Origin of the sequence: Sphaerimonospora thailandensis (genome assembly GCF_016863115.1) — a bacterium.
Lineage (GTDB): Bacteria > Actinomycetota > Actinomycetes > Streptosporangiales > Streptosporangiaceae > Sphaerimonospora > Sphaerimonospora cavernae.
This window is the reverse complement of sequence record NZ_BOOG01000019.1, coordinates 57,672-113,719: the sequence shown is the minus strand read 5'-3', so window position 1 is coordinate 113,719 and position 56,048 is coordinate 57,672. Positions and strand designations below refer to the sequence as shown.

58 protein-coding genes (1 of these 58 only partly in view) are annotated in these 56,048 nt (G+C 69.2%); 27 read left to right on the top strand and 31 right to left on the bottom strand.

Features of this window, described 5'->3' with window-relative positions; genetic code table 11:
• The 16 genes from Mth01_RS11695 to Mth01_RS11620 form a co-directional block, all read left to right on the top strand.
• Positions 1-1,005: the 3' portion of an alpha/beta fold hydrolase gene (locus Mth01_RS11695; protein ID WP_204015734.1), read on the top strand. It extends 945 nt beyond the left edge of the window; only the last 1,005 of its 1,950 coding nucleotides appear in the window; its start codon lies beyond the left edge, outside the window; the stop codon is at positions 1,003-1,005.
• Positions 1,002-1,577, top strand: coding sequence for a hypothetical protein (locus Mth01_RS11690; RefSeq protein ID WP_204015732.1), 576 nt, complete (start codon positions 1,002-1,004; stop codon positions 1,575-1,577). Before Mth01_RS11695 ends, Mth01_RS11690 begins: the two co-directional genes overlap by 4 nt.
• Positions 1,570-2,334: a class I SAM-dependent DNA methyltransferase gene (locus Mth01_RS11685; RefSeq protein ID WP_204015730.1), complete on the top strand. Its 765-nt coding sequence runs from the start codon at positions 1,570-1,572 to the stop codon at positions 2,332-2,334. Before Mth01_RS11690 ends, Mth01_RS11685 begins: the two co-directional genes overlap by 8 nt.
• A gap of 146 nt (positions 2,335-2,480) precedes the next feature.
• Positions 2,481-4,238, top strand: a complete 1,758-nt coding sequence (locus Mth01_RS11680; RefSeq protein ID WP_204015728.1) for an ABC transporter ATP-binding protein — start codon at positions 2,481-2,483, stop codon at positions 4,236-4,238.
• Entirely contained in the window at positions 4,235-5,770 is a 1,536-nt protein-coding gene (locus Mth01_RS11675) for a phytoene desaturase family protein (RefSeq protein ID WP_239089588.1), read from the top strand. Before Mth01_RS11680 ends, Mth01_RS11675 begins: the two co-directional genes overlap by 4 nt.
• A 109-nt stretch (positions 5,771-5,879) precedes the next feature.
• Positions 5,880-6,320, top strand: coding sequence for a helix-turn-helix domain-containing protein (locus tag Mth01_RS11670; RefSeq protein WP_204015726.1), 441 nt, complete (start codon positions 5,880-5,882; stop codon positions 6,318-6,320).
• A complete protein-coding gene (locus tag Mth01_RS11665) occupies positions 6,313-6,813 on the top strand; it encodes a hypothetical protein (RefSeq protein WP_204015724.1) in 501 nt (166 codons plus the stop codon). Before Mth01_RS11670 ends, Mth01_RS11665 begins: the two co-directional genes overlap by 8 nt.
• Positions 6,814-6,816: 3 nt before the next feature.
• Entirely contained in the window at positions 6,817-7,983 is a 1,167-nt protein-coding gene (locus Mth01_RS11660; RefSeq protein ID WP_204015722.1) for an MAB_1171c family putative transporter, read from the top strand.
• Between the two features lie 44 nt (positions 7,984-8,027).
• Positions 8,028-8,366: a PadR family transcriptional regulator gene (locus Mth01_RS11655; protein ID WP_239089587.1), complete on the top strand. Its 339-nt coding sequence runs from the start codon at positions 8,028-8,030 to the stop codon at positions 8,364-8,366.
• Positions 8,363-9,442: a hypothetical protein gene (locus Mth01_RS11650; protein ID WP_204015720.1), complete on the top strand. Its 1,080-nt coding sequence runs from the start codon at positions 8,363-8,365 to the stop codon at positions 9,440-9,442. The genes Mth01_RS11655 and Mth01_RS11650 overlap by 4 nt, the downstream gene beginning before the upstream one ends.
• A gap of 224 nt (positions 9,443-9,666) precedes the next feature.
• Positions 9,667-10,422, top strand: coding sequence for a sensor histidine kinase (locus Mth01_RS11645; protein WP_204015718.1), 756 nt, complete (start codon positions 9,667-9,669; stop codon positions 10,420-10,422).
• Positions 10,423-10,871: 449 nt separating this feature from the next.
• Positions 10,872-13,649 carry a class III lanthionine synthetase LanKC gene (lanKC, locus tag Mth01_RS11640; protein ID WP_204015716.1) on the top strand — a complete coding sequence of 926 codons (2,778 nt, stop codon included), beginning with the start codon at positions 10,872-10,874 and terminating at the stop codon, positions 13,647-13,649.
• On the top strand, positions 13,649-13,783 hold the full coding sequence (locus Mth01_RS11635) for a SapB/AmfS family lanthipeptide (protein ID WP_204015825.1): 135 nt from the start codon (positions 13,649-13,651) through the stop codon (positions 13,781-13,783). Before lanKC ends, Mth01_RS11635 begins: the two co-directional genes overlap by 1 nt.
• Before the next feature lie 99 nt (positions 13,784-13,882).
• Positions 13,883-14,017: a SapB/AmfS family lanthipeptide gene (locus Mth01_RS11630; protein ID WP_204015714.1), complete on the top strand. Its 135-nt coding sequence runs from the start codon at positions 13,883-13,885 to the stop codon at positions 14,015-14,017.
• 82 nt (positions 14,018-14,099) lie between these two features.
• Positions 14,100-15,980: an ATP-binding cassette domain-containing protein gene (locus tag Mth01_RS11625; RefSeq protein WP_204015712.1), complete on the top strand. Its 1,881-nt coding sequence runs from the start codon at positions 14,100-14,102 to the stop codon at positions 15,978-15,980.
• A gap of 8 nt (positions 15,981-15,988) precedes the next feature.
• Complete coding sequence (locus Mth01_RS11620; RefSeq protein WP_239089586.1) at positions 15,989-17,884, top strand: ATP-binding cassette domain-containing protein; 1,896 nt, start codon at positions 15,989-15,991, stop codon at positions 17,882-17,884.
• Here the strand turns inward: Mth01_RS11620 and Mth01_RS11615 are convergent.
• The 3 genes from Mth01_RS11615 to Mth01_RS11605 form a co-directional block, all read right to left on the bottom strand.
• Positions 17,792-18,442, bottom strand: a complete 651-nt coding sequence (locus Mth01_RS11615) for a response regulator transcription factor (RefSeq protein ID WP_204015710.1) — start codon at positions 18,440-18,442, stop codon at positions 17,792-17,794. The genes Mth01_RS11620 and Mth01_RS11615 overlap by 93 nt on opposite strands.
• A 241-nt stretch (positions 18,443-18,683) precedes the next feature.
• Positions 18,684-19,598, bottom strand: a complete 915-nt coding sequence (locus Mth01_RS11610) for a hypothetical protein (protein ID WP_204015708.1) — start codon at positions 19,596-19,598, stop codon at positions 18,684-18,686.
• 162 nt (positions 19,599-19,760) lie between these two features.
• Positions 19,761-20,693 (bottom strand): hypothetical protein, encoded by a 933-nt coding sequence (locus tag Mth01_RS11605; protein WP_204015706.1) that lies wholly within the window; start codon positions 20,691-20,693, stop codon positions 19,761-19,763.
• A 154-nt stretch (positions 20,694-20,847) separates the two neighbouring features.
• Between Mth01_RS11605 and Mth01_RS11600 the strand changes: the two genes are divergently transcribed.
• A complete protein-coding gene (locus tag Mth01_RS11600) occupies positions 20,848-22,314 on the top strand; it encodes a peptide MFS transporter (protein WP_204015704.1) in 1,467 nt (488 codons plus the stop codon).
• A 12-nt stretch (positions 22,315-22,326) separates the two neighbouring features.
• Here Mth01_RS11600 and yczR read toward each other — a convergent pair whose 3' ends face one another.
• Complete coding sequence (gene yczR / locus Mth01_RS11595) at positions 22,327-23,766, bottom strand: MocR-like transcription factor YczR (RefSeq protein ID WP_204015702.1); 1,440 nt, start codon at positions 23,764-23,766, stop codon at positions 22,327-22,329.
• 63 nt (positions 23,767-23,829) lie between these two features.
• Here yczR and yczE point away from each other — a divergent pair, with 63 nt between their 5' ends.
• Together yczE and Mth01_RS11585 are read left to right on the top strand one after the other, a co-directional pair.
• A complete protein-coding gene (yczE, locus tag Mth01_RS11590) occupies positions 23,830-24,447 on the top strand; it encodes a membrane protein YczE (RefSeq protein WP_204015700.1) in 618 nt (205 codons plus the stop codon).
• 12 nt (positions 24,448-24,459) lie between these two features.
• Positions 24,460-26,214 (top strand): glycoside hydrolase family 15 protein, encoded by a 1,755-nt coding sequence (locus Mth01_RS11585; protein WP_204015698.1) that lies wholly within the window; start codon positions 24,460-24,462, stop codon positions 26,212-26,214.
• A gap of 4 nt (positions 26,215-26,218) precedes the next feature.
• Here Mth01_RS11585 and Mth01_RS11580 read toward each other — a convergent pair whose 3' ends face one another.
• Both Mth01_RS11580 and Mth01_RS11575 read right to left on the bottom strand, forming a co-directional pair.
• Positions 26,219-26,821: a DUF4276 family protein gene (locus Mth01_RS11580; protein ID WP_204015696.1), complete on the bottom strand. Its 603-nt coding sequence runs from the start codon at positions 26,819-26,821 to the stop codon at positions 26,219-26,221.
• A gap of 5 nt (positions 26,822-26,826) precedes the next feature.
• Entirely contained in the window at positions 26,827-28,116 is a 1,290-nt protein-coding gene (locus Mth01_RS11575; protein ID WP_204015694.1) for an AAA family ATPase, read from the bottom strand.
• Between the two features lie 464 nt (positions 28,117-28,580).
• On the opposite strand from Mth01_RS11575, the gene Mth01_RS11570 reads away from it, so the two are divergent.
• Positions 28,581-28,850, top strand: a complete 270-nt coding sequence (locus Mth01_RS11570; protein ID WP_204015692.1) for a hypothetical protein — start codon at positions 28,581-28,583, stop codon at positions 28,848-28,850.
• A gap of 58 nt (positions 28,851-28,908) precedes the next feature.
• A complete protein-coding gene (locus Mth01_RS11565; protein WP_204015690.1) occupies positions 28,909-29,166 on the top strand; it encodes a hypothetical protein in 258 nt (85 codons plus the stop codon).
• Positions 29,167-29,413: 247 nt separating this feature from the next.
• On the opposite strand, the gene Mth01_RS11560 is transcribed toward Mth01_RS11565, so the two are convergent.
• The 4 genes from Mth01_RS11560 to Mth01_RS11545 form a co-directional block, all read right to left on the bottom strand.
• Complete coding sequence (locus Mth01_RS11560; protein WP_204015688.1) at positions 29,414-29,746, bottom strand: hypothetical protein; 333 nt, start codon at positions 29,744-29,746, stop codon at positions 29,414-29,416.
• Between the two features lie 492 nt (positions 29,747-30,238).
• Positions 30,239-30,661 carry a hypothetical protein gene (locus Mth01_RS11555; RefSeq protein WP_204015686.1) on the bottom strand — a complete coding sequence of 141 codons (423 nt, stop codon included), beginning with the start codon at positions 30,659-30,661 and terminating at the stop codon, positions 30,239-30,241.
• Positions 30,662-30,786: 125 nt separating this feature from the next.
• Positions 30,787-31,293 carry a hypothetical protein gene (locus tag Mth01_RS11550; protein WP_204015684.1) on the bottom strand — a complete coding sequence of 169 codons (507 nt, stop codon included), beginning with the start codon at positions 31,291-31,293 and terminating at the stop codon, positions 30,787-30,789.
• 278 nt (positions 31,294-31,571) lie between these two features.
• Entirely contained in the window at positions 31,572-31,829 is a 258-nt protein-coding gene (locus Mth01_RS11545; RefSeq protein WP_204015682.1) for a DUF7660 family protein, read from the bottom strand.
• 416 nt (positions 31,830-32,245) lie between these two features.
• Here Mth01_RS11545 and Mth01_RS11540 point away from each other — a divergent pair, with 416 nt between their 5' ends.
• Positions 32,246-32,614: a hypothetical protein gene (locus Mth01_RS11540; RefSeq protein WP_204015680.1), complete on the top strand. Its 369-nt coding sequence runs from the start codon at positions 32,246-32,248 to the stop codon at positions 32,612-32,614.
• 64 nt (positions 32,615-32,678) lie between these two features.
• Positions 32,679-32,966, top strand: a complete 288-nt coding sequence (locus Mth01_RS11535; protein WP_204015678.1) for a hypothetical protein — start codon at positions 32,679-32,681, stop codon at positions 32,964-32,966.
• Between the two features lie 64 nt (positions 32,967-33,030).
• On the opposite strand, the gene Mth01_RS11530 is transcribed toward Mth01_RS11535, so the two are convergent.
• Together Mth01_RS11530 and Mth01_RS11525 are read right to left on the bottom strand one after the other, a co-directional pair.
• The gene (locus tag Mth01_RS11530) at positions 33,031-33,942 is read right to left on the bottom strand and encodes a hypothetical protein (RefSeq protein WP_239089585.1); all 912 of its coding nucleotides are present in this window, start codon (positions 33,940-33,942) and stop codon (positions 33,031-33,033) included.
• Positions 33,943-33,984: 42 nt separating this feature from the next.
• A complete protein-coding gene (locus tag Mth01_RS11525; protein WP_239089584.1) occupies positions 33,985-34,980 on the bottom strand; it encodes a S66 peptidase family protein in 996 nt (331 codons plus the stop codon).
• Between the two features lie 54 nt (positions 34,981-35,034).
• Between Mth01_RS11525 and Mth01_RS11520 the strand changes: the two genes are divergently transcribed.
• Positions 35,035-35,889, top strand: a complete 855-nt coding sequence (locus Mth01_RS11520) for a sulfotransferase family protein (protein WP_308440790.1) — start codon at positions 35,035-35,037, stop codon at positions 35,887-35,889.
• Between the two features lie 34 nt (positions 35,890-35,923).
• On the opposite strand, the gene Mth01_RS11515 is transcribed toward Mth01_RS11520, so the two are convergent.
• From Mth01_RS11515 to Mth01_RS11485, 7 genes are all read right to left on the bottom strand, one after another.
• Positions 35,924-37,792 (bottom strand): ABC transporter ATP-binding protein, encoded by a 1,869-nt coding sequence (locus Mth01_RS11515; protein ID WP_204015674.1) that lies wholly within the window; start codon positions 37,790-37,792, stop codon positions 35,924-35,926.
• Between the two features lie 52 nt (positions 37,793-37,844).
• On the bottom strand, positions 37,845-38,660 hold the full coding sequence (locus tag Mth01_RS11510) for an enoyl-CoA hydratase/isomerase family protein (protein WP_204015672.1): 816 nt from the start codon (positions 38,658-38,660) through the stop codon (positions 37,845-37,847).
• Between the two features lie 209 nt (positions 38,661-38,869).
• The gene (locus Mth01_RS11505) at positions 38,870-39,085 is read right to left on the bottom strand and encodes a helix-turn-helix domain-containing protein (RefSeq protein WP_055482135.1); all 216 of its coding nucleotides are present in this window, start codon (positions 39,083-39,085) and stop codon (positions 38,870-38,872) included.
• 114 nt (positions 39,086-39,199) lie between these two features.
• Complete coding sequence (locus Mth01_RS11500) at positions 39,200-40,798, bottom strand: ABC-F family ATP-binding cassette domain-containing protein (protein ID WP_204015670.1); 1,599 nt, start codon at positions 40,796-40,798, stop codon at positions 39,200-39,202.
• A gap of 152 nt (positions 40,799-40,950) precedes the next feature.
• Positions 40,951-41,613 (bottom strand): acVLRF1 family peptidyl-tRNA hydrolase, encoded by a 663-nt coding sequence (locus tag Mth01_RS11495; protein WP_239089583.1) that lies wholly within the window; start codon positions 41,611-41,613, stop codon positions 40,951-40,953.
• Between the two features lie 330 nt (positions 41,614-41,943).
• On the bottom strand, positions 41,944-42,600 hold the full coding sequence (locus tag Mth01_RS11490; protein ID WP_204015667.1) for a response regulator: 657 nt from the start codon (positions 42,598-42,600) through the stop codon (positions 41,944-41,946).
• 20 nt (positions 42,601-42,620) lie between these two features.
• Positions 42,621-43,589, bottom strand: coding sequence for a HAMP domain-containing sensor histidine kinase (locus tag Mth01_RS11485; protein ID WP_239089582.1), 969 nt, complete (start codon positions 43,587-43,589; stop codon positions 42,621-42,623).
• Positions 43,590-43,991: 402 nt separating this feature from the next.
• Here Mth01_RS11485 and Mth01_RS11480 point away from each other — a divergent pair, with 402 nt between their 5' ends.
• From Mth01_RS11480 to Mth01_RS11470, 3 genes are all read left to right on the top strand, one after another.
• Positions 43,992-44,270: a hypothetical protein gene (locus tag Mth01_RS11480; RefSeq protein WP_204015665.1), complete on the top strand. Its 279-nt coding sequence runs from the start codon at positions 43,992-43,994 to the stop codon at positions 44,268-44,270.
• The gene (locus Mth01_RS11475; RefSeq protein WP_239089581.1) at positions 44,267-44,794 is read left to right on the top strand and encodes a CBS domain-containing protein; all 528 of its coding nucleotides are present in this window, start codon (positions 44,267-44,269) and stop codon (positions 44,792-44,794) included. The genes Mth01_RS11480 and Mth01_RS11475 overlap by 4 nt, the downstream gene beginning before the upstream one ends.
• A gap of 140 nt (positions 44,795-44,934) precedes the next feature.
• Positions 44,935-46,221, top strand: a complete 1,287-nt coding sequence (locus tag Mth01_RS11470; protein WP_204015663.1) for an ArsB/NhaD family transporter — start codon at positions 44,935-44,937, stop codon at positions 46,219-46,221.
• 29 nt (positions 46,222-46,250) lie between these two features.
• Here the strand turns inward: Mth01_RS11470 and Mth01_RS11465 are convergent, their stop codons facing one another.
• From Mth01_RS11465 to Mth01_RS11410, 12 genes are all read right to left on the bottom strand, one after another.
• A complete protein-coding gene (locus tag Mth01_RS11465; RefSeq protein WP_204015801.1) occupies positions 46,251-47,714 on the bottom strand; it encodes a DEAD/DEAH box helicase in 1,464 nt (487 codons plus the stop codon).
• A gap of 312 nt (positions 47,715-48,026) precedes the next feature.
• The gene (gene hisG, locus Mth01_RS11460; RefSeq protein WP_204015799.1) at positions 48,027-48,881 is read right to left on the bottom strand and encodes an ATP phosphoribosyltransferase; all 855 of its coding nucleotides are present in this window, start codon (positions 48,879-48,881) and stop codon (positions 48,027-48,029) included.
• Positions 48,882-48,945: 64 nt separating this feature from the next.
• Positions 48,946-49,209: a phosphoribosyl-ATP diphosphatase gene (locus Mth01_RS11455; protein WP_204015797.1), complete on the bottom strand. Its 264-nt coding sequence runs from the start codon at positions 49,207-49,209 to the stop codon at positions 48,946-48,948.
• 54 nt (positions 49,210-49,263) lie between these two features.
• Positions 49,264-49,515 carry an acetylxylan esterase gene (locus Mth01_RS11450; RefSeq protein ID WP_275408927.1) on the bottom strand — a complete coding sequence of 84 codons (252 nt, stop codon included), beginning with the start codon at positions 49,513-49,515 and terminating at the stop codon, positions 49,264-49,266.
• Positions 49,516-49,532: 17 nt separating this feature from the next.
• Entirely contained in the window at positions 49,533-49,898 is a 366-nt protein-coding gene (locus tag Mth01_RS11445; RefSeq protein ID WP_204015661.1) for a metal-sulfur cluster assembly factor, read from the bottom strand.
• Positions 49,895-50,338, bottom strand: coding sequence for a Fe-S cluster assembly sulfur transfer protein SufU (sufU, locus tag Mth01_RS11440; RefSeq protein WP_055482145.1), 444 nt, complete (start codon positions 50,336-50,338; stop codon positions 49,895-49,897). Before sufU ends, Mth01_RS11445 begins: the two co-directional genes overlap by 4 nt.
• 3 nt (positions 50,339-50,341) lie before the next feature.
• A complete protein-coding gene (locus Mth01_RS11435) occupies positions 50,342-51,631 on the bottom strand; it encodes a cysteine desulfurase (RefSeq protein ID WP_204015659.1) in 1,290 nt (429 codons plus the stop codon).
• Entirely contained in the window at positions 51,631-52,377 is a 747-nt protein-coding gene (sufC, locus tag Mth01_RS11430) for a Fe-S cluster assembly ATPase SufC (RefSeq protein WP_204015657.1), read from the bottom strand. The genes Mth01_RS11435 and sufC overlap by 1 nt, the downstream gene beginning before the upstream one ends.
• Positions 52,378-52,380: 3 nt before the next feature.
• Positions 52,381-52,701: a non-heme iron oxygenase ferredoxin subunit gene (locus Mth01_RS11425; protein ID WP_204015655.1), complete on the bottom strand. Its 321-nt coding sequence runs from the start codon at positions 52,699-52,701 to the stop codon at positions 52,381-52,383.
• Positions 52,698-53,816 (bottom strand): Fe-S cluster assembly protein SufD, encoded by a 1,119-nt coding sequence (gene sufD, locus Mth01_RS11420; protein WP_204015653.1) that lies wholly within the window; start codon positions 53,814-53,816, stop codon positions 52,698-52,700. The genes Mth01_RS11425 and sufD overlap by 4 nt, the downstream gene beginning before the upstream one ends.
• Positions 53,816-55,228, bottom strand: coding sequence for a Fe-S cluster assembly protein SufB (gene sufB / locus Mth01_RS11415; RefSeq protein WP_204015651.1), 1,413 nt, complete (start codon positions 55,226-55,228; stop codon positions 53,816-53,818). Before sufB ends, sufD begins: the two co-directional genes overlap by 1 nt.
• Positions 55,225-55,968 carry a helix-turn-helix transcriptional regulator gene (locus Mth01_RS11410; protein ID WP_204015795.1) on the bottom strand — a complete coding sequence of 248 codons (744 nt, stop codon included), beginning with the start codon at positions 55,966-55,968 and terminating at the stop codon, positions 55,225-55,227. The genes sufB and Mth01_RS11410 overlap by 4 nt, the downstream gene beginning before the upstream one ends.
• Positions 55,969-56,048: the final 80 nt, after the last annotated feature.

The window sequence follows — 56,048 nt, the reverse complement described above, 5'->3', positions numbered from 1 at the left end:
CTGCCGGGCACCGTGGCCGCCGCCGGGCTCGCCCTGCTCGCCGCCGGTCAGGCGGCGCGTGCCCACCGGCGACGGATCGTCACCCGTGGACGGGGCGACGAGCGTACGGTGACCACCAGCGCGGGCAACACACTGGCCTACCGCGTTCTCGGCGAGGACGTTCTCAGCGAGGGCGCGAGCGGCCCGGTGGTCATCCTGGAAAGCGGCATGGCCGCCACCACCGAACACTGGGAACGGATCGCCACCCAACTGGCGCGACGTTTCACCACCGTCACCTATCAGCGGGCCGGTTACGGCGGCAGCCGATACCAGGCCGGCGGCGAATACCATTTCGACGCCATAGTGGACGACCTGACCGAGGTGGCCCGGCATGTCGCCGGTGACCGGCCCATCGTGCTGGTCGGCCACTCTCTCGGCGGCTATCTCGCCCTGCTGGCCGCCGAACGACTCAGCGCGCAGGTGCGGGGCGTCGCACTCATCGACTCCAGCCACCCGGCCGAACTGCAGCGCTCCATCCGGCAGGCCGAAGGCGGCCGCGCGCTGACCAACTCGCTGGCACTCATGCCCGCATCGCTGGATCTCGGGCTCGGCTCGCTGCTGGAATGCCCCGCATGGGTGAATCGGCTCCCGCCTGAGGCGCGGACCACCGCCCTGGCCCAGTACCGCGACGCCAAACTGTGGGCCGCCGCCCGGCGGGAATGGAAAGTCGTCAAGGAGAAATTCGAGCGGTTCGACGGCGTCCTGCCCCGGATCACCGCCCCCCTCGTGGTCATCACGGCGGGGCAGACCGCGGTCACCGACACCGTGCAGGTGGATCTGCACGACGAGTTCGCCGCCGCCGCCCCGCAGGCGCGGCAGCACCTCATCCAGGGCGCCGACCACGACGAGATCCTCACCGACGCCGGACGTGCCGCCGAGGTGAGCACGATCCTCACCGCGTTCCTCGACGACCTGCGAGACGCCTCCCTCGGCGACGACAGCCAGAATGGAGGCGAGCGGCGATGAAACTCCCGCCGTCACGTCAGGCCGACCGTGGCCAGGTCACCGCACTGGTGATCGGCGGCCTGGCCGCCTGGTTCGGTGTGACCGTCCTCAGCCAGCACCCCCAGCAGATCTTCGACCGGTTCCGGCGCTACGACTACACCGGCCTCCTCATCGGCAACTGGCGCTTCTTCGCCCCCGAGCCGGCGCAGCACGACTTCCACGTTCTGCACCGGGTGCTCCTGGCGGACGACGTCCAGACCCCCTGGGTCGAGACCACCCACATCCCCAGGCGCGTCTGGCGGCAGATGGTCTGGTTTCCGGAACGGCGGCAGGACAAGGCGGTCTTCGACATCTGCGCCGAACTGATCATCTCCCTGGGTCAGCCCGGACTCGACATCACCAGGGTCTCCGCCTACCAGGTGCTCTGCGACCACGTCGAGCTCGTCGTACGGGAGGAACACCGGGCGAGGCCAACACCCAAGGGCTTCCAGTTCGTGATCGCCCGCAGCGCCGGCTACGACGAGTCGGACAATCCCGACTACCTGCTGATCTCCCAATTCATTCCACTGCAGGAAGACCGCCACCATGAGTGAGATCCCCGACATCGGCTACGGCGCCCAGTTCGCCGACTTCTACGACCGCCTCTTCCCCGGCGGCCCGGCCGTGGCCACGACCGCGGCCTTCCTCGCCGATCTGCACCCCGGTGGGGACCTGCCGACGCTGGAACTAGGGGTGGGCACCGGGCGGATCGCGCTCCCCCTGGCCGACCTGATCGGCCCGATCGTGGGTGTCGACTCCTCGCCTGAGATGCTGGACGTCCTGCGCGGCGCCCTCGCCGAACGGCCCCGCCCGGTCACTCCCGTGCACGGCGACATCCGCGGCTACGCCGACGACGGCCGCTACGGGCTCATCTACTGCGTCTGCGGCACCCTGTCCATGTTGCTGGACCCCGCCGAGCAGCAGCAGGTGCTCGATGTCGCGGCAGCCCACCTCGCCCCCGGCGGCCGCCTGGTCGTCGAAACCCACAACCCGAGCTTCGCCCAGGCACTCAACCAGGGCAGGGTACGTGACTCGTATTTCGTCCCGTACCCGGCGCCGGACACCGGGCTCCTCTCCTACTCCACCATCGACATCGACAACCGCATCTGGCATCTCGCGCACATCTGGATCGACAACGGTCGTTCCCGGATCGCCTCGGAACTGAGCCGCCTGACCACACCCGAAGACGTCGACGGGTATGCCCAGCGGGCCGGGCTGAAGCCGGCGGGCCGCTACAGCGACTGGCTCGGCACCGAATTCAGCGGCCAGGAGCCGATGTACCTCTCCGTCTACCGCAAGGGTTCCGCGTGATGGCGCAGACGACCGAAGCGCAGCCGGCCGGGACACGGCCCGGTGGGGCACAGCCGGACGGGACACGACCGGACGGGACAGCGGAGACAGCCGCATCCGCCGGGCCTGCCCCGGCGGCGAAAGACCGGGCATCTCATTGGACGACGATGCTGGCCGGCTATGTCCGGCCGCACCGGAAAACCTTCGTCACGGCCGCCGTCCTGCTCCTCGCCTCCAGTGTGCTGGGCCTGCTGCAGCCGCTCGCCGTACGGGCCCTCATCGACGGGCTGACCACCGGGACCGAGGCCGGCCGAGCCCTGGTCGTGCTGACGGCGCTCGTCGCGGTGGCCGCCGTCCTGCTCGGAGTCGGCAACTATCTCACCCTGCGGACCGCCGAAGCGGTCGTCCTCGACGGCCGTCGCGGGCTGATTCGCCACCTGCTCCGCCTCTCTGTGCCGAGCCTGCACAGCCAGGAGCCCGGCGACCTGCTCGCCCGGGTCACCACCGACACCATGCTGCTGCGCCAGATCGCCAGCCAGGCGTTGATCGACCTGATGACCGGCGGCCTGATGCTTCTCGGGGCGGTGGCCCTGATGGCGGTGGTCGACGTCGTACTGCTCGGCGTCACCGTCGTCGTCGTGCTGCTGCTCGTGGTCGTCATGGCGGTGATCATGCCGCGGATCCGCACCGCAGCCCTGCGCGCGCAGCAGGCGGTCGGGCAGATGGGCGCCGCCCTGGAGCGGATCCTCGGAGCCTTCACCACGGTCAAGGCCTCCGGCATGGAATCCGCCGAACTGGCCCGTGTCGACGTCTCGGCCCGTACCGCCTTCAAACAGGGCGTTTCCCTGGCCCGCTGGGGATCGGTGGCGGGCACCACCGCCGGGCTGGCGATCCAGGTCGCCTTCCTGGTCGTCCTCGGGTTCGGCGGCGCCCGGGTGGCCAGCGGCGCCATGACGGTGTCGGGGTTGGTGGCCTTCCTGCTCTACGTGGCCTACCTGACCCACCCGGTGATCCAACTGATCGGCGCGACCACCTATCTGCAGACGGGCAGGGCGGCGCTGAGCCGGATCGCCGAGGTGAACGCGCTGCCGGCCGAACCTCTCGACCTGCCGATCCCCTCCCAGGCCACCCCTGCCGAGCCGACGCCGCCGGCGGAACCTCGTACGCAGCCGGGCAGCACCGTCCCGGCCACACCGGCCTCCGTGATCTTCGACCGGGTCGTCTTCACCTATCCCGGCCGGGCCGAACCGGCCCTGCGTGACTTCACCCTGACCGTGCCCGCCGGTGGGCTGACCGCACTCGTCGGGCCGTCCGGCTCGGGCAAGACCACCGTGCTCAAGCTGCTGGAACGGTTCTACGACCCGCAGCAGGGCCGGGTGGTCTTCGATGAGCGAAGCCTGCCCGGCTGGCCCCTCAACAGCCTTCGGGCGAACATCGGCTACGTCGAGCAGGATGCCACCGTGCTGGCCGGAACCCTCCGCGAGAACATCGCGTACGCGGCGCCGGACGCCGACGAAGCCGACATCCGGGCTGTGCTGCGCACGACCCGGCTCGACCCGCTCCTACAACGTCTCGGCGGCGACCTCGACGCGGAGATCCAGCACCGGGGCGTGTCGTTGTCGGGCGGCGAACGACAGCGCGTGGCCATCGCCCGGGCCCTGCTGCGCCGGCCCCGCCTGCTCCTGCTCGATGAGGCGACCTCACAGCTCGACGCGGCCAACGAGGCCGCACTGCGCGACGTGATCCGGGAGATCTCCGGCGACACCACCGTCATCATGGTCGCCCACCGGCTGTCCACCGTGCTCAACGCGGTGCAGATCGTGGTGATGGAGGACGGTACGGCACAGTCGTCCGGAACACACGCCGAACTGCTGCGGAAATCCCCGCTCTACGCCGAACTCGCGGCGGAGCAGGCGCTGGCATGAGCCGGGAACCCGTGATCCGGGAACCGGGGCCCGCCGGCTCCGGCCGGGGCGGCATCGACGCCGTGGTGGTCGGCTCGGGCCCCAACGGCCTGGCCGGGGCGCTCGTCCTCGCCGCGGCCGGTCTCGAAGTGCGGGTCTACGAGGCCGCCGACACCATCGGCGGCGGCACCCGTACCGAACAGCTGACCCTGCCCGGTTTCTGGCATGACGTCTGCTCCGCGGTCCATCCGATGGCGCTGGCGTCCCCGTTCTTCCGAGCGTTCGACCTGTCCCGGCACAGCGTGCGGCTCCTGCAGCCGGAGATCCCGTACGCTCATCCGCTCGACGGCGGTCGCGCCGGGCTGGCCTGGCGCGACCTGGACCGTACGGCACAGGGCCTGGGGGTTGACGGCCCGGCGTGGCGGTCGCTGCTCGGCCCCCTGGTGGAGCGGTGGCGGCCCCTCGTCGACACGGCCATGTCCGACTTCCGCAGTCTCCCCCGTCATCCCGGCACGGCGCTGCGGATGGCGCTGCGGGTGCTGGAACAGGGCTCGGCTCTGTGGGGGGCCCGGTTCCGAGGCGACGTGGCGCCGGCTCTGCTCACGGGTGTCGGCGCGCACGCCATCGCCCCACCCCGGGCCATGGCCCCCGCCGGAGTGGGTCTCGTGCTGGCCGCCCTCGCCCACGCGGTCGGCTGGCCGGTGCCGCAGGGCGGCAGCCACACCATCACCCGGGCGATGGCCGCGGAACTGACCCGCCTCGGCGGGCGGATCATCACGGGCGAGCGGGTCGACACCCTGGCGCAGTTGCCTCCGGCCCGTGCGGTGCTGCTGGACGTGGCGCCGGCCGGGTTGCTGCGCATCGCCGGCGATCTGCTGCCAGGCCTGTACCGTCGCCAGTTGCGCGCGTTCCGGCCCGGTGGCGCCGCCTGCAAGGTCGACTTCGCGCTCGCCGGCCCGGTGCCGTGGGCGGCCGCTGACTGCGCCCGGGCCGGCACACTGCATCTGGTCGGTTCACGGGATGAGGCACTGGCCGCGGAACGGGTGGTCGCCGCCGGTCGGCACGCCCGGCGGCCGTACGTTCTGGCGGTGCAGCCCGGCGTCGTGGACGCCGGTCGCGCGCCCGTCGGTCGCCACGTGCTGTGGACGTATGCGCATGTGCCGAACGGGTCCCCGCGGGATGTCAGCGAACAGGTCATCGCCCAGGTGGAACGGTTCGCACCCGGATTTCGTGACCTGATCCTCGCCAAGCACGTCGTCACCGCCGCGCAGGCGCAGCGGCACAACCCCAACTATGTCGGCGGGGACATCTCCGGCGGCGCCACCACCCTGTGGCAGTTGATGATGCGTCCGGCTCCCCGCTGGGACCCGTACCGCACGCCGTTGCCCGGGGTCTACCTCTGCTCCTCCTCCACTCCGCCGGGTCAGGCGGTGCACGGGATGTCGGGGGTGCACGCGGCCGGTCGAGCTCTGCGCCACCGGTTCGGCGTTCACACCGATCCGCTTGATCTCGTCGCGTCCGCCGTGTCGGGGCACGGAGCGAACGCGGCCTGACACTGCGGCCGGGCAAGGGCCGGTGGCCGCGGCACTACAATGACCGGAACCGGCGGCCCGCCAACCGGCACGGCGGCATTCGTGCGTCACGGAAGGGAAGAGTGACCGAATGGTCGAGCCACCCGTCCGATCGTCCCTCGCCGAAAAGATCGACCGGCTTTTCGAGGTTGTCCTGCGCCCAGACCGGGAGCAGTACCGCAACGAGGAAGTGGCCAGCGCCTGCCGGGAGGCGACCGGGGAAAGCTTCTCCGCCACCTATCTGTGGCAGTTGCGCAATGGCCGCCGGACCAATCCGACAAAGCGTCACCTGGAAGCGCTCGCCCAGTTCTTTCAGGTTCCACCGGCCTACTTCTTCGATGACGAGCAAAGCGAGCGGATCGCTGAAGAGCTGGAACTCCTCGGGGCACTACGCGACAACGCGGTACGCCAGATCGCGCTGCGCGCGGTCACGCTGTCACCCGAAGGGCTCGACACGATCAGCGACGTGATCGAGGCGATCAGGCGGCGGGAAGAACTCCGCAAGGGGCCGGCGGAGCACGATGGTGATTGACCGAACCGTCTGGCGCAAGTGCCAGTTGATCGTCGATCAGTTATCGATCCCGGCGCCTTTCGATCCCGACCGGTTCATCTCCGCGCTCGCCGAGCAGCGTGGCCGGGTCGTCGAACTCGTGCCGATGCCGGGCACCGCCATGCAATGCGGTGTGCTCGTCGCCACCGACGAAATCGACTACATTTTCTATGCTACCAGCACCACCCGATTACACCGGGAGCACATCCTGCTACACGAGGCGGGACATCTGCTCTGCGGACACATCGGCGACGCCAAGCTCGACTTCCTGCCCAAACTCCTTGTTCCCCACCTCAGCGGCGACCTGGTCCGGCGGGTGCTCGGCCGGACCGACTACTCCGCGGCGGAGGAGCAGGAGGCCGAACTGGTCGCCTCGATGATCGCGCAACGGGCCCGTCGGCGGCAGGCCGGATCGGTCGCCCCCGAGATCGCGGACGGCCTGGCCCGCGTGGGCTCGATCTTCGATACGCGGTGAAAGATGCCTCACTGGCCGAACTACAGCGCCTGCGCACTCGCCGTCGTCGTCGCGGGTTACAAGCTGTTCCGCGTACGCCGTGACCAGCGGGCGCTGGGCCTGCACTATCTGTCGGCCTTCTTCCTCTGCATGGGGCTGGCCATGGCGATCATGGCGCACCCGACGCTGAACCTGGTCAGCCGCTTCGAACCGGTGCCCAACACGGCCCGGTTCGTCGGCAATGCCCTGGAGATGGCGGCGGCCTACTTTCTCGGCGCTCTCGGTTACAGCGTCGCCACCCCGGAGCGCACGAAACGGTGGTTGCGCCGGTACGGAATCATCCTCGCCGCGGCGGTGACCCTGATGGCCGGACTGCTGATCGCCGCCGGCACCACCTACACGCTCAACTTCGTCAACGTCTACTCCACCAACCCGCTGGTGGTGGGTTACCTGGTGGTGTTTTTCCTCTATGTCACGGTTTGTGCGATGGCGTTCATGCGTACCATCGGCCGTTATGTGCCGCACGCTGAAACCACCACCCTTCGGGTCGGATTGCGGTTCGTCGTCGCTGGAGCCGGTATCGGAATCATCTGGGCCGCCTGGTCAGGAGTCCGGCCGGTGATCACGCTGCTCACCGGGCAGTCACTGGCCACGATGGTTCCGGTCGGTTCGATCATCGGCTCCATGTGCGTACCGCTCTGGCTCATCGGGGCGACTCTCACCGCCTGGGGCACGTGGCTGGCCGCGCCGCTGCGCTGGGTGCGGACCTTCATCCGGCATCGACAGATAGGTCCTCTGTGGACGGCTCTGCGGACAGCCCAACCGCAGGTCGCGTTGATCACAACCGCGAACGTGCTGCGCAACGCCGAGTTCGCCCTCTATCGACGGATCATCGAAATCCGGGACGCGCAGCTCACGCTCCGGCCATATGCGCACCCGGCCGTGCCACAGTGGGTGGGACCGGCGGTGGATCCGGCCACCCTGGAGGCCGCCGTGATCGCGGCGTCCCTGATCGGCTATGCCACCGGGCACAGCTACGACGCCGAGCACCCCTTCCACGACGTGGATCCTTCGCTCACCTCGGAGAGCGCCTGGCTGGTTCGGGTGAACCGGGAGTTCACCAAGTCGGCGGTCGTCGCTCGGGTGCGGGAACGCGCCGCCGCCGAAGCGACCCTCCCCATCACAAACTGAGGCGTTCACTTGCATATCTTGTCTGCCAAGATATGCTGAGAGACATGAAGCCACGGGGCATGACGGAGCAGGCGTTCCTCGTCCTCACCGCGCTGGCGGACGAGTCTCGGCACGGCTATGGGGTCGTTCAGGAGGTCGAGCGGCTCTCCGAGGGGCGCGTGCAACTCAGGATCGGCACTCTGTACGGAGTGCTCGACCGGCTGTCCGCCGACGAACTGGTGACACTCGACCGCGAGGAGGCCCATCAGGGGCGGCTGCGGCGTTACTACCGGCTCACCGACCGTGGCGCCCGCGCGCTGGAGGCGGAGGCCGTACGGCTCGCCGAGCACGCCCGCTACGCGACGGAACGGTTGCGCGCCCGGCACGCGGGAGGAACGGCATGAGCCTTCTGGAGGATCGCTACCGCCGGGTGCTGCGGCTGCTGCCGGCGAGCTACCGCGCCGAGCGCGAGGAGGAGATGGTCTCGGCGTTCCTGGACGGCGCGGGACCGGCCGCGGACGACGACGACGCCCGGCCGCGCTGGCCGGAGATCGCCAGCATCGCCGCGCTCGCGGTGCGGGTCCGTCTGGGTGGCGCGGGCGCGGCGCCGAGGAGCATCGCCTGGGGCCGGGCCGTACGGCTGACCGCCCTGCTCGGCCTGGCCTTCCAGGCAACGATGAGCTGCGTCTACCTGGCGCAGGCCCTGGGCGCCTATGGCGTGTTCCCCATGCCGTACGCGCACGGCGAGATGCCGTTCGGGGAGCCCGGGTCGGCGGAGCGGGCGTGGCACCTGTCCAGAGACCTCGCGCCCGCCCTGTGGATCGTCGGCTATGTCGCCCTGGTCCGCGGCCGTCCACGCGTCGCGAAGGTCGCCGCGGTGCTCGGCCTCATCGCACATTGCGCCGACTTCGCCGTGGTATGGGCGGGTGCGCACCAGCCGCCGTTTCTCACCCATTGGGTGATCCAGTCCCTCATGCTCGTCGTCCCCGCGCTCGCCCTGCTGGTCGGATTCCATCGGGACGCCCCGGCGCACCGCCACCTCGGACGGGTGGCGGTGCTCCCCCTGATCGCCGGGGCGGCGCTCTTCCTGATCCTCATGGTGCTGTCAGAATGGGCCACTGCGGCGAGCCGCTCGCCGCAGTGGCCCGACATGTGGGCGTGGGTATGGCCATGGCTGCTGCCCTCCGGTCTGTCCTGCCTGGCGCTGCTGGTGGCGAGTGCCGGATATTTCGTGGCGCACCTGTCCGCGCCCCGGCGGCGCTCCCCCGCTGTGGCGCTGGCGCTGGCGATCCTGACCGTGCCCGTGGCGCTGACCCGGCTCTCCTACCTCAACCCTGGCTCGGGCGACCAGATCACCGAGACGATGAACGCCGTGACCGTCGCGCAAGTCATCGCGCTCCTGCTGTGCGGTCTCACGCTCGCCGTGATCGGCGCCAGGTCGCTGCCCGCCGGGGACACGGCCTCTCGATCGGTCTCGTGACGGCGAGCGGGAGACCGTGCGTCCCCGGATTTTCCCGACATATTTCCGGGCATCCGAATTGCCGGGCGATTTCCACGAATTCACGGATTCTCCTGGGAAGACGCGGTGGACCGGAATCCGGCGTTCGCCAAGCCATCCTATTTCGCGATTAGTATGACAAGATCTGGCATGTAAACCGAAAGGCAAGGCCGATCTTCCGGCGCGGCCGACTGGAGGATCACCACTTGCCCAGCGCAGATATGTCCAGTCCGATTGTGCTCATCGCGCTCGTCATCATCGGTGTGCCGCTCTTCGTGCTGCCGATGCTGCTGGCGCGGCGATTACGGCGGCTGAGCGCACTGCAGGCCGAGGCCGTACGGCAGGCCGCCGCCGAGGCCAGGCAGCGGCTCGCCAGGGATGTCCACGACCTGCTCGGCAGCCGCCTGTGGCTGGCCTCCCTGAAGAGCGAACTGGCCTATCGCCGCGCCGACGAGGACTCCCCCACGCGGGCGGCGCTGGCCGAGGCGATCGAGTCGATCCGGCAGGCGGCGACCGACATCCGCAACGTGACCCGGTCGTACCAGGAGATCTCGCTGTGGTCGGAGCTCGTCAACGCCAGGGCGGTGCTCACCGCGTACGGCACGGGCTGCGAGGTCGAGGCGTCCGAGGTCGAGCTGGCGCCGGAGCTGAACGCGATGCTCGCGGTCACCGTGCGCGAGGCCGTGACGAATGTGCTGCGGCACAGCCGTGCGAGCCTCTGTGTGATCAAGATGACGCTGGTCGAGATGAGCGGGGCCGGCGAGGCGAAGGGGACGAACTCCCAGGTCTGCCTGAGCGTCGCGAACGACGGCGTCGGCCCCCTCACGGCGCCGGGCGCCGGCAGCGGCATCCACAACCTCCGCAGCCGGGCCGCCGAGTTGGGCGGCACCGTCACCACGGTCATCGATTCGGACGGCTGGTTCCGGCTGACCGCCGAGATCCCGACCCCGTCCCCCCGATAACCCAACCTTGACACCCCCCCACCTCGGCACCCCCACCTTGCCGTGATCTTGCAGTTTCTCGCAAATTGGGCTCCTGAGCTGCCCAGATCCATTTCGTGATCTTGCAGAAACTCGCAAGCAGGCCATCCGACCTGCGCCTGTTCACTCGGTGATCTTGCAGTCGGCATCGAAGTACAAGATCGCCAAGAAGATTTCGCCCGGTCACACGGCAGACATGCGAGAAACTCAAGATCACGAACACCAAACCGCCTGCTCGGCGCCATGGCTTGCGAGCATTTGCAAGATCACGGCGGAGAGGGAGGGTGCGGGAGGCGTCACTCATGTGGAACCCGTGACGCTAATCATGGTTAGTCCTGTGATGTTCTCACACATGAATGTTGACTGGAGTAACTTGGCCAGTCCAGATATTTCCGGAATTCTTTATTGCGACCGGCCTGAGGGGACATCTGGTGATTAGTAAGTATGAAATTTACTGCCTCGCAGATCCCGTGTTTTATGACACTCTCGACCGCAAGCGCACAGAGCATCCCGATTTCGCGATAACCGAGCGACCCGTACCCGAAGGGTGGGCGCATCAGGCGACGGACACCTGGATGCACTACGCGCCGGTCGGCACCACCCTGCCGGCACAGGGCTGGAAGATCCACATTTCCTCCTGCCGGGAGCAGGCGGAGCGGGTGCTCGACACCGCGTGGGACTACTGCACGGCGGGCGGGCTGCCCTTCAAGTTTCTCCGCGGCCGGCGGGTCATGACCATGCAGAACTCCAAGTACGCCTTCCGCGGCTCGAGCGGCAAGCTGGTCACCATCTATCCGGAGGACGAGGCCAGACTCGAGCTCGTCCTGAAGGAGCTCGCCGAGATCCTCGACGGCGTCGAGGGTCCGTACATCCTGAGCGACCTGCGGTACGGCGAGGGCCCGCTGTTCGTCCGGTACGGCGGATTCGCCGAACGCCACTGCGTGTCGGACTCCGGGGAGCGGGTGCTCGCGATCGAGGACCCGGACGGCCGGCTCGTACCCGACGTGAGAGGACCCGCCTTCGCCCTGCCGTCCTGGGTCAGGCTGCCCGCCTTCCTCGAACCACACCTGGCCGCCCGGAGCTCGGTAACGCTGGAGGGCCTGCCGTACCAGGTGGACGGCGTGCTGCACTTCTCCAACGGCGGTGGCGTGTACGTGGGACACGACACCCGGACAGGTGAGCGTGTGGTGCTGAAGGAGGCGCGGCCGCACGCCGGTCTCGACGCGGCCGGACGTGACGCGGTCACCCGCCTGCGGCACGAGGCCGACATCATGGAGCGGCTCGCCGGTCTGGACGCCGTGCCGGCCCTTCGCGACCACTTCGTCCTGGGCGGCCATCACTTCCTGGCACAGGAGCACATCGACGGGATCACGCTCAGCCAGCTCATCGCCCAGCGGCACCCGCTGACCCGGGCCGACCGGACGCCCGGGATGATCAAGGACTACGCGGACTGGGCCACCGGGATGCTCGACCGGGTCCGGCGGGCGGTGTCGGCCCTGCACGGGCGCGGCGTGGTCTTCGGCGACCTGCATCCCTTCAACATCCTGGTCGACGGCGACCGCGTGGTGCTCATCGACTTCGAGGTGTCCTCGCTCGCCGCCGAGCGCAGGCGGCCGACGCTGGCCAACCCGGGCTTCGTCCCGCCGCCCGACCGGGCCGGCGTGGCGGCAGACGAGTACGCGCTGGCCTGCCTGCGGCTCGCCGTGTTCGCGCCGATGGCGACGATGCTGCTGCAGCTGCACCGGCCGAAGGCCGTGGAGATCGGGCGGCTCGTCATCGAGACCTTCCCGGTGCCGCCGGAGACGGTCGAGGCCGCCGTACGGACCATCCTCGGGCCCGAGCCCCAGCGCTCCGAGCTCTCCAAGTCCCCCAAGCCCTCCCGGTCTCCGAAGAAGGCCGGGGACGGTACGGCGGGAGACTGGCCGGCCGTACGGGACGCCATCGCGAGGGCGATCATCGCGAGCGCGTCCCCCGAGCGCGACGACCGGCTGTTCCCCGGCGACATCGTGCAGTTCGAGCCGGACGGCGGGCTCGGCCTCGCCAACGGGGCGGCTGGCGTGCTCCACGCGCTGGCGGCGACCGGGGCCGGGCGGTTCCCCGAGCACGAGGAGTGGCTGGTCAGGCGGGCCAAAGCGTCCGCCGACCGGCGGGAGGCGGGCTTCTACAACGGGCTGCACGGCGTGGCCTACGCCCTGCTGGCGCTCGGCCGCCGCCAGGACGCCCTCGACGTGGCCGAGTTGGCCTGCCGACACGCCGCGTTCCCGGCGAGCACCGCGTTCCCGGCGAGCACCGCACCCCCGGAGAGCACCGCACCCCCGGAGAGCGTTGGCCTCGACCTGAGTCTCTACCGGGGTCTGGCCGGAATGGCGCTGAACCTCCTCCACCTGCACGACGTCACCGGCGAGCCGTACTTCCGGCAGGAGGCCGACCGGCTCGTGGCCGCGGTGGCCGACCGGCTCGGCGGGCCGGACGACGTCCCCGAGATCAGCGGCGGCAAGCACCCGCACGCCGGTCTCATGTACGGCTCGGCCGGCCCGGCGCTGATGTTCCTGCACGCCTACGAGCGCACGGGCGACCCCGCGCTCCTCGACCTGGCGGCCACCGCGCTGCGACAGGACCTGCGCCGCTGCGTCACCCGGGACGACGGCCAACTCCAGGTGGAGCAGGGGTGGCGGACCAATCCGTACCTCGACGAGGGATCGGCGGGCATCGGGCTCGTCCTGGCCCGCTATCTGGCCCATCGGGACGACGAGGCGTTCGCCGAGGCGCTGGCGGCCATCAGCCCGGTGGCCACGCTCCCGTACTACATCCAGCCGGGGCTGTTCGCCGGCCGGGCCGGGATGATCGCCTGCCTGGCCGACTGGCGGAGCCGCGACAGAGCGGGACAGTCCGGACAGCCCGGACAGCCCGACGAGCACATCGCCGGGCACATCACCGCGCAGATCGCCCGCCTGGCCTGGCATGAGCTTCCGTACCGGGACGGCCTGGCCTTCCCCGGGGCGCAGCTGCTGCGCCTTTCCATGGACTTCGCCACCGGGAGCGCCGGCGTGCTGTTCGCTCTCGGCGCCGCGCTGCACGACGAACCGGTGCACCTCCCGTTCTTCGAGCCCCCCGTTCCGCAAGCTTCCCGGCGGTGCCAGGCGCGGGTTTCCCCGCGTACCACCGCCGGGTCCACGGTCCCGACCAGCATGGAAAGGAGGTGTACGTGATGGCGCTCCTCGACCTGCAGACCCTCGAGGCCCCCGGCGGCCACGGCGGCGGCCACGGCGGCGGCGGCAGCAACCTCAGTCTGCTCGCCTGCACCCCGCACGAGAACAGCAGCCTCAGCATCCTCTGCGGCTGACGGCGACGTGAGCCCGACAGACCACGGCCATGAGGTCACGGCCATGAGGTCACGGCCTCATCCGCGGCTGAAACCACTCATACGAAGGAGATGATCGACATGGCGCTTCTCGACCTGCAGACCCTGGAGACCCCCGGCGGCCACGGCGGCGGCCACGGCGGCGGCGGCAGCAACCTGAGCCTGCTCGCCTGCACCCCGCACGAGAACAGCAGCCTCAGCCTGCTCTGCGGCTGACGGTGACTGCGAGACCTGGGCGGCCCGGCCGCCCAGGTTTCTCGCTTGACGGACTTTTTCGTGCGATCCACGGGGAGACTGGATGACGTCGCGGGCGGCGGACCGGCTGATCATCGACGCCGTACGGCACAGCGGCGGCCGGCCGGCGGTCCTCGCGGCGGCGGCGCTGCTCGGCGCGGTCGTCGACCTGCTGCTCCCCCTGGCACTCGGCCGCGCGGTGGACGCCCTGATCGGAGGCACAGTCGGAGGCACAGTCGGGGACACGGCCCGGCAGGCCTGGACGTGGGCGGTGGCCCCCACGCTCGTCGTCGTCGTGCTCGTCGTCCTCGCGATCTCCTGTGACGCGGTCGTCGTGCTCATGTCCGGCCTGACCGGGGCACGGGCCGCGCGCCGGCTGCGCCGCCGCGTCGTCGCCCACGTGCCGGCCGCCGGCCCGGCCCTGACCGGACGGCACACTCCGGGCGACGTGGTCACCCGGGCCGGCGTCAACGTGGAGGAGGCCGCCCGCGCCCCGGAGGCGGCCGTCACCGCCGCCGTGCTCGTCATCCCCTCGGCGGGCAGCGTCGTGGCGCTGACGCTGATCGATCCCTGGCTCGCGGTCGCCCTGGTCGCCGGGCTCGTCGCGATCACGGCAGTGCTCCGGGCGTTCATGCGGCGGACCGCCGCCGCCTCCGGCGGTTACCAGCAGGCCCAGGGGGAGATCGCGGCCCGGCTGGTCACCGCCCTCGCCGGCGCCCGTACCATCGGGGCGGCCGGGACGGGCGAACGGGAGGCCCGGCGCGTGCTCGCCCCGCTTCCCCGCCTGCGTGCCCACGGCCTGGCACTGTGGCGGCTGCACGCGCGGGCCGGGGTCCAGGCCGCCGTGGTGATCCCCCTCCTCGAGACGACCGTGCTCGCGGTCGGCGGGCTGCGGCTCGCCGGTGGCGACCTCACCGTGGGCGAGTTGCTCGCCGCGGCGCGCTACGTCGCGCTCGGCGCGGGCCTGGGCTCCGCGATCGGCCAGGTGGGGCGGATCGCCCGAGCGCGCTCGGCGGCCGGACGCGTCGAACAGTTGCTCGCCGAGCCTGCCATGCCGTACGGCTCCCGCCCGCTGCCCGACGGTCCCGGCAGGCTGGAGCTGCGCGGGGTCACGATGCGGGCAGACGGCACGCCGCTGCTGAGCGACATCGACCTGGTGATCCCTGGGGGATCGTGCGTGGCGGTCGTGGGGCGCTCGGGATCGGGCAAGTCGTCGCTGGCCGCCGTCGCGGGGAGGCTGGTGGATCCAGATGACGGCGTGGTCCTGCTGGACGGGGTCCCGCTGCCGGAGGTCGCGCACGAGACGCTCCGCCGGGCGGTCGGTTACGCGTTCGAGCGGCCGGTCCTGTTCGGCGAGCCGCCGGATGAGCGGGACCAGTTGAACGGCGCGGCGAACGGCTCTGCGTACGGCTCTGCGCACGGAATGAGCGGCGGCTCGATGGGCGACTCGATGGGCGGCACGATCGGCGCGGCGATCGGTTTCGGACTGGGCGGGCCGGACGGCGCCGGACCGGACGGCGCCGGACCGGACGACACAGCGGCCGGCCGCGACCGGGTGCGCGCCGCGTCGGCCGCCGCCTGCGCCGACACGTTCGTCCGCCGCCTGCCGCTCGGGTACGCGACACCGGTGGCGCGGGCCCCGATGTCGGGCGGCGAGCTTCAGCGGATCGGCCTGGCCCGGGCCTTCGCGCAGGCCGGGCGGCTGCTCATCCTCGACGACGCCCTGTCGAGCCTCGACACGGTGACCGAGCGCCAGGTCACCCTGGCTCTCACGGCCGGGAGGCTGGCCGACCGCACCCGGCTCATCGTGGCCCACCGCGCCGCTACGGCGGCCCTCGCCGACCAGGTGGTCTGGCTGGACGAGGGCCGGATCAGGGCCGGCGGGCGGCACGAGACGCTGTGGGACGACCCGGACTACCGCGCCGTCTTCCAGGCGGCGCCGTGAAGAGCCGCGTGAGAGACGCCGCGAAGAGCCGTGTGAGGTACGTCGCGAAGGACCTGCTGCGCCGCGCACTGCTGCGCGAGCCGTACGGAATCGTCCGCCTGGCGGGGTGGTCGCTGGCCGAGGCGGTGCCCTCGTTCCTGGGCGGGCACGCGGTCGCGCGGGCCGTGGACGACGGCTTCGCGGCCGGCCACCCGGGCACCGGCCTCGCCTGGCTCGCGGTGCTGGCCGTCGCGTGGCTGGTGGCGGCGGTGGCGGCGCGGCGGATCCTGCTGGAGATCGCCGCCATCGTCGAGCCGTTCCGGGACGAGCTGCTGACCCGGGTCGTGACCGCCGCCCTCACCACTGACCGCGCGGGGCCCGGCACCGAGGTGGTGGCCCGGATGAACCACCAGGTCGAGTTGGCCAGGGACGCCTTCGGCGCGATCATCACCGTGATCCGGTCATTCGCGTTCACGCTGGTGAGCGTGGCTCTGGGGATGGCCACGCTGGCCCCGGAGGTGCTCCCGCTCGTGCTGCCCCCGGTGTTCGCGGGGCTGGGGCTCTTCCTGGCTTCGCTGCCCGCCATGGCCCGGCGGCAGCGGAAGTTCTTCCTGGCCGACGAACGGACCACGGCGGCCGTCGCGGCGCTGGCGGGCGGGCTGCGCGACATCACGGCCTGCGGTGGGGAGGCACGGGTGGCCGAGGCCGTCGGCGGGAGGGTCGACCGGCAGGCACGGGCCGCGGAGGGGCTGGCACGGATCACCGCGGCCAGGACGCTGTCGCTCGCCGTCGGCGGGTGGCTGCCGATCCTCCTCCTGCTCGCGGGCGCGCCCTGGCTGCTGGAGCGCGGCGTCACCGGTGGGATCATCCTCGGGACGATCACCTACCTCACGCAGTCGCTGACGCCGGCGCTGTCCGGCCTGGTGCAGGGCCTCGGCGTCAGCGGCGTACGGCTGGCCGTGACGCTGGAGCGGATCCTCGGCGGCGGCGGAACGCCGGTCACCGTGGGAGATCGCGAGCCGGCCGGTGTGCGCGTGGAACTGCGCGGCGCCGGGTTCTCGTACGGCCCGGCCGCGGAGCCCGTCATCGACGGGCTCGACCTGACGGTGCCGGAAGGCGAGCATCTGGCCGTGGTCGGCCCGAGCGGCATCGGCAAGTCGACGCTGGCCGCGCTGATCGCCGGCCTGCTGCGGCCGCGGCACGGCGACGTCGTGATCGGCGGGGTCCGGGCCGGGGATGTCGTGCCCGCCGCGCGGGCGCTGATCCCGCAGGAGGCCTACGTTTTCCACGGCAGCCTCGCCGAGAACCTGACCTATCTCGCACCCGGCCTCGACTCCGCTGCCCACTCCGCTGCCGACTCCGCTGCCGACTCCGCTGCCGACTCCGGTGCCGACTCCGGTGCCGGCGGCTCAGCGGATGCGGTGACGGAGGCTGTCGCGCTGTTCGGGCTGGAGGATCTGGCGCGGCGGTGCGGCGGGATGCACGCGGACCTCGACCCGGCGGCGCTGTCGGCAGGCGAGCGCCAGCTCGTCGCGCTGGCCAGGACCTACCTGTCCCCGGCGCGCCTGATTGTTCTCGACGAGGCGACCTGCCACCTGGATCCCGCCGCCGAGGCCCGGGCGGAGGCGGCGTTCGCGGCGCGCGGCGGCACGCTGATCGTGATCGCTCACCGGATCTCCTCGGCGCTGCGGGCGCACCGCGTGCTCGTCATGGACGGGACCCGGGTGATGTCCGGCACGCACGACGAGATGACGGCCGCCTCGCCGCTCTACGCCGACCTGGTCGGCCACTGGACGGGTCAATCGGGGACGGGCCGCTCAGCGGCGGGCCATTCAGCGGCGGGCGCGGTACCGGACGATGCCGACGTCCCTCGTGGGCCACAGCCAGCCGCATTCCGCGGCGATCTGGATCGCCTCGACGCGTGAGCGGGCTCCGACCTTGCCGATGATGCGGGACAGATAGTTGCGGACCGTTCCGCGGGACAGGCAGAGCCGTTCGGCGATCTCATCGACGGTCGCCCCCACCGCGGCGGTCTCCAGGACGGCCAGCTCCCGGCTGGTGAGCGGGTTGGCGTCGGCGTCGAGTGCGGCGACGGCGAGCTCTGGGTCGATGACCCGCTCCCCCGCCGCCACCCGCCGGATGCAGTCGACCAGGTGACCGGGCTGGGCGTCCTTCACCACGAAGCCGCGCACGCCCGCGTCCAGGGCCTTACGCAGGGCGACCGGCGTGCCCAGGCCGGTCAGGACGATCGTCTGACAGCTCGGCAGGCGCCGGTGGAGTTCGGCGGCCGCGGTCAGCCCGTCCGTCCCCGGCATCCCGATGTCGAGGATCGCGACGTCGGGCCGCCGCAGACAGGCCAGCCGTACGATGTCCTCGCCCGTGTCGGTCTCGGCCACCACCTCGAGGTCGTCCTCGCAGTCCAGCAGGGTGATCAGGGCCTTGCGGATCAGGTGCATGTCCTCGGCGAGCAGCAACCGGATCAACTCTTCTGTCCCCCAAGCACTTGGTGTCGCCCACACGGAAACCCGACCCCGGCTACCCATATTTCCGGCTATAAGTCGTGTCCCGTAGGTCTTCTTGGCCTACCGCGGTCGCCCAGATAGCCGTGCGATGCCACGGCGAAGATCCACGAGTCACTCCCGATCAACGCTGGCATGCCGAACGCCCGGCTCCACGGGGTAACCGGGCGTTCGGAGCGGATGCCTGAGGGGTCCGCGCCAGCTACTACCAGCGGCCGACCCGGACGGAGTCGGACGCCTCGGAGCCCTTGAGCCGCCCGTTGCCGTCGAACTTCACCGCCCAGGTGCCGGACCGGTAGGCCCGGACCCTGGTGGAGAAGCCGCCGTCGCGGTTGGTCTTGAGCGTGTCGACGTACTTCCAGCGGTGCGAACCGCTGGGCCGGAAGTAGACGCCGATGTCCTGGTAGCCCAGCCAGTTCCAGTCGTGCCAGGAGGCACGGCCGATCTCGCACCGGTTGCCGTTGTGGACGCCGGAGTGGCTGTTCCAGTCCCGGTAGTACCAGTCGCTGTAGCACTGGGCGACCTGCAGCTTGCCCTGGAGGGTGATCTCGCGACCGCGTCGCACCTGATCAGGCTTGGCGGTGAAGTCGACGATGCGGGTCGCCTTCGGGCCCTTCGGCGGCCGCGGCCGCCACCGGTCCCGCTTCACCTCGAAGCCGCGGTCGGCGGTCACCCGCCTGCCGTCCACGCCGACGGCCTCGACGTGGACCTTCCACTGCCCGCTCCTGTCACGCGAGGTGAGCGTCCAGGACCGCGAGGCGACGTCGTAGCGGGCCCTGTCGTGCTTCCCGTGCTGACCGCCCTTCTTGCCGAGCCAGTCGCGTCCGTGGTCTCCTCCGTGACGGCCCGAGGGCCCGCGCAGCTCGATGGAGACGCTCTGGACGTCCTTGGTCCGCACCGTGGCGGTGACCCGGACCGAGCCGTGCCGTCCGACGACGACCGTGCTGGGGCTGACGTCGACGGACAGGATCCTCGGATCCGGCACGTGGGACTTGTTGCCGGAGTCCGGGTGATGACTCGACGGAGTGGGCGTTGGGTGGGCCGCGTACGCGGGAGACGTCGCGAGCGTCGCCGTACCCAGAGCGGCCGCCACCAGCGCGGTAGCCACACGCTTTACCATTTCGGCACTTCCTTCCCCGTTAGGAACGCACCCCCGAGTGGGTCGCGTCTATGTAAGAGACGCGCAAAGGAAGAGAAAAGTTGCCGGGTCAATCCGGGACAGGAAGTAACGAATCCGTAACACGATATCCAACGGCAACCATTTGCGTGGTTTTATTGGGAGTTAGGCGCTTTTACTGGAACTGACATTTTGGGCATAACGTCGATTTCCGGCATATTTCGCGCGCCATGCTCCGTCACCCGCGTCGCGCACCCGGCCGCTGAACCAGCCGTCCTTCCTGGTGACGGCGCCGCCCAGGTCCTGCCAGTCATCCGATCCGGCGGGGCGGAAGCAGAACACCACCCGCTGCTTGGCGTACGGCCGGTAGTCGACCCGGCCCCGCGGGTCCACCCGCAGCAGGGTGCCGGTGATCCGCACATCGTCTCCGTCGCGGGCCACCTTCACTCCTTCCAGCTCGGTGGCGCGCCTGAGGGAGAAGGTGGTCTGGGCGGCGACGGTGTCGCCGTCTCCGTTCCCGGCGGTGGCGGTGACCGTCCACGGGCCGCTGGGATACCACCGCGACAGTTCCTTCTGCGGCAGGAAGCGCCAGACCTCCCACCCGTCCCCGTGCCCCGTCACGGCGTCGTCCGCGTCGTCAGCGTCATCCGCATCGTCAGCGTCGGATGGCTCCGGCTCCGGCACGGGGTCCTGCCCGCCGGGCACCAGCCGGATGGCCGGCGGAAGGGCGGAGACCAGCGCCGGGGCCGTCTGCTCCTGCGCCGGTTCCTGGGCCGGCTCCTGGGCCGGATCGGGAGCCGGGCCGGCCTCGTCTCCTGCGGGTTCCGGCTCCTCCGGCTCCTCCGGCTCCTTGGGCTTATTGGGCTCTCCCGGCTTCTTGGGAGTGGGGTTGAGCACGACGTCGACCTTGTCGGCGCCCCGCGCCACCACGTCGATCACGAGCTTGACGGAATCGTTCGGCCCGACCACGGGGTCGGACGGCCGTACCGTGATGGACCGGATGGCCAGATCCGCGTCGGAGGAGGCGGCGGCGGCGCCGGCCGAGCCCGGCAGGGTCGCCGCGGCGAGGGCCAACGTCGCCAGCGTATGTCTCATCATGTCCCAGGACGGTACGCAATCCCCGGCAATCACCCCGGACCCGACACACTCCCCACCAGGCAAAACCTCAACCCGGCCAGTCGTACGCTGGGCAAGGACCTGCCCCCGATCGAGCGGGTAGGAACAGGGCACCGCGCAATCGGGGGGAGAGCGCATGACGGCCCAGCAGCGCGTTCGGGAGAAAACGTTCTTCGGCCATCCACGGGGCCTGGCGACGCTGTTCGGCACCGAGATGTGGGAGCGTTTCAGCTACTACGGCATGCGGGCGATCCTGGTGCTCTTCCTCTCGGCGCCCGAGGTGCGCGGCGGCATGGGGCTCCCGGAGACGACCGCGGTCAGCATCTACAGCATCTACATCGCCTCGGTCTACCTCCTGGCACTGGTCGGCGGCTGGGTGTCCGACCGGCTCCTCGGCCCGCGCCGGGCCGTCCTGTGGGCCGCGGTCACCATCATGTGCGGGCACATGAGCCTGGCCGTTCCCATCGGAGGCGGATTCGTCTGGCTCGGCCTGCTGCTCATCGCACTCGGCAGCGGCCTGCTGAAACCGAACATCGCGACCCTGGTCGGCGAGCTCTACCGGGACGGGGCCGACGCCCGGCGCGACTCGGGCTACACCCTGTTCTACATGGGCATCAACATCGGGGCCTTCGTCGGCATTCTGATCGTGCCCTGGCTGCAGCGGGGCGACCGCTGGCACCTGGCCTTCGGCGCGGCGGCCGTCGGCATGGCCGTCGGTCTGGCGCAGTACGTGCTGGGCCGCCGCCATCTCGGCGGCGTCGGCGAGGAGCCCGACCACCGGCTCACCCCGGAGGAGAAGCGTCACTTCAGGACGCTGTTCGGCCTCGGGCTGGCCAGCGTGGCGATGGGCCTGGCGCTGTGGGTGTGGCTGGGCGGATTCACGGTCGCGCGGTTCGCGCTCGTCCTGGCGATCGTGACGGCCGCCGTGCCGGTGGCGTACTTCGCGTTCCTGTTCACCGGCACCCACGAGATCACCCCGGAGGAGCGGGTCCGGCTGCGCGCCTACGTGTGGCTCTTCCTCGCCGCCGCGATCTTCTGGTTGATCTACGACCAGGCGGGCAGCGCGCTGCTGCTGTTCGCCAAGAACCACACCGATCTGAACATCCTCGGCGTCGACATCCCCCCGGGCTGGGTGTCGAACATCAACTCGATCGCGATCGTGGTCCTGGCCCCGATCTTCGCCGACGTCTTCCTGAAGGCCGGCGACCGGATCAGCGAGCCGTTCAAGTTCGCCGTGGCGCTGGTCCTGGTCGGGCTGAGCTTCGTCGTGATGTCCGTCGCGTCGAGCCTGGCCACCGGCGGCGTCCGGGTGTCGGTCATGTGGCTGCTGTCGGTGTATCTCATCCAGACCATCGGCGAGCTGTTCCTCAGCCCGGTCGGGCTGTCCATCACCCAGAAGCTCGCCCCCCGGGCCTTCGAGAACCAGATGATGGGCGTGTGGTTCCTCGCCGTCGCGCTCGGCGACGCGGTCGGCGGCCAGGTCTACCGGATGACGTCCGTGGTGCCGATGCCGGTGTACTACCTCACCCTCGCCCTCGCCGCGATCGCCGCCGGTCTGGTCCTCGGCGCGTTCTCGCGGCGGCTCCGGACGCTCATGCGCTGAGCCGTACACCCCTTACAGGGCGTGGATGAGCGGCTCGCGGGGGTGGAAGGCGCCGGGCTGCCCGGTGGCGATGCGCCGCACCGCCTCCCGCAGGACGTCGGGCGGCTGGGTGAACGGCAGGCGCAGGTACCGTTCGAGCGTCCCGTCCACGCCGAACCACGGGCCGGGCGCGAGCCGTACGCCACGGGAGGCCGCGGCGTCGGCCACCGCGCCGGCGACCGGAGCGCCGAGCCTGATCCACAGCGAACCGCCGCCACGCGGGACCGTGAACGTCCAGGCGGGCAGCTCCGCGTTCAGCGCCGCGACCAGGGCCGACAGCGAAGCGCCGAGCGTGCGGCGGCGCTCGCCGCGGGCATCCTCGATCCGGTCGAACAGCTGCGCGGCCACGAGCTGCTCGAAGACCGGGCCCGCGATGTCGACCACCGAGCGCAGCACGGCCAGGCGGCGCAACAGCCCCGGAGCGGCGCGGATCCAGCCGACGCGCAGGCCGCCCCACCACAGTTTGGAACCGGATCCGATGCTGATCACCCGGTCGTCGGTGTCGAAGGCCGCCAGGGGCGGCGCCCCCTCCCCTTCTTCCAGAGCCAGCTCCACCCAGCTCTCGTCCGTGAGCAGCGTGGCGCCCTGCCGCCGCGCGGCCGCCACCAGCGCGGCGCGGTCCTCGCCGGACATCAGGTGGCCGGTGGGGTTCTGGAAATCCGGGATGAGGTAGCCGAGCCGAGCGGCCGACTGCCGCATCGCGGAGATCATCAGGTCGACGTGCCGGCCGTCCTCCGGGATCCCCACCGGCACCAGGCGGGCGCCGCGCAGCCGTACCGCCTCGATGGCGTGGGGGTAGGTCGGCGACTCCAGCAACACCGGGTCACCGGGCCCGGCCAGCATGGTCAGCAGCAGGTGCGTGGCGTGCTGGGCCCCCGCGGTGATCATGATCTGGTCGGGCCGGGTGGGCAGGCCCCGCTCCCGGTACCGCCGCGCGACGGCCTCGCGCAGCGCGGCCACACCGAGCGGGTCGTAGCCCATCCCCAGCGCGTACCGGTGGTAGGTGCGGCCCGCCTCGGCGACCGCGTCGCCCAGCAGGGCCGTCGCCGGCGGCGCGGCGACGTGCAGCGGCAGCAGGCCGTCGTCGTCGGGGGCGATCCACAGATTGTCCGTGCCGAGCGAGCCGGCGTCGGGCAGGGCCGTCCAGCTGCCCGCCCCCTGGCGGCTCTCCAGGTAGCCCTGCTCGCGGAGCCGGTCGTAGGCGGTGGTGACCGTGGTGCGGCTCACCCCCAGCGCGTCGGCGAGCCGCCGCTCCGGCGGGACGCGTACACGCACGGGCAGCCGCCCGTCCAGGATCAGGTTCCGTACGGCTTCCGCCAGCGCCCGGTAGTACGGCCGGGCGTCCGCGGGCACCCTGACCAGCCGCGCGAGCTGGGTCTCGGTGACATATCGGTTGGCGACGTACCGATCCATCAGGCCATTTTGTCGAATTGGCTCTTTAATCTCAAGCCACTGGCCTGGAAAATGAAGCCCGCTATGAGTGAACTCTCCCTCCCCCGCCTTGGATCGCTTCCGGTCAGGCTCGTCCGTCTCTACGCGGGGCTCGCCCTGTACGGCTCCGGCATCGGGCTGCTCGTGCGGGCCGATCTCGGTCTCGCCCCGTGGGACGCCTTCCACCAGGGCCTGTCCGTGCGCACGGGATGGTCGATCGGGCTGTGCATCACCCTGGTCGGCGCGCTGGTGCTGCTGCTGTGGATCCCGCTGCGGGAGCGGCCCGGCCTCGGCACGATCAGCAACGTGCTGCTGGTCGGCACCTGCGCCGACCTCTTCATGTGGCTGGTGCCCGCGCCGTCGACCTGGCCGATCCAGTGGGTCTTCCTGCTCGGCGGCGTCGTGGCCATCGCCTCCGCCACCGCGCTGTACATCAACGCCGGATTCGGGCCGGGGCCGCGCGACGGCCTGATGACCGGCCTCAACCGGCTCGGTCTTTCGATCCGGCTGAGCCGTACGATCGTGGAGATCACCGTGCTCGCCGCCGGATGGCTGCTCGGCGGCACGGTGGGCGTGGGCACGCTCGTCTTCGCCGCCGCCATCGGCCCGCTCACCCAGGTCTTCATGAAACTGTGGCCGGCGCGCCGGCGGGAGGCCGGGTAGTAGCGTGGCGGCATGCGGATCGAGGACTACGCCCTGATCGGTGACATGCAGTCGGCGGCGCTCGTCGGCATCGACGGCTCGGTCGACTGGCTGTGCCTGCCCAGGTTCGACTCCCCGTCGTGCTTCACCCGGCTGCTCGGCGACGAGTCCAACGGCTTCTGGCGCCTCGCCGCGGCCGGCCGGGATCGGGCCGTACGGCGTGCCTACCTGGAGGACACGCTGATCCTGGAGACGGTGTGGGAGACCGAGACCGGGGCCGCCCGGGTGATCGACTTCATGCCGCCCCGGCACGCCAACCCGGACATGGTGCGCATCGTCGAGGGCCTGTCCGGGACCGTGGACATGACCACGGAGATCCGCATCCGGTTCGACTACGGCCGCATCGTGCCGTGGGTCCGCCGCATCGACGGCCACCTGCACGCGATCGGCGGCCCCGACTCGGTGTGGATCCACTCCCCCGTGCCGCTGAAGGGCGGCGGCTTCCGGCACACCGCCGCGTTCACCGTGTCGGCCGGGCAGCGGCTGCCGTTCGTCTTCACCTGGCACCCCTCCCACCAGCCGCAACCCGAGGTGATCGACCCGATCGAGGAGTTCGTCGAGACCCGGCGGCTGTGGGAGGAATGGGTCTCCCGGTGCGAGCACCAGGGGCGCTGGCGGGAGGCGGTGGTCCGCTCGCTGATCACACTCAAGGCGCTCACCTACAGCCCGACCGGCGGCATCGTCGCCGCGCCGACGACCTCGCTGCCCGAGCACCTCGGCGGCGTGCGCAACTGGGACTACCGCTACTGCTGGCTGCGCGACGCCGCGATGACACTCGACGCGCTGACCGGCTCGGGCTATGTCGAGGAGGCCGGCGCCTGGCGCACCTGGCTGCTGCGCGCCATCGCCGGCCGGCCCGAGGACATCCAGGTGCTGTACGGCGTGGCCGGCGAACGGCGGCTGCCGGAACTGACACTCGACTGGCTGCCCGGCTATGAGGGCTCCCGCCCGGTGCGGCTCGGCAACGGCGCGGCCGGCCAACTCCAGCTCGACATCTACGGCGAGGTCGTCAACGCGTTGTACGAGGCGCGCCGAGAGGGCCTCGCGGCCGACAGCCACACCTGGGCGTTGATCGGCAAGCTGATGCGCTACCTGGAACACAACTGGGACCAGCCCGACGAGGGCCTGTGGGAGGTACGCGGACCCCGGCGGCACTTCGTCCACTCCAAAGTCCTGGTCTGGGTGGCCTTCGACCGGATGGTGCGCTCCGTGGAGGAACTCGGCCGCGAAGGACCGGTCGAGCGCTGGCGGGCCATCCGCGACCGCATCCACGCCGAGGTCTGCGACAAGGGCTACGACCCGGCCCGCAACACCTTCACCCAGTCGTACGGCTCACACGAGCTGGACGCGTCACTGCTGCTGATCCCGATCGTCGGGTTCCTGCCGCCCGACGACCCCCGCGTCGTCGGCACCATCGAGGCCATCGAACGGGAACTGCTGGTCGACGGGTTCGTGCTGCGCTACCCCGTCGCCGAGGACAACGCCGTGGACGGCCTGCCCGGCGGCGAGGGCGCCTTCCTGGCCTGCAGCTTCTGGCTCGCCCAGGCCCGAGCCATGATCGGCCGCAAGGACGAGGCCATCGAGCTGTTCGAACGCCTGCTGGAGCTGCGCAACGACGTCGGCCTGCTCGCCGAGGAATACGACCCCGGCGCCGAACGCCAACTCGGCAACTTCCCCCAGGCCTTCAGCCACATCCACCTCATCCGCACCGCCCTGGCCCTCAGCTGAGGTCTCACCTGTTTCCGGTGATCAGGTACTCCACCTCACGCCAGAACTTGTCGAACGAAGGCGAGTTGGCACGCGCCAGACCAAGGTCGAACACCGCCGCCAAGCCGGCTTGGTGTTTGGTCGGATCGTAGGGACGGCCATCCACCCGGCGCTTTGTCAGCCACTCCTTACACCCCCGTGGTCTTTCCGGGTCCGGCGGCACCTGTAGATCGCGAGCGAGCCCCCGCCGCCCGCCCAATGAGGAGGCGGCGGCCAGAAACCATGCCTCGAACTCCCTGTTCGCCAGCACAACAGCAGACGGCACATCCGGCCTGGCGGCCCTGGTACGGGCTTGGAGAGCGGGTCCGAGGTTCGCCGGACAGTCATCGTCAGCGTCCAGCAGCACGAGGACGCCTGTCACGCCTTCGATGTTGGAAACGACCTGGTCGACCGCCGACTCGATGCCGCGAGCGGTCAGCAACGAGTCCCGCCCGACTCGGCGCGGCTCAGGCACGTCCACCCACAGTTCAGGCGCGATCTCCAAGGCGAGCCTGCGCAGCAACACGGGTAGGGCTTCGACCTCGCCATGTCCCTCTACGAGAGTGGCGATGCGAACGTGAGACACCATCGCGCTCACGCCCCCTGACCGGCAGGGTCTACTGGGCGCAGGTGGCCTTGCCGGTGCATCTCGGGCAGCTGCGACGGGTGCTCGATCAGGTGACGTTGGGTGTACTCACTGAGCTCTCCGACACGGGTCGCACCGTCCGTCATCTCCACGATCCGCAGCATCGAAGGGTGCGCTTCCTCAGGATCCAGGAGATCCGAACTCTGTGTGGTCACGATCACCTGAGTTCGCGCCGAGGCATCCTTGAGCACCGCGAGGAGCACACCGACCTTCGAGGGGTGAATGGCGGTCTCCGGTTCTTCGATGGCGACGAGGGGGATGAGGCCGGTCAGCACGTCCGGCTGGTGCAGTGCCGCGAGAACGCCCGCAGCCCTGACCGTGCCTTCGGAGAGTTGCTTCCGCTGGAACACCTCAACGTACGGATCCCCGGCACGGACCTTGCCTTCCGCGACGGCCGTCCAGTAGGGAAGCGCCGGCTCACCGGTCCAGAATCTGGCCTGGATCGTGGCGTAGTCGCCCTGAAGCCGCTGATCCACGCCAAGTGACAGGGGGATCAGCGCACGCAGGTACTCATCCAGGGACTCCTTGAAAGCAGGGTGATCACGTGCCAAGTGGCCGAGCACCTGACCAAGGTGCTCGCCGTGCTCGCCGAGCTGGGAATGCCCGGCCGCCGTTTCGTCCAGAGACCTCAAAATCTCCGAATCCAGCTCATAGAAGCGTGGCCTCAGCAGCGACCGAAGCAGGATGTCGTAAGGAGCCAGGCGGCCCACGATCGGCAGTAGCAACTCCTCCACTCCAAGCCGCGCACCCGGAATCCCGCCTCGGACCACCCGTCGCCCATCGGCGCCCAAGTCCGCGGTGAAGGAGACCTCCTCCTCAGGAAGCTGGAGAACGCAAGTCTCCCTGAGCACGAGATGGGAGCGCTCTCCCGCCGGATCACGTCCGATCTCCACCTCGTAGACGGCAGTGCCATCGGCGGAGCCCAGCGACAGCTCCAAAGCGATGACGAACGTGGCCGCGGCCTGAGCGGGCTCAGGCCCTGCCGAGCGGGCACGCGTCAGGACGGAGTCCAGACCACCGCGATCCGCCAACGCCTGCCCTGGGGAGCGTGCGACGGCATCACGTACGAAGCGCAGCGCGTCGACGAAATTCGACTTCCCTGAAGCGTTGGCCCCGGCCAGCACCGTGAGCGGCCCCAACCGCACATCGCACTCGGCGAGGGACCGGAACCCCCGGACCTGAACTCGGGAAACGAACGGAGGGCTCGGTGCCGGGTCGGCCTCGATGTCATGCTTCATCACTGCTCGCCCTCACGCTCAGCTTTGGCCAGTTCGACCAGCGATCCCTTTTCCCTGAGAAACTGCGCAATTGCGCATGCGCACCCCTCGGAGACTCCTGAGTGTTCGCTGCCACATCGGACAGATCGATCAGCCCGTCGAATTCCCCAGCAAGCGCGTTCCGAACGTGACGAACATGAATAACACTCACCGACCCTCCACCTCCACCAGGTTGCGGAGGACAACTACCCAGTTACCACCGCTGTGACCAGCGCGCTTCAGCGCTCTGCGGACAGCGCTTGTGCTTGACTCAGCTTCGCACGGGCAGCCGTAAAGACTCCGATCGCATCATATCTCCGCTGATCAGTCCAACGCATCCTTCTTGCGATCACGGCTCCTCTTCGTACCCTCGGCCGCATCAAATGGTCGAACTGCCAGAGCTTGCGGCCGCTCCGCATCCGGTTCGGCTACGGCCGGATCGTGCCGTGGTTCCGCCGCATCGACGGCCACCTGAACGCGACCTGCAGCGGCTGCCGTTCGTCTTCACCTGGCACCCCTCCCATCAGCCGCAACCCGAGGTGATCGACCCGATCGAGGAGTTCGTCGAGACCCGGCGGCTGTGGGAGGAATGGGTCTCCCGATGCGAACATCAGGGCCGCTGGCGGGAGGCGGTGGTCCGCTCGCTGATCACACTCAAGGCACTCACCTACAGCCCGACCGACGGCCCTGCTCTGCAGGGAACGGCTATGCTATAGAGGGCGAGTGCGTGTAGCTCATGTTCTGACATATCTCGGGCTGTTCATCCTCTCCTTTATGGCTACGGTTTACAGCTACCTCGGAGACATCCACCCTTACTGGTGGCAGCCGGGTGGAGAAGATGAGGTCGATCCGGATATCGCCCTCGGTGCACTCGTCTTTTCTGTCGTAGGCACTGGTTTTGCACTTGCCGCCGGGTTGATGTTACGCCGTTCCTGGATCGCATGGATATTCTGCTGCTTCGTCATTCTGTTCTCGGCAGGCCGGATGATTGCCGCGATAGACGCAATCCACGATTTCCAGTCTGCCCACTGAGCCTAAATCAAATGGTGGATTCAGGCTCAGCGCCCGTGGCTACCTTAGCACGTGTCCTCAGCTGATTCTCGCACACCTGATTTATTCGACGCGGCCAACCTCGTTCCAGGGGCGTCGAGAAGTCTGACGACAACCTCAGTCGGTGTATTACGATGGCCCGCTACCTGCTGTCGTATCCCTTCATCCACGTAATTCGCCGAAGATCACGCCGCCCTCCGCCGAACTCAAAAGAGCGGAGGCCAAGACCTCACCAAGCCTCGATAATCCGGCTTGCGGAAAGCACGAGCACAGGCCCGCACAAGATCCAAGCGAGCCATGACTTACGGAAGACAAGCACAGAACAAACGGTGAGCAGAAATCCCGAGGCCGCGAAGACCAACGCGCCCAGAGCGACATCCGGATCGACGTACTCTTCGTTCCCGGGCATCCAGGCGTACGGATGAATGATTCCGGCGAAGCTGACCATAGTCAATAGTACCGACAGGGAATAAAGGGATACAAACAGCAGCAGGCGGGCCCATGGTGTCCCCTCGCCCCTCTTTCCTGCCGGACGCATCCTTCCGTCACCGATCGATTCCATAATGGGACCCTACCTCTCCCGAGCACGAGATTCACGCCCTCGCGTCAGATGCACTGCGGTGGATCGGCTTTCCCGTAGCACTTAGCCGGTCAGAACAGGTCTCTGGTCTCGATCTCACTCAGTCCGAGCGTCTCAAGAATCGGAACCAGCCTACGGAGATACCAGCCCATATCACAGAATCTCGTTCGCTCTCCCTTTCCCTGACAGTAATCGGCCGGCGTCGATCGGCAACGGTAAAGGTCGCAGGCCGGGGAACCCGGCACGACCACCGCCCCGGCCTCTGACGTCAACTCAGCAACTTCCCCCAGGCCTTCCGCCACATCCACCTCATCCGCACCACCATAGCTCTCAACTGAATGGTCCTCCATAGATGCAATGGCGCACGTGGGTCCAGAGCTCACAGGCACGTCATGCTGAAGATCAACGGCAGCAACTGTGCGCGCTGCGCCAAAGTCGCCGACGCACCGTCACAACGTTCCGAACTCACAGATATCAATCTCTAATGTTTTCAATTGCATTTCGGCTGTCCAGATTCTCTTGGGCCGCATTCCTAATCTGATCCCATTCATCGCCACACAATACCTCAAGCACCTCTATGGACGTGTTGTGATGACCAGCGACAACTTGGCGAACAGCCTCGTGACTATCCCTCGCCAGAATATCCAATATTTCCCGGGTTGCCTTGTTCTTTGACGCGACCATCAAGCGAGTCCTCCAGTCAGAACTTGAGGACAGTTCATGAAGGATTTCCACAGGAACCGTTTTGTTATGCGCAACCCAGAAATGTGCTTCCGGGTGGTGCCTAACTAACTCCCGCCACACTTCCAGGGGTGCGGATTCGCGGGCCGCGCGCCTATAGTCCGACGGATTATCACTGAAGCGAAGAGCGAGAAAATCCACAACAGAGTTAATCATCAGCCTCACTCGACTTCGATGAATTTCTTTTCGTTTGCCATAAAAGTCAGGCTAGCTATGGGGTCCTTACAGGATGTCGGCGCCACGCCTCGTCGCAGGACGGATCGGCGCGGCGCAAGCTTCACTTACTCACTCATTGAATCGCGGAGTTTTGCAATCTGTTCTTTGGCGGTCCGCCTGATTCGCTTCGTGCGGCCAGAAGTAGACAACTCCTCCAAGGCTCGGAGGCATTCACTCCTTTTCGCAAGGTGGAGTTGGAGCCAGTTCGACCCCGTCTCAAGTGCTTGCTCCACACCGTCTGCAAGCCCCTCCGTTAATATCGTTTCCATAGCTACGATGTCGTCGGCCCTGGCCCGGGCGTATTGGATGCTGCACTCATCGGAGAGGCGTTCAACCCATGTCGGCCTCTCATTCCTCGACACCTGCTCCAGCATGTGCAGGACGACGGATAGATGGATGTGTTCATCGGTCTCCCAGGGCATGATTTCAAAAAGAGCTCGCTTTGCCCTGGGGTCGTCTCCATTTAGGGCATCGAGATAGATGGGCCACCTCTCGTGCTCGTCTCGGTAGTCTACGATCTCCTTTCCGACGAGGTCTGCGAGGGCCCTTATTCCTTCAGCTAGTGACTTCATATCAACAGCGCACCCTCCTAAATTCCTTCATTTTCTTCTTGAAGTCCGACCACAACGCGCCTCACCCTCATAATCTATCTCGTCAGTTAGCCGGACATCAGGAACCTCCTTCCAGACATACATGCCATCCTCGTCGATAAGATACGAGACGACTCCATTCCACGAGAACGAGATTCTCTGGGCCAGCATCGCCCTGAGGGTCACAGGGACCTGAACGGGCCTGTGAAACGTGAATTGGATGTCGGCGGACCTACTCAACGCACTGTCTCCGGCGTTCATCACTCATAAACGGCAGCAGCCTGGAGCATTTCAGCGATCAGCGCCCAGCTCGGGTTCTCGGGAACAGGGTGACCCTTGTTATTCATAAGCCCCTCGAGATCCTCCAGCCAGGCGGACATCGCCTCCAGATAGCCGTCAAGACTCACATTTTCCCAGGAGCTCGAATCTTCCCGGAGATTCAAACGAAGCCCCTGGATGAATTGCACAAGGTCGCCCCTTGCCCGGACTTCTTCCAGTCCATCACCCAGCTCATTCACCTCAACCACCTCTCATTATCGACTGCCGGCTTCGCCAGTTGGCCACACCAGCTATCCAACTCCATGCGACAGCATCTCCCCGAGAACCACCGCTCCGTGGAGGAGCTCGACCGCGAAGGACCGTCAACTCGGCAACTTCCCCCAGGCCTTCAGCCACATCCACCTCATCGGCACCGCCCTCGCCCTCGCCCTCAACTGAAGAGTATGGTCATGAACGAGCGGTGTCCCTTGCGGTTCCCGACATCCTGACGCTGCCTTCGGAGCTGAGCACCCGCACGGTCACCTGGTTGTTCCGCAGCCCGGACAGAACAAGCGTGCCGCCGTTGCACCCCTAACCGCTGACGCCGCTGAGCCGCAGCGAAATCTGCTTGGACGACGACTCCGACAGCGTGAGAGTCGCCCGGCAGCGGTAGCCCGTGCCCCAGCGCATCGACGTCGTCGCCTTCCCGGCGGCGGCCGGCCGTATTGGGACACACGAAATCGATGGAAGGAGCGGGACCTCGTTGGCCGACATTGAGGCGCACTACAGGGACCTGATCGAGCGCAGTCCTCACATCGGCGAGATGTGCCTGACGTGGTGCCGGGCACCCTCGGCCGACCAGGTGATCCAAGCTCTCGAAGTCGAAGTGCTCGATGTCACCGTAGGCGATCTGCAAGGCCTGATCAATGAGTCATACGACGACCCTGAGGAGGGCATAGTAGGAAGATTCCTGCTGTTGGCCGAGGAACCGCCATGGTTCCTCGCGGTGGAGTACAGCGGCGATCGAGCCTTCGGGGGCACTTGAACGGCTCTCCTCCGGGGGTGAGGCCCTATGCCTGATAGGCAGCGAGACCCTTTATCGGTTCTCGTTGTCCTACGCCCGCGGTGGCCGCCTCCTGTGCAGGTTCAAGGACGGAGGCGACATCTGGGGCGACACCGCAGCCATCAAGAAGCACCTCGACGGCCTGTTCAACTTGCACGAGCGATACGCCGACATTGAGAACGGCCTCGTCCCAGGAAAGGGGACGTTGGAGGACTGGCGTGTCCACGCGTTCGTCCTGATGGAGCGGATCGCCGGAGTCCGCCTGTCACTCGAATGGTTGGAACGAGGGCACGCGCTCTATCGCTTCCGAGTGTGGGGTGATCCACAGCCGTAGGCCGATCAGTCAGCCAGGCTCTCCCCCGTTCGGGGGGCCAGGTTGCATTGCCGTGCCGTAGCGGTCAGGGCTGGCGGGCGATGCGGGCGAGGAGGCGGGCGAAGGCCGGCGGGGGCGTGACGACGAGGCGGGTCTGCCCGTTGTGGGCGACCAGGTCGGCCTGGATGCGGGTGAGCCGCTCCCGATGCCACCAGTAGACATGCGGGGTGAGCCCGTCCTCCCTGGTGGCGTACTCCCGCTGGGCGAACACGCGCAGCCGCTCGATGGCGCGCACCACCTCGATGCCCGCCACCGGGTGCACGGCCATCATCCCCCGGTGCGGCATGGCGACCAGCACGCCGTCCTTCGGCATGGGCGCGTGGTCGGACAGCCGCCGCAGGTGCGCGGCCGCGCTCGGCGCGGTCAGCAGGGACACCGCGGTCCCGGCGAGGTCGAGCCGTGAAACGGCGGGCCGCTCGTCGGCGAGCGCGTTGCCGATCGCGATGTCCAGCGCCTCAGCGGGCGGGACCGGCCAGCAGAACGCCTCCTCGGGACGGACCGGGCGGGTGCCGATGGTGAGCACCTCGATCAGGTCCGGGCTCAGGTGGCGGCCGATGATGCGGGACGGGTCGGGGATCGCCGGATCGTCGGCGGCGTGCACCCGGGCGCGCAGCAGCGGCTTGATCGGCGCGAGGTTGCAGGCGTCGAACGGCTCGCCGGACACCGCGTGGGCCAGGTATTCGGAGACCAGCATCGGCCAGTCCTCGCGCGAGCGCCGGGCGGCCTCGCGGCGCAGGCCGACGAGGTTGACCACCCGCGCCACGATCGGGTCCGCGGAGCGCAGCGTCAGGGACGTGCCGTCAGGGGCGAACGCGCAGGTGAACCCCATGGTCTCGGCAACCAGGGCGAGCAGGGAGTCGAGGTCGACGTCCTCGACGGGCCGCGGAGCGGGGGAATCGGTCCGGGTCCGGCCGAGCAGTCGCCGCAAGAGTCCCAACGCACCATCCCTCCGCCGCTGCCCGGACCTTCCGGGCGGGTTTCAGGGTGCCGCCTCCGGGTCGCGGAACATGTTCGTCAAAGAATACAGTTCTGTATCGATAACCCCATATGCCCCCATCCACACACTGAGCTGTGGTGCCCCATGCCCCACGGGAAGCCCGGCGATCACCGGCACCCCCAGCGGGGCGAGCCGCTCGGCGAGCACCGGAAGCGGATCCCCGCACTCCACCCATGACCCGAGCGCGAAGCCCAGCGCCCCGTCGAGACATCCGGCCTGCCGGAGCTGGGTCAGCATGCGGTCGATCCGGTACGGCTCCTCCGTCACGTCCTCCAGCAGCACGACGCATCCCTCGGCGCGCAGCGCGTACGGCGTCCCGCACAGCGCGGCGAGCAGAGCCAGGTTGCCCCCGACGACGGGACCGGTGACGACCGCGCCGCCGGCCCGGCCGGGCACGAGCAGGCGGTCGCCGATGATCGGTGCGAGGTGCCCGCCCTCGAACAGTGCCGCCTTCAGGCTCGCGAACGAGTCCTGGTCCGGGCCCCCGGGGCTGCCCATCACGACGGTTGCGGGCATCGGCCCGAACAGCGTCGCGACGCCCAGCCGGTCGGCGAACGCCCGGTGCAGCGCGGTGATGTCGCTGGAGCCGAGAAGGATCTTGGGCTCGGCCGCCGCCATGGCCTCCCAGTCGAGCAGGTCGAGCAGCCGGGTCGTGCCGTAGCCGCCGCGGGCGCAGACGACCGCGGCGATCCCCGGGTCGCACCACGCCTCCTGGAGGTCGGCCGCGCGGCCGGTGTCTGCACCGGCCAGAAACCCATCACGGTCCAGGAGGTGTGCGCCGATCACCACCTCCAGGCCGAGCTCGACGAGCAGCTCCCGGCCGCGCGCGAGCCGCACCGGATCGACGGGCCCCGCCGGCGCCACCAGGGCCACCGTGTCCCCCGGCCGCAGCCGCCGCGGGCCGCGTACCATCCGCGATGCCGGCCGCGCCGCCGGCGCCTCGCCGTGGTCCACCCCGCGTGTGCTGCGCTCCTCCACTCCCAAAGGGTGTCAGACTTAACCGTATCTATGCGACCTCCGACGCACATACTCGTGGTCAACGGTGTCAAGGTCCGTCAGCCGGTGTTCGTGATCGCCGCTCCGCACTCCGGCGCGGACCTGGTCGGCCGTGCCCTCAAACGATCTCCCGGCTTCCACGTCACCATGGGCCGCGCCGCGGTGGCCCGGGTCGTGTACGCGTTCGCCCGGCGGCCGTCGATCGCCCGCAGCCGGGGGGCGCACCGGGTGCTGCGCGACGTGCTGGCCGAGGCGTGGCAGGTCATGCCGGACGCCTGCGCCGAATGCGGCGCGGCCTGCAAGGAGGCCGGCGGCATCATCGGGTCGGGGCCCTGCGTGGCGTCGCGCTCGCTCACCAGGTTCGGCGACGCCGGGCCCGATCTCCTCTACAGCGCCCCGGTGCTGCTGCAGGCGTTCCCGGACGCCCGGCTCATCCAGATCATCCGCGACGGGCGCGACGTGGTCGCCGACATGCTGGCCGACCCGGCCTGCCTTGCCTGGTTCAGGCCGCACATGCTGGGCGAGGAGGCCGAGTTCCCCAATCCGTTCCTCGGCGTGCGCTCGGCCGAGCACCGGGGCCGATGGAACGACATGCCGGCGGCGGGCAAATGCGCGCTGCGGTGGCGCAGCGCCGTACGGCTCAGCGCGACGCTCCGTCGCGAGCTGCCCGCCGAGCAACTGCTGACCCTGCGGTACGAGGACATGCTGGCCTCCCCCGGCCGCGCGATCGACGCGGTGTCGGACTTCCTCCACGCCGAGATCTCCACCATCGCCCTGTACGGCTCGGCCAAGCCGAAGACGGGCGCCTGGCGCAAGCGGCTGTCGGCGGCCGACGCCGACCTGGTGGAGAAGGTCGCCCGCGAGGAGCTCAAACGCCTCGGCTACCGATGATCGACTAACCCGTGACCACTCAACCGGTGACCGTTCAACCTGTGAACTGGGTGCGGTAGAGCTCGGCGTAGGCGCCGTCGCGCCGGAGCAGCTCCTCGTGGCGGCCGTGCTCGACCACCCGTCCGTCCTCGATCACCAGGATCGTGTCGGCCTCGCGGATGGTGGACAGGCGGTGGGCGATCACCAGGGAGGTGCGCCCCCGCAGTGCGGTCTTCAGCGCCTGCTGCACCGCCGCCTCGGACTCGGAGTCCAGGTGGGCGGTGGCCTCGTCGAGCACGACGACGCGCGGCGCCTTCAGCAGGAGGCGGGCCAGCGCGACGCGCTGCTTCTCCCCGCCTGACAGCCGGTAGCCCCGGTCGCCCACGACGGTCTCCAGCTCCTCGGGCAGGCCCTTGACCAGGTCGGCGATCTGCGCCGCCCGCAGCGCGTCCCAGATCTCCTCGTCGGTCGCCTCGGGGCGGGCGTAGCGGAGGTTGGCGCCGATCGTGTCGTGGAACAGGTGGGCGTCCTGCATGACCACGCCCACCGTGTCCCTGATGCTGTCGAGGGTGGCGTCCCGTACGTCCAGGCCGTTGATCCGCACGGCGCCCTCGTTGACGTCGTACAGGCGCGACACCAGGGACGTCGTCGTCGTCTTGCCCGCCCCCGAATGCCCCACCAGCGCCACCAGCTCGCCCGGCCGGGCCGTGAACGACACGCCCTTCAGGACCTCCTGCGACGGCCCGGTGTCAGGCCGCGCCACCGACTCCAGGGAGGCCAGCGACACCTCCGAGGCCTCCGGGTAGTGGAACCGCACGTCGTCGAACTCGATCTCCACCGGCCCGTCGGGGACCGGCCGGGCGTCGGGCCTCTCGGCCACCATCGGTTTGAGGTCGAGCACCTCGAAGACCCGGTCGAAGCTCACCAGCGCGGTCATCACGTCGACGTGGACGTTGGACAGGCTGGTCAGCGGGCCGTAGAGGCGCATGAGCAGCGAGGCGAGGGCGACCAGCGTGCCGAGCTCGAACGCCCCCGACACGGCGAACATGCCGCCGAGGCCGTAGACGAGCGCGGTCGCGAGCGCGGCGACCAGGCCGAGCGCGACCCGGAACACCGTTCCGTACATTCCGACCGTGACCCCGACGTCGCGGACCCGCCCGGCCCGCTCCCCGAAGTGGACGGCCTCGTCGGCCGGCCTGCCGTACAGCTTGGCGACCATGGCGCCGGCCACGTTGAACCGCTCGGTCATCACCGAGCTCATCTCCGCGTCGAGCTGTAACTGCTCGCGGGTGAGCGCCGACATCCGGCGGCCGACCCACTTTGCCGGGATGATGAAGATCGGCACCAGGACCAGCGCGACCAGCGTGATCTGCCACGACAGGACGAGCATCGCGCCGAGGACCATGACCAGGCTGACCACGTTGGAGACCACCGACGACAGCGTGCTGGTGAGTGCCCGCTGGGCCCCGATGACGTCGCTGTTCAGCCGGGAGACCAGCGCGCCGGTCTGGGCGCGCATGAAGAACGCCACCGGCATGCGCTGCACGTGGTCGAAGACCTCGGTGCGCAGGTTGTAGATCAGCCCCTCGCCGATCCTCGCGGAGTACCACCGCTGGGCCAGGGTCAGCCCGGCGTCCACCACGGCCAGGGCGGCGATGGCCACGGCGAGCCAGACCACGACCCCGGTCCGTTTCGGGATGATGCCGTCGTCGATGATCGCCTTCATCAGCAGCGGGTTGGCCACCGCGATGACCGAACCGACCACGACGAGCGCCAGGAACGCCGTGATCTGCCACCTGAACGGCCGGGCGTACCCGGCGATGCGGCGTACCGTCCCGGGCGCCAGCCGCTCGCTGGTCACCGAGCTGTCGCGCCGCAGCGACCGCATCGCCTCGAAGCCGTAACCGCCGCCCATCATCGCCATATGTCGCCATCCTCCCGGGAGGTGAAGCACCCAGGACAGGCGCGTGATTCCATCATTTGCTGGAAGCGAACAGCGCCCTGATCCGGGTCGCCTGCTCGGCCCGCTCGGCGGCGGCCTGCGCCTCCAGCGTCCGGTGCGGCGCACCCTGGAGCAGCCTCTTGGTGGCGGTCGCCGCCGCGCGGTCGACGGCCAGCAGCGCCGCCGTCAGGTCCTGTACGGCCTGGCCCAGCTCGTCGGCGGGCACCGCCATCTCGGCCAGGCCGAGCCGCAGCGCCTCGGCCGCGCCGACGACGCGTGCGGTCAGGCACATCTCGATGGCGCGTGGCACCCCGACGATGTCGACCAGCGGTTTGGTCCCCGTCAGGTCGGGGACCAGCCCGAGCGCGGGCTCCTTCATGCAGAACATGACGTCGTCCGCGACGATCCGCAGGTCGCACGCGAGCGCGAGCTGGAAGCCCGCACCGATCGCGTGACCCCGCACGGCGGCGATGGACACGATCTCCGGCCGCCGCAGCCATAGGAAGCCGCGCTGTGCCTCGGCGATCAGCCGCTGCAGATCGGCGTCGCCGTGGGCGGCCGCCGCGGCGAACGAATCCGTCCCGGGTCCCTCAGCGGGCCCGGGGCCCTGGGCCGGTTCGGAAGCTTGGGTGAACATGCCCAGGTCGATGCCCGACGAGAAGGACGGCCCCTCGCCTCTGACCACGACCACCCGCACGTGCTCCGGAAGCTCGTCGCCTATCCGGGCCAGTGCCGACCAGGTGCCGAACGTCTGCGCGTTCCGCTTCTCCGGCCGGTCCAGTGTGATGGTCGCGATCTCGCCGTCCATCTCGAAGCGCAGTCCGGTCCCCCCAGTTGCCGCTTCCGCCATCGCTGCTCGCTCCTGCCTCCGATGAGAGGTCGCTCGCCTCACACACGGCCGGGTCCGGTGCGGCGTCCCGTCCGTACGTGCCGGTTGCTCGCGCTCCCCTGTCTCCCGCGGTCGCGCCCGAGCCTACCGAATCTCGTTCTGGTGGCTCGGACGCGACCGCTCGGACTGCTGGAACGAGCGGCTGCGGTCGCGCGTCGTGAGGTGGATCGCTAGCGCTTGGACTTGCCCCGGGTCGCCCCGCCGCGCCCACGCAGAGTCACTCCGGACTCGCTGAGGATGCGGTGGATGAACCCGTATGACCGGCCGGTGGAAGCCGCCAGAGCGCGGATGCTCTCACCCGCGGCATAGCGCTTCTTCAGATCGTTGGCCAGCTTTTCACGGTCGGCCCCGGTCACCCGGGTGCCCTTCTTGAGAGTCTCGGCCACGAGTACCTCCTGTAGTGCCAGACTTCCGCAGCGTTACTCACGCCATGATCAGTCATTTCGGCGAGATCGGCTACCTACTCCGCGGGAAAAGATCCCTACCCGCTCAAATTAAGATCAGGCGAGTGCCACAAGATCGGAAAATTCGTCACTCCACGCGTCTTCGACTCCGTCCGGCAGCAAAATCACCCTATCTGGACGGAGCGCCTCCACGGCACCCTCATCATGGGTGACCAGCACGATCGCTCCGGCGTACGAGCCGAGGGCCGCCAGAACCTGCTCCCGCGACGCCGGATCCAGGTTGTTGGTAGGCTCGTCGAGCAACAGCACGTTGGCGCTCGAGAGCACCAGCGTGGCCAGGGCGAGTCGCGTCTTCTCTCCTCCGGACAGCACCCCGGCGGGCTTGTCCACGTCGTCTCCTGAGAACAGGAACGAGCCGAGCACCTTGCGCAGCTCGACCTCGAGGAGATCGGGCCCGGCCGAGCGCATGTTCTCCAGGACCGTGCGCTCCGGGTCGAGGGTCTCGTGCTCCTGCGCGTAGTATCCGATCTTGAGGCCGTGGCCGGGCCGCACCTCTCCGGCGTCGGGCTTCTCCATGCCGGCGAGCAGGCGCAGCAGCGTCGTCTTGCCCGCGCCGTTCAGGCCCAGGATCACGATCCTGGAGCCGCGGTCGACGGCCGCGTCGACGTCGGTGAAGACCTCCAGCGAGCCGTACGACTTGGACAGGCCGTGCGCCGTCAGAGGCGTCCTGCCGCACGGCGCGGGCTCGGGGAAGCGCAGCTTGGCGACCCGGTCGGCACGCCGCTCGCCCTCGACGCCCGACAGCAGGCGGCGGGCCCGGCGCTCCATGTCCTGCGCCGCCTTGGCCTTGGTGGCCTTCGCCCGCATGCGGTCGGCCTGCGACAGCAGCGCGGACGCCTGCCGCTCGGCGTTGACCCGCTCGCGCTTGCGGCGCTTCTCGTCGGTCTCCCGCTGCGCCAGGTACGCCTTCCAGCCGACGTTATAGGTGTCGATCACGCAGCGGTTGGCGTCGAGGTGCAGGACCCGGTTTACCGTCGCTTCAAGAAGGTTTACGTCGTGGCTGATGATGACCAAGCCGCCCTGGTGGGCGCGCAAAAAATCCCGAAGCCACCCGATTGAGTCCGCATCGAGGTGGTTTGTGGGCTCGTCAAGCAGGAGAGTCTCGGCTCCGCTGAACAGGATCCGGGCCAGCTCCACCCGCCTGCGCTGTCCACCGGACAGGGTCTCCAGTGGCTGTCGCAGGACCCGGTCGGGCAGTCCGAGGCTGGAGGCGATCGAGGCGGCCTCCGCCTCCGCGGCGTAACCGCCGAGCACGTGCAGCCGGTCCTCCAGCCGGCCGTAGGCGCGCACCGCCCTGTCACGCACCCGGGTGTCGTCCGAGGCCATGCCGATCTCGGCGTCGCGCAGCTCGCGCAGCACCTCGTCGAGGCCCCGGGCCGACAGGATGCGGTCGCGGGCGAGCACCGACAGGTCGCCGGTGCGCGGGTCCTGCGGCAGGTAGCCGATGCTGCCGGTGGCGGTCACGGAGCCGCCGGCCGGAAGGCCCTCACCGGCGAGGACCCTGGTGAGCGTGGTCTTACCGGCCCCGTTGCGGCCCACCAGTCCGATCTTGTCGCCCGGGTTCACCCGGAAGGCCGCGCCCTCGATGAGCAGCCGGGATCCCGCGCGCAGTTCGACGTCAGTAGCAATGATCATGAATAGGGACACTCCCGTGAGGAAATTTCGAAGGGGATCGGCGCACGTGTCGATCAGTCGGGAGCGCACATGCCCGCCATTGTAGTCGCCGAGCGCCAAGAGCCGAACGTGGTTATCGGCCCGCCCGGCCGGTCTGCGGCCCGCCCGGCGGGTCAGTCCGTGATCTCGCCGGCCTCACCGGTCTCGACGACGCGGATGCGTACGCTCCGGAACATCGCGGGAGTCCCCTCCAGCACGTTCCGCCGGGGATCGGGCACGGTCAGGAAGGGCTCTGCCTCCAGCGCGAACAGCGGCGCCAGCCGCCGGTCGCCGCGCAACTCGGCGACCGCGCGGCGGTCCCCGCCGAGCACGACCGCGTCCAGCTCGACCCTGCCCGGCCCGGCGACGTCCAGCCCGGCGGCGTACGGCACGAGCACCCGGAACGCGACATCGGCCGCCGCGCCGAGCGCCTCGGCGGACTGCTTCTCCCTACGCCGGGCGAACCGCTGCTGCGACCAGCCGCCCGCCGCGCTGCGCCCGTGCACCGGCCGCGACCCGACCTTGGCGGCCACCAGCCGGTCCCCGGTGAACACGCCGGCCGCGTAGCCTCCGAGCCGTACCAGCAGGACTCCCACCGTCCGCTCCCGGCACGCGTGCTCGACCAGGTCCTCGGCCCGGTCCCCCCGCAGCGGCGGGAACGGCACGTGACACTCGGCCACGGAGCCGTCGGCCGCCGCCAGCCGGACCACCTCGTCGGTGACGGCCGCCTCGACGGCCCCGTGCCGTACGGCGAAGCCCTCGATCCACCGGGAGAGCCGTTCGGGCGCGACAGACACCCATCTGCCCCCACCCGCCGCCGGCCGCGCCACCACGGCACACCAGCCTACCCCACCCCCCTGGCCGTGATCTTGCAGTTTCTCACACACAAGGCTTGTGACCTGCCCAAACCTTTTCGCCGATCTTGCACTTTCTCGCAGGCATGCCGCCTGACGTGCGTAAATCCGCTTGATGATCTTACAGTTGACGCGGGAGTGCAAGATCACACATGGTGTTCACCTGGCCAGACGGCAGACCTGCGAGAACCTGCAAGATCACGGATGTGGTAGTACCTGCTCACGGCACCGGTTTGCGAGAAACTACAAGATCACCCCTGGGGGTTGGGGTGCTCAGGGTTCGATGAGGCCGGCGCGGATGGCGTAGCGGGTCAGTTCGAGCCGGTCGCGCATGCCGAGCTTCTGCAGGATGTTCGCGCGGTGCCGGTCGACGGTCTTGACGCTGATGAAGAGGGTCTCCGCGATCTGCTTGGCGGAGTTGCCCTCGGCTATCAGCTTGACGATCTCCTCCTCGCGCGGGGTCAGGATGCTGGCGGGCATCTGCTCGCCCTGGCGGGCGCGGTGCAGGTAGTCGCGGATGAGCGCGGTGACCGCCCCCGGATAGAGGAACGGCTCGCCGCGCACCGCGGCCCGGCACGCCTCCAGGAGGTCCTGGTCGGCCACCGACTTGAGCACGTAGCCCGAGGCGCCCGCTTTGAGCGCTTCGAAGAAGTACTGTTCGTTGTCGTACATGGACAGGATCAGGATGCGGACGCCGGGCGCCCGCCGGTTGATTTCCCGGGCCGCCTGGATCCCGGTCATCCGCGGCATCGCGATGTCGAGGATGACCAGGTCGATCTCGCCGGCCGAGACCGCCTCGACGGCCTCGGCACCGTCCGCCGCCTCGGCGACGACCATGAGATCGGGCTCGGCGTCGATGATCAGGCGCAGCCCGTGCCGGACCAGGGCGTGGTCGTCCGCCAGCAGGATGCGGGTCTTGGCAGTCTCCATGTTCAACTCCGCTGACATGTTCATCGGCTGCGTTCGGCCTCGACGGGTATGACCAGACGTACGTCGGTGCCGCCGCCGGGCGGGGACGTTATGGTCAGGCGCGCGCCGATGAGGTGGGCGCGTTCCCGCATGCCGCGTATTCCGGCGCCCTCCTGCCGGGCACCGCCGCGCCCGTCGTCGGTGACACGCAGGGTCAGGTCGCCGTCGCCCGCGGTCAGGGACAGCTCCACATGGCCGGCGCGGGCGTGTCTGGCCACGTTGGTCAGGCTCTCCTGTGCGATCCGGTAGATGACCAGTTCCTCGTCCTCGCTGAGATCGGGCAGCCCGGGGTCGACCGCCCGCGTGATCCGAACCTGGTTGACCTGGAAGAACTCGCTGCTCAGCGCGTTCAGCGCGCTCTGCAGCCCGAGATCTTCGAGCACGCCGGGACGCAGCCTGCGCGCTACCTGCCGCACCTCGTCGAGGCTGGAACGGACCGTCTCCTGGGCGGCGCGCAGCTCCTCACGCAGGTCGTCGGGCGCCCGGTCGACGACGCGTTTGAGGCTCAGCAGCGCCACGGTCAGGCTCTGGCCGATCTCGTCGTGCAGTTCCCGTGCGATGCGCCGCCGCTCCCCCTCCTGCGCCGCGAGCGCGTGCGCGCTGCTCGCGCTGCGCTCCGACTCGAGCCGGTCGAGCATCGAGTTGAACGTGCCGATCAGGTGGGAGAGGTCTCCCTTGCCGCTGTCGGCGAGCCGGTCTCCGGATTCCAGCAGGTCGACGCGCTGCATGAGCGTGGTCAGCGCGTCCAGCGGGGCCAAGCCGGCCCGCAGCAGCAGCGCGTTCGCAGTGATGATCAGCGTCAGCCCGATCGTCAGGACCGGCAACTCGGCCAGGCGGACCATCGAGGACACCGTGGCGGGCGACAGCGCGAGCACGAGCGTGCCGACGGTGAACACCAACCCGTTGATGGCGAACAGCCGCCAGAACAGCGTCCGCGCCGGCGTGCGCACCTGGATCCGTGCCCCGATCCGTGCCCCGATCCGTGCCCCGATCCGTGCCCCGATCCGTGCCCGGGACCGTGAACGCCTGGCAGCCTGCCGCGGCCGAAGAGGCCGCCGGTCGTCGGAGTGACTCATCGAGGTTCTGGCGTGCGGCCCGCCTTCCGGACGGGCGAGCAGGCGCCCTCCCTCCCTTCCACAGTCCTTCCTAGCCCGGCGGTACCCGGGCGTCCATGGGAGTCATCTCCCATCATGGACCCGCGACTGCACGTCCGACCCCTGCCGAAATGGGTGCCGGACCTGATGGCGGACGATCGCTCCACCATCGAAAATGGATACAGGGGCCGGAAGCGGAAGAATCCGGCGTCACCCGCGATGAGAATCGGCGACCACTCGGAACGGAGGTATCTCTGCGTGCGCGTCTCCCGCACGGCTGTGCCCGGCACCGGCACTGTACATCACTGTGTCACCCGAGGAGGGCAGCGTTTCGGCGTCCTCTCGGACAGAACCGGCCGGTACCGGCTCCTCGTCTACACAGCCGAGTCGGACGAACCACTGCAGAGCGTCGTACTCGAGCAGGACGAGGCCGACCACCTCGCCGAGATCCTGCACAGCCGGCCCATCGCCGATCGAGTCGCCGTCCTCGAACGCCGGGTCGCCGAGATCGCCGAGACCGCCGGAACGGCGTCATGACCGCGCCGGGAACGGCCCAGAACGCCCGGGCGACCGGGATCGTCACCCCCGAACGGATAACCACCGTGCAAGCACGTGACATCGCCGTGACACCGCCTACGGTCACCACCCGCGACCGGGTCACCAAGGCCATCCAGATCATGGCGCTGAACCGCATGCCCGGCCTGATCGTCGTCGACGAGGCGGGCCGGCCGGGGGCCGTGCTGTCGGGCACCGACGTCCTACGACTCGCGATCCCCCGGGCCTACCACGAGGATCCCTCCCTCACCCGGGTCGTCGACGAGGCCTACGCCGACGCCTTCCCCCAGGACGTCGGCGACCTGTCGGTGGGCGACTGCCTGCCGCGCCCGCTGGTCAGTGCGGTCACCGTCCCACTCGGCGCGACCCTGCTCGAGGTGGCCGCCGTGATGACCCGGCTGCGCACACCGCTCGTGGCCGTGGTCACCCCCGACGGCACGCTGGCCGGGGCGATCACGCTGGAGCGGTTGCTCACCAGCCTGGCGCTGTTCAGTCCCGGGGCCTGACCCCCGCCGGGCCGTTTCGCCCCGTTCTGCCTCGCCGCCACGTGCCCCGACGTCAGGAGGCCTGTCATGAGTTCCTTCGCCGTTTCCGTGATCTCCGCGCCGAAAGAGGCCGTACCGGTCGCGCCGCCGGGGGGTCGCCGATGAGCGCTGTCGCCACTCTCGCGATCTTCCTGGTCGCATTCTTCTTCATCGCCACCGAGAAGGCGAACAAGGTCAAGGTGGTGCTGATCGCCGCCGGTCTGATGGCCGTGCTGGCGCTGATCCCCGGCACCGAGGTGTTCTTCTCCGAGCACGCCGGGATCGATTGGAACGTTGTTTTCCTGCTGTTCGGCATGATGATCATCGTTGGCATCGTCAAGCAGACGGGGATCTTCGACTACCTCGCGATCTGGGCGGCCAAGAAGTCGAAAGGGCAGCCGTACCGATTGATGGTCATGCTGATGACCATCACCGCGGTCGCCTCGCCGTTCCTGGACAACGTCACCACGATCATGCTCGTCGCGCCGGTCACGGTGGTGGTCTGCGACCGACTGCGCATCCCGGCCCAGCCGTACCTCATCGCCGAGGTGCTGGCGTCCAACATCGGCGGCGCCGCGACGCTGATCGGCGACCCGCCCAACATCATCATCGCCAGCCGTGCCGGATTGACGTTCAACGACTTCCTCGTCCACATGGCACCCATCGTGGTCATCATCTTCGTGACGTTCGTACTGTTCACCCGGGTGCTGTTCCGCAACGCGTTCCAGTACAACCCCGAGCACGTGGCATCGGTGATGGCCCTGCAGGAGCGGCGGGCCATCACCGACCGGCGCCTGCTCGTCCGGTGCCTGCTCGTGCTCGGTGCGGTCATCCTCGCGTTCTGCCTGCACTCCGTGCTGCCGCTGGAACCGGCGCTCGTCGCGCTGGTAGGCGCCGGGGTGATGATGCTGGTGGCCCGCACGGACGTCTCGGAGGTGCTGCACGAGGTCGAGTGGCCCACCCTGGTCTTCTTCATGGGCCTGTTCGTGATGGTCGCCGGGCTGGTCCACACGGGCGTCATCGCGGCGATCGGCGGCTGGGCTGTGGGGGTGCTCGGCGGCAACCACTTCCTCACCGCGACGACGTTGCTGTTCGGCTCCGGCGTGCTGGGGGCCTTCTTCGACAACATCCCCTACGCCACCGTCATGGCACCCGTCGTCGAGGGCCTGGTCGCGCAGACCACCGATCCGCAGACCGGGCAGGCGCTGTGGTGGGCCTTCGCCCTGGGCGCCGACTTCGGCGGCAACGGCACCGCGGTGGCGGCCAGCGCCAACATCGTCGCGCTCGGCATCGCGGCCCGCACCGGTCACAAGATCAGCTTCTGGCAGTTCACCAAGTATGGGATCTTCGTGACCGCGCTGAGCATTCTGATGGCCTGGGCGTATATCTGGCTGCGCTATTTCGTCTGACGAGAAGGACGTCGCCGGCGGGCCGATGGTCAGCGGCCGTGTCGGTTGCCGGAGCGGCCTCCTGCGCGACCTCCCTGGCGGAAGCCGCCACCCCGCCGCCGCTCCGGCCGGCTCTCCCCGTCCCGGCGTCGGGGCCGGTCGTCCTGGAAGCCTCCGTACGAGCCGCTGTTGCCATTCGAGACGCCGTGGGGGCGCTCTCCCTGATAGCGGCGACGGTCCGACGGCTGGCCCTCACGGCGCGGGCGCGGCGCATTGCGGACCTCGGGCTGCCACACGGAGATGGCCTCGCCGCTGGGCCGCCGCGCACCGGCGACCTCGCCGAGGACCGCGTCGCCGGGCCGGACCCGGTGCCACGTCGGGGTGATGCCCGCTCGCCGGGTCATCGCGTTGATGGAGCGGCGCTCGTCCGGCATGACGAGCGTCACGACGCTGCCGCTCTCCCCCGCGCGGGCCGTACGGCCGCCACGGTGGAGGTAGCTCTTGTGATCCATCGGCGGATCCACGTGCAGCACGAGGCTGACGTCGTCGACGTGGATGCCGCGGGCGGCGACGTCCGTGCAGACCAGGACGGTCACGTTGCCCTCGCGGAACGCATCGAGGATGCGGGTTCGCTGGTTCTGCCGCTTGCCGCCGTGCAACCCTCCGGCGCGGACCCCCACCCTGGCGAACTGCTTGACGAGCCGGTCCACACCGTGCTGGGTGCGGACGAAAAGGATCGTACGGCCCTCGCGGTTGGCGATCTCAGCGGCGACGTCGACCTTGTCGTCCCGGTGCACCTGGAAGAGGTGGTGCTCCATGGTCTCGACCGGGGAGGTCGCCGGAGCCAGCGAGTGCGTGACCGGATCGGTGAGGAACCGCCGGACCAGCTTGTCCACGTCACCGTCGAGCGTGGCGGAGAAGAGCAGCCGCTGGCCGCCCGCCGGGGTCGCGTTGAGAATGGCGCTCACCACGGGGAAGAAGCCGAGGTCGCACATATGGTCGGCCTCGTCGAGCACGGTGACCTCGACGTCCTCGAGCGAGCACTCGCCCTGTTTCATGAGGTCGGTCAGGCGCCCGGGCGTGGCCACGACGATCTCGACGCCGCGGCGGAGCGCGTCGATCTGCCTGCCCATCGGCATGCCGCCGACGATGGTCCTGGTGCGCAGCGACAGACCACGGCCGAGCGGCTCCAGAGCGTCGGCGACCTGCAGGGCCAGCTCGCGCGTGGGCACGAGGATGACGGCGCGCGGCCGCCCGGAGGCGGCGCGTTCCCCCGCGACGCGGGCCATCGTCGGCAGGCCGAAGGCGAGGGTCTTGCCGGAGCCGGTCTGGCCCCGGCCCAGCACGTCACGTCCGGCGAGTACGTCGGGGATGGCCGCCTCCTGGATGGGGAACGGCGTGGTGATGCCTTCCCGGGCCAGCGCGGACACGAGCGGCCTGGGCAGCCCGAGCGTCACGAACGTGGCGCCGGGCGCGGAGTCGGAGGCGGGAAGAATATGGCCAGCGTCAAGCATGGTCACGAGGTCGTGCCTTTCATCGAAGCCAACGTGTCGGAACACGGGGGGCACGTCACTTCTACGAAAGGACGAGCCGGGACATGTACTGCCTTGCCCTACCCGAATCGGACACAAGGGTGGGCCGAAAGTCCGACTTAACCGGCTGGTAGGGCTCCTGCGTCAGGCGGCAATGCCACTCGATTCACCCGCGTATTCGCGAGCGCCCCTGTCACGAACACCGTCGTTCAAGTCGCTTCGGGCATAACGAAGGGCAACCCTACAATGCCAACGCATGAACGTCAAACAGTCAATGTCCTCGGCCTTCGGTGGTCAGAGCCGGCAGGCGTAGATGTCGGTGACGAGGATGGCCTTGGCGCCGATCTCCCAGAGGTGGTCCATCACCTGCTGGTGGCCCTTCCTGGGGACCATCGCCCGCACCGCGACCCAGCCCTCGCGGTGCAGCGGGGAGACCGTGGGCCCCTCCATTCCGGGAGTGATCGCGATGGCCTCGTCGATGCGCTCGGCCCGGATGTCGTAGTCGATCATCACATAGTCACGGGCCACCAGAACGCCCTGGAGGCGGCGGATGAGCTGCCGGAACCCGTTCTCCTCCGGCGCACCGGCCCGCTTGATCAGCAAGGCCTCCGAGGAGGCGATCGGCTCGCCGAACGTCTCCAGGCCCACGTTGCGCAGCGTGGTGCCGGTCTCGACGACGTCGGCCACCGCGTCGGCGACGCCGAGCCTTATCGCGGTCTCGACCGCGCCGTCCAGCTTGATCACCCGGGCGTCAATGCCCTGGTCGGCGAGGTACTTGCCGAGGAGCCCGGCGTAGGAGGTGGCGATGCGCCGCCCGGCCAGGTCGGTCACCCCGGAGTAGGCGCCGGGAGCGGCGGCGAAGCGGAACGTCGACCGCCCGAACCCGAGCGGCATGACCTCCTCGGCGGGGGCGCCGGAGTCGAAGAGCATGTCGCGGCCGGTGATGCCGGCGTCGAGGGTGCCCTCTCCGACGTAGACGGCGATGTCGCGGGGGCGCAGGAAGAACAGCTCGCAGGAGTTGTCCGGGTCGACGACCACGAGCTCCTTGCTGTCCTTGCGCTGCCGGTATCCGGCTTCCTTCAGGATCGTCTGGGCGGCCTCGGCGAGCGCGCCCTTGTTCGGTACGGCGATGCGCAGCATGGGGTGGATAACCCTTCCGGAGTCAGATTGAACGAGGTGAGGATGGCGGCATCTCCCGGGGGTGACACACCCCCTAGAGATGCTTGTAGACCTCGTCCAGTCCGATGCCGCGCGCCAGCATGAGGACCTGGATGTGGTAGAGCAGCTGCGAGATCTCCTCGGCGGTCCGCTCCGTGGATTCGTACTCCGCCGCCATCCAGCTCTCGGCGGCCTCCTCCACGACCTTCTTGCCGATGGCATGGACGCCGGCGTCCAGTGCGGCCACCGTGCCCGACCCCTCCGGGCGGGTGCGCGCCTTCTCAGCCAGTTCGGCGTACAGCTCTTCGAAGGTCTTCATGATCTCTCTCGGGTCGTCGTACGGGCCCATTCAGGGTAGCGGACCGGTGCCGGCTCAGCTGAGGGCCTTCCGGGCGATGCCGAGCATCTCCTGTGCCGGCTGGGACCCGCCGCCCTCGTGGCCGTTGAACGGCCAGGCCGAGATGTCCTTGGGCCCGGCGTAGTGGTTGTAGGCGGCGAAGACGGTCGAGAGCGGGGTGACGCCGTCGTGCAGGCCGACGGAGAACTGGGCGGGGGTGTGGGCGGCCTGAAGGGGTGACGGCGCCGCCGGATGCCGGGCCGACCCCGCGCCGGGACGGCCCGGCATCCGGCGAAGATTCTCGATCAGACGTTGAAGCCGAGCATGCGCAGCTGCTCGCGCCCCTCTTCGGTGATCTTGTCAGGCCCCCACGGCGGCAGCCACACCCAGTTGATCACGACGCTCGACGTCAGATCGGCCAGCGCGGAGTTGGCCTGGTCCTCGATCACGTCGGTCAGCGGGCAGGCCGCGCTGGTCAGCGTCATGTCGACCGTCGCGATGGGGCGCTCCCCCTCGCCGGCGGGGTCGAGGTTGACCCCGTAGATCAGGCCGAGGTCGACGACGTTGATGCCCAACTCGGGGTCGACGACGTCCCTCAGCGCCTCCAGCACCTCATCGGTGGAGACATCCCCTTCATAGGTGGTTGTCGGGGTCTCCGTCGGCTTGCTCACATCGCCTCCTGGCTTCTCAACACCGCGTCCTTGTAGGCCATCCAGGCCAGCAGGGCGCACTTGACGCGGGCGGGGAACTTCGCCACCCCGGCGAAGGCCACCGCGTCGCCCAGCACGTCCTCGTCGGCCTCGACCTGGCCCCTGCCCTGCATCAGCCGGGTGAACTCGTCGACGACCGCGAGCGACTCCTCCACCGTCGACCCGGTGGCGAGATCGTGCAGCACCGAGGCGGCGGCCTGGCTGATCGAGCATCCCTGGCCGTCGTAGGAGACGTCCTGCACCTTGCCGCCGTCGGCCAGCTTCACCCGCAGCGTGACCTCGTCGCCGCAGGTCGGGTTCACATGGTGGACTTCCGCGTCGTACGGCTCGCGCAGCCCCCGGCCCTGGGGGCGCTTGTAGTGCTCCAGGATCAGCTCCTGGTACATGGATTCAGCGATCATGACTCAGCCGAACACCTTCTGCACGTGGTGGAGGCCGCGGACGAGCGCGTCGATCTCGGCCGTCGTGTTGTACAGGTAGAAAGACGCCCGGGTGGTCGCCGGGATGCCGAAGCGCAGGTGGAGCGGCCGGGCGCAGTGGTGGCCTACCCGCACCGCGATGCCGTACACGTCGTCGAGGATCTGGCCGACATCGTGGGGGTGGATGCCCTCCAGGGTGAAGGAGACCGTGCCACCGCGGGCGACCACGGTGCGCGGACCGATGATCCTCAGCCCGGGGATCTCCGTCAGCGCGTCCAGGGCGTGCTGGGTGAGCGTCCGCTCGTGCGCCTTGATCTGGTCCATGCCGACCGAGGTGAGGTAGTCGACGGCCGCGCCGAGACCCACCGCCTCGACGATGGGCGGCGTGCCCGCCTCGAACTTGTGCGGCACCGGGGCGTAGGTCGAGCGGTCCATCCAGACCGCCTCGATCATCTCGCCGCCGCCGAGGAACGGCGGCATCGCCTCGAGCAGCTCGCGGCGGCCCCACAGGACGCCGATGCCGGACGGGCCGGTCATCTTGTGCCCGGTGAAGGCCACGAAGTCGACGCCGAGCTCGCGCACGTCGACGGCCTGGTGGGGCACCGACTGCGACGCGTCGAGCATCATCAGCGCGCCCACCTCGCGGGCCCGCGCCAGGATCGGCGAGACCGAGTTGACCGTGCCGAGCACGTTCGACTGGTGCGCGATCGACACGATCTTGGTGCGTTCGGTGACCAGTTCCTCCAGGCCGGAGACGTCGAGGCGGCCCTCGTCCGTCACCGGAAACCAGCGCAGCGTCGCACCGGTCCGCTGCGCGAGCAGCTGCCACGGCACGATGTTGGAGTGGTGCTCCATCTCGCTGATGACGATCTCGTCACCGGGGCCGACACGGAACCGCTCGTCGGTGTTCACCGGGTTGCCGAAGGCGTACGCCACCAGGTTGATCGCCTCGGAGGCGTTCTTGGTGAAGATCACCTCCTCCCGCGACGGCGCGCCGACGAACGCGGCGATCTTGTCGCGGGCCGACTCGTACGCCTCGGTGGACTCGCTGCCCAGCACGTGCAGGGCGCGGCCGACGTTGCCGTAGTGCGACATCAGGTGCTCGCGCATGGTGTCGATCACCTGGATCGGCTTCTGCGAGGAGTTCGCCGAGTCGAGGTAGACCAGCTCGCGGCCGCCGGGCAGCTCGCGGGAGAGGATCGGGAAGTCCTTCCTGATCCTCTCCACGTCGAGGCTCCCCGCGCTCGCCGCCGGCCGGACGTCGCTGCTCGTCATCAGGCGGAGGCCTTCGCGTATGCCTCGTACCCCTCGGCCTCCAGCTTCTCGGCGAGCTCGGGGCCGCCCTCCTCGACGATCCGGCCGCCGGCGAAGACGTGCACGAATTCGGGCTTCACGTACCGCAGGATGCGGGTGTAGTGCGTGATCAGCAGCACGCCGGTGTCGCCGCTGCTCCGGAACCGGTTGATGCCCTCGGACACGACGCGCAGGGCGTCGACGTCGAGACCGGAGTCGGTCTCGTCGAGCACGGCGATCTTCGGCTGGAGCAGTTCGAGCTGGAGGATCTCGTGGCGCTTCTTCTCACCGCCGGAGAAGCCCTCGTTGACGTTGCGCTGGGCGAAGGCGGAGTCGATGGACAGCGCGTCCATCCCGGTCTTCAGGTCCTTGGCGAACTGGCGCAGCTTGGGCGCCTCACCGCGGACCGACGTGATCGCCGAGCGCAGGAAGTTGGAGACGCTGACGCCGGGCACCTCGACGGGGTACTGCATGGCCAGGAACAGGCCGGCCCGGGCGCGCTCGTCGACGGACATCGCCAGCACGTCCTCGCCGTCGAGCAGCACGGTGCCCGACGTGATCGTGTACTTGGGGTGACCGGCGAGGGCGTAGGCCAGGGTCGACTTGCCGGAGCCGTTCGGCCCCATGATGGCGTGGGTCTCCCCCGCCGCGATGGTCAGGTCGACGCCGCGCAGGATCTCCTTGTCGCCGACGGCGACGTGCAGGTCACGGATCTCAAGGGTAGGCACGTTTCACTCCTTCGAGAGCGAGACGAACACGTCATCGCCTTCGATCTTGACTCGGTAGACGTTCACTGGCTTGGTCGCGGGCGGTCCGGTGGGCTTGCCGCTGCGCAGGTCGAAGCACGAGCCGTGCAGCCAGCACTCCAGCGTGTGGTCGTAGACGTCGCCCTCGCTGAGCTTCACCTCGGCGTGCGTGCAGACGTCGTGCAGGGCGAACACCTCGTCGCCGACGCGGACGACCGCGACCGGGACGTCGCCGACCTCCACACCGATGGTGCCCTCGTCCGGGATGTCGTCGAGGGAGCAGACCCTCTCCCATTCGGCGCTCATCGGGCCAGCTCCGCTTCGACCGCCGAGAGCACCCGCTCCCGGATCTCGGGGACCTCGATCTTCTCCAGGAGCTGGGCGAAGAACCCGTGCACGACCAGGCGGCGGGCCTCCTGGAACGGGATGCCGCGGGCCTGGAGGTAGAAGATCTGCTCGTCGTCGATGCGGCCGGAGGCGGACGCGTGGCCCGCCCCGGCGACCTCGCCGGTGAGGATCTCCAGGTTCGGCACCGAGTCGGCGCGGGCGCCGTCGGTGAGGATCAGGTTCCGGTTCAGCTCGTAGGTGTCGGTGCCCTCGGCCTCCGCCCGGATGATCACATCGCCGATCCACACCGCGTGGGCGCCGTCGCCCTGCAGCGCGCCCTTGTAGGTCACGTTGCTGCGGCAGTTCGGCACCGTGTGATCGACCAGCAGGCGGTGCTCCAGGTGCTGGCCGGCGTCGGCGAAGTACAGCCCGGTCAGGTCCGCCTCGCCGCCGGGCGCCGTGTACGACACCGAGGGCGACAGCCGTACGAGGTCGCCGCCGAGGGTGACCACGAACGACCGGAACGTGGCGTCCTTGCCGATCCTGGCATGGTGGTGCGAGACGTGCACCGCGTCGTCGTCCCAGTCCTGCAGGCTGACCACCTTCAGCGTGGCGCCCTCGGCGACGTCGAACTCGACGTTGTCGGCGTAGAGCGCGCCGCCGCGGTGGTCCAGCACGACCACGGCCTGCGCCATCGGGCCGACGTCGACCAGGATGTGGCCGTACGCCGCGCCGCCCGTCCCCCGCACGTTGATCACGATCGGCTTCGACGTGACGGCCTCGCGCGGCACCGTGACGACCGTCGCCTTCTCGAACGACGAGTACGCCTGGGCGCTGACCCTGTCGGCCGGCACGTACGCCCGGCCGATCCGAGAGTCCTCACGGCCGACGGTCTCGACGGTCGCCTCCGGGGCGGCGTCCACCTCGACCACGACGCCACCGGTGATCTCGGCCTTGCCGTTGTGCAGGCCGCGCAGGCGCGACAGCGGGGTGAACCGCCACTCCTCCTCGCGCCCGGTCGGCACCGGGAAGTCCGCCACGTTGTACGACGAGATCTCGTGCAGCGTCGACAGCGGCTTCGTGTCCAGGCCCATCAGCCGACAGCTCCTTCCATCTGCAGCTCGATCAGGCGGTTCAGCTCCAGCGCGTACTCCATGGGGAGCTCGCGGGCGATCGGCTCGACGAAGCCGCGCACGATCATCGCCATCGCCTCGTCCTCGGTCAGGCCGCGGCTCATCAGGTAGAAGAGCTGGTCCTCCGACACCTTGGAGACCGTGGCCTCGTGGCCCATCGACACGTCGTCCTCGCGGACGTCGACGTACGGGTAGGTGTCCGACCGGCTGATCTGGTCGACCAGCAGCGCGTCGCACTTGACCGTCGAGGCCGAGCCGGCGGCGCCCTCGTCGATCTGCACCAGACCGCGGTAGGACGTCCGGCCGCCGCCGCGCGCGACCGACTTGGACACGATCGTCGACGACGTCTTCGGCGCGAGGTGCACCATCTTGGCGCCGGCGTCCTGGTGCTGGCCCTCACCGGCGAAGGCGACCGACAGGGTCTCGCCCTTGGCGTGCTCGCCCATGAGGTAGACGGCCGGGTACTTCATCGTGACCTTGGAGCCGATGTTGCCGTCGATCCACTCCATGGTCGCGCCCTCGTACGCCACGGCGCGCTTGGTGACCAGGTTGTAGACGTTGTTCGACCAGTTCTGGATCGTCGTGTAGCGGCAGCGGGCGCCCTTCTTCACGATGATCTCGACGACCGCCGAGTGCAGCGAGTCGGACGAGTAGATCGGGGCCGTGCAGCCCTCCACGTAGTGCACGTAGGAGTTCTCGTCCACGATGATCAGGGTCCGCTCGAACTGGCCCATGTTCTCGGTGTTGATCCGGAAGTAGGCCTGCAGCGGGATCTCGACGTGCACGTTCGGCGGGACGTAGATGAACGAGCCGCCCGACCAGACCGAGGTGTTCAGCGCGGCGAACTTGTTGTCGCCCACCGGGATGACCGTGCCGAAGTATTCCTTGAAGATGTCCTCGTGCTCGCGCAGGCCGGTGTCGGTGTCGACGAAGATGACGCCCTTCTGCTCGAGGTCCTCACGGATCTTGTGATAGACGACCTCGGACTCGTACTGCGCCGCGACACCGGCGATGAGGCGCTGCTTCTCCGCCTCGGGGATGCCGAGCCTGTCGTAGGTGTTCTTGATGTCCGCCGGCAGCTCGTCCCAGGACGCGGCCTGCTTCTCGGTGGAGCGGACGAAGTACTTGATGTTCTCGAACTCGATGGTCGTGAGATCGGCGCCCCAGGTCGGCAGGGGCTTCTTGCCGAACAGCCGGAGACCCTTCAGACGCAGGTCGAGCATCCACTCCGGCTCGTTCTTGAGCGCGGAGATGTCGCGGACGACCTCTTCCGACAGTCCACGCCGGGCGGTGGCGCCGGCCACGTCCGTGTCGGCCCAGCCGAACTTGTAATTCCCGAGGCCTTCCAGCTCCGGGCGGTCGGTGACAGTCACCTTCCGGACTCCTTGCTCGTCGATATGGATGTGCTCGGCTCGGGGACACGCACCCGCCGTTCGGCCAGCGCGTGGGAGCTCACATGCGTGGTGCAGACCCCGTCGCCGTTGGCGATCGTGGCCAGTCGCTGCACCGGGGTGCCGAGCAGCCGAGCGAACGCCTCGGTCTCGGCCTCGCACAGCTGGGGGAACGCCGCCGCGACGTGCGCCACCGGGCAGTGATGCTGACAGAGCTGCTCACCGCCGCTGCCCGTCTTGCTGGCCGAAGCAGCGTAGCCCTCGGCCGACAGCGCCTCGGCGAGCACCCTGATCCGCTGCTCGGCGGGCACCTCGCGCATGACCGCCTCCAGCATGCCGACCAGGCCGGACACCTGGGCGCGCGCGAACTCCGACACCGCCTCGCCGCCCATGCGCTCGGCCAGGAAACGCAGAGCGCTGCCGGCCAGGTCATCGTAGGCGTGGACGAAGGCACTGCGGCCCGCGTCGGTGATGGTGAACATCTTCGCCGGCCTGCCGCGCCCCCGCCTGCCGTACGGCCCGGCCGTACGGGGCTCGATCATCCCGTCGGCGAGCAGCGCGTCGAGGTGGCGGCGCACCGCGGCCGGGGTCAGCCCGAGCCGCTCGCCCAGCGCGGCGGCGGTGACGGGACCGTGCTCCAGGATCAGCCTCGCGACACGGGCCCGGGTGCCGCGTTCGGCCCCGATGTCCCCGTGCTTGAGGTCCCCGTTCTTCGTGTCCATGTGCTTGGTATCCGCGTGCTCGGGCGTGACCGACGACGGCCGCTGCCGCGCGGCCCCCTCGGCGTTCGTCCTCCCGGGCA

What these genes read in the sequence shown, in the direction of transcription:
- Mth01_RS11470 (WP_204015663.1), top strand. Translation starts at nt 44,935, where the DNA reads ATGAGCGCTGTCGCCACTCTCGCGATCTTCCTGGTCGCATTCTTCTTC.
- Mth01_RS11565 (WP_204015690.1), top strand. Translation starts at nt 28,909, where the DNA reads ATGGCTACGGTTTACAGCTACCTCGGAGACATCCACCCTTACTGGTGG.
- Mth01_RS11510 (WP_204015672.1), bottom strand. Translation starts at nt 38,660, where the DNA reads ATGGCGGAAGCGGCAACTGGGGGGACCGGACTGCGCTTCGAGATGGAC.
- Mth01_RS11450 (WP_275408927.1), bottom strand. Translation starts at nt 49,515, where the DNA reads ATGCCGGGCCGTCCCGGCGCGGGGTCGGCCCGGCATCCGGCGGCGCCG.
- Mth01_RS11625 (WP_204015712.1), top strand. Translation starts at nt 14,100, where the DNA reads ATGACGTCGCGGGCGGCGGACCGGCTGATCATCGACGCCGTACGGCAC.
- Mth01_RS11690 (WP_204015732.1), top strand. Translation starts at nt 1,002, where the DNA reads ATGAAACTCCCGCCGTCACGTCAGGCCGACCGTGGCCAGGTCACCGCA.
- yczE (WP_204015700.1), top strand. Translation starts at nt 23,830, where the DNA reads ATGAGTGAACTCTCCCTCCCCCGCCTTGGATCGCTTCCGGTCAGGCTC.
- Mth01_RS11685 (WP_204015730.1), top strand. Translation starts at nt 1,570, where the DNA reads ATGAGTGAGATCCCCGACATCGGCTACGGCGCCCAGTTCGCCGACTTC.
- Mth01_RS11675 (WP_239089588.1), top strand. Translation starts at nt 4,235, where the DNA reads ATGAGCCGGGAACCCGTGATCCGGGAACCGGGGCCCGCCGGCTCCGGC.
- Mth01_RS11410 (WP_204015795.1), bottom strand. Translation starts at nt 55,968, where the DNA reads ATGGACACGAAGAACGGGGACCTCAAGCACGGGGACATCGGGGCCGAA.
- Mth01_RS11660 (WP_204015722.1), top strand. Translation starts at nt 6,817, where the DNA reads ATGCCTCACTGGCCGAACTACAGCGCCTGCGCACTCGCCGTCGTCGTC.
- Mth01_RS11650 (WP_204015720.1), top strand. Translation starts at nt 8,363, where the DNA reads ATGAGCCTTCTGGAGGATCGCTACCGCCGGGTGCTGCGGCTGCTGCCG.
- Mth01_RS11575 (WP_204015694.1), bottom strand. Translation starts at nt 28,116, where the DNA reads ATGAAGCATGACATCGAGGCCGACCCGGCACCGAGCCCTCCGTTCGTT.
- Mth01_RS11585 (WP_204015698.1), top strand. Translation starts at nt 24,460, where the DNA reads ATGCGGATCGAGGACTACGCCCTGATCGGTGACATGCAGTCGGCGGCG.
- Mth01_RS11500 (WP_204015670.1), bottom strand. Translation starts at nt 40,798, where the DNA reads ATGATCATTGCTACTGACGTCGAACTGCGCGCGGGATCCCGGCTGCTC.
- Mth01_RS11515 (WP_204015674.1), bottom strand. Translation starts at nt 37,792, where the DNA reads ATGGCGATGATGGGCGGCGGTTACGGCTTCGAGGCGATGCGGTCGCTG.
- Mth01_RS11605 (WP_204015706.1), bottom strand. Translation starts at nt 20,693, where the DNA reads ATGATGAGACATACGCTGGCGACGTTGGCCCTCGCCGCGGCGACCCTG.
- Mth01_RS11635 (WP_204015825.1), top strand. Translation starts at nt 13,649, where the DNA reads ATGGCGCTCCTCGACCTGCAGACCCTCGAGGCCCCCGGCGGCCACGGC.
- Mth01_RS11580 (WP_204015696.1), bottom strand. Translation starts at nt 26,821, where the DNA reads ATGGTGTCTCACGTTCGCATCGCCACTCTCGTAGAGGGACATGGCGAG.
- sufD (WP_204015653.1), bottom strand. Translation starts at nt 53,816, where the DNA reads ATGGGCCTGGACACGAAGCCGCTGTCGACGCTGCACGAGATCTCGTCG.
- Mth01_RS11610 (WP_204015708.1), bottom strand. Translation starts at nt 19,598, where the DNA reads ATGGTAAAGCGTGTGGCTACCGCGCTGGTGGCGGCCGCTCTGGGTACG.
- sufU (WP_055482145.1), bottom strand. Translation starts at nt 50,338, where the DNA reads ATGATCGCTGAATCCATGTACCAGGAGCTGATCCTGGAGCACTACAAG.
- Mth01_RS11425 (WP_204015655.1), bottom strand. Translation starts at nt 52,701, where the DNA reads ATGAGCGCCGAATGGGAGAGGGTCTGCTCCCTCGACGACATCCCGGAC.
- Mth01_RS11490 (WP_204015667.1), bottom strand. Translation starts at nt 42,600, where the DNA reads ATGGAGACTGCCAAGACCCGCATCCTGCTGGCGGACGACCACGCCCTG.
- Mth01_RS11630 (WP_204015714.1), top strand. Translation starts at nt 13,883, where the DNA reads ATGGCGCTTCTCGACCTGCAGACCCTGGAGACCCCCGGCGGCCACGGC.
- Mth01_RS11670 (WP_204015726.1), top strand. Translation starts at nt 5,880, where the DNA reads ATGGTCGAGCCACCCGTCCGATCGTCCCTCGCCGAAAAGATCGACCGG.
- Mth01_RS11465 (WP_204015801.1), bottom strand. Translation starts at nt 47,714, where the DNA reads ATGCTTGACGCTGGCCATATTCTTCCCGCCTCCGACTCCGCGCCCGGC.
- Mth01_RS11555 (WP_204015686.1), bottom strand. Translation starts at nt 30,661, where the DNA reads ATGATTAACTCTGTTGTGGATTTTCTCGCTCTTCGCTTCAGTGATAAT.
- Mth01_RS11655 (WP_239089587.1), top strand. Translation starts at nt 8,028, where the DNA reads ATGAAGCCACGGGGCATGACGGAGCAGGCGTTCCTCGTCCTCACCGCG.
- Mth01_RS11560 (WP_204015688.1), bottom strand. Translation starts at nt 29,746, where the DNA reads ATGGAATCGATCGGTGACGGAAGGATGCGTCCGGCAGGAAAGAGGGGC.
- Mth01_RS11475 (WP_239089581.1), top strand. Translation starts at nt 44,267, where the DNA reads ATGACCGCGCCGGGAACGGCCCAGAACGCCCGGGCGACCGGGATCGTC.
- Mth01_RS11680 (WP_204015728.1), top strand. Translation starts at nt 2,481, where the DNA reads ATGCTGGCCGGCTATGTCCGGCCGCACCGGAAAACCTTCGTCACGGCC.
- Mth01_RS11455 (WP_204015797.1), bottom strand. Translation starts at nt 49,209, where the DNA reads ATGAAGACCTTCGAAGAGCTGTACGCCGAACTGGCTGAGAAGGCGCGC.
- yczR (WP_204015702.1), bottom strand. Translation starts at nt 23,766, where the DNA reads ATGGATCGGTACGTCGCCAACCGATATGTCACCGAGACCCAGCTCGCG.
- Mth01_RS11550 (WP_204015684.1), bottom strand. Translation starts at nt 31,293, where the DNA reads ATGAAGTCACTAGCTGAAGGAATAAGGGCCCTCGCAGACCTCGTCGGA.
- Mth01_RS11435 (WP_204015659.1), bottom strand. Translation starts at nt 51,631, where the DNA reads ATGACGAGCAGCGACGTCCGGCCGGCGGCGAGCGCGGGGAGCCTCGAC.
- Mth01_RS11600 (WP_204015704.1), top strand. Translation starts at nt 20,848, where the DNA reads ATGACGGCCCAGCAGCGCGTTCGGGAGAAAACGTTCTTCGGCCATCCA.